General features: G+C 66.8%; 50 protein-coding genes (2 of these 50 running past the window's edge). 38 read left to right on the plus strand and 12 right to left on the minus strand.

Features of this window, described 5'->3' with window-relative positions; translation table 11 throughout:
* Window positions 1–365, plus strand: the 3' portion of a protein-coding gene (gene pheA, locus AC5RWA_RS04675; RefSeq protein WP_494056744.1) for a prephenate dehydratase. It extends 616 nt beyond the left edge of the window; only the last 365 of its 981 coding nucleotides appear in the window; the start codon falls outside the window, past its left edge; its stop codon occupies window positions 363–365.
* 94 nt (window positions 366–459) lie between these two features.
* The gene (locus tag AC5RWA_RS04680) at window positions 460–666 is read left to right on the plus strand and encodes a hypothetical protein (protein WP_079596886.1); all 207 of its coding nucleotides are present in this window, start codon (window positions 460–462) and stop codon (window positions 664–666) included.
* 50 nt (window positions 667–716) lie between these two features.
* Here the strand turns inward: AC5RWA_RS04680 and AC5RWA_RS04685 are convergent, their stop codons facing one another.
* Window positions 717–1,772 (minus strand): diacylglycerol/lipid kinase family protein, encoded by a 1,056-nt coding sequence (locus AC5RWA_RS04685; protein ID WP_079596885.1) that lies wholly within the window; start codon window positions 1,770–1,772, stop codon window positions 717–719.
* A 90-nt stretch (window positions 1,773–1,862) separates the two neighbouring features.
* Here AC5RWA_RS04685 and serS point away from each other — a divergent pair, with 90 nt between their 5' ends.
* From serS to AC5RWA_RS04710, 5 genes are all read left to right on the plus strand, one after another.
* Window positions 1,863–3,143, plus strand: coding sequence for a serine--tRNA ligase (gene serS, locus AC5RWA_RS04690; protein ID WP_494056745.1), 1,281 nt, complete (start codon window positions 1,863–1,865; stop codon window positions 3,141–3,143).
* A gap of 189 nt (window positions 3,144–3,332) precedes the next feature.
* A complete protein-coding gene (locus AC5RWA_RS04695; RefSeq protein ID WP_494056746.1) occupies window positions 3,333–4,346 on the plus strand; it encodes a hypothetical protein in 1,014 nt (337 codons plus the stop codon).
* 176 nt (window positions 4,347–4,522) lie between these two features.
* On the plus strand, window positions 4,523–5,383 hold the full coding sequence (locus AC5RWA_RS04700; RefSeq protein ID WP_494056747.1) for an HAD family hydrolase: 861 nt from the start codon (window positions 4,523–4,525) through the stop codon (window positions 5,381–5,383).
* Window positions 5,384–5,401: 18 nt separating this feature from the next.
* Window positions 5,402–5,788, plus strand: coding sequence for a hypothetical protein (locus tag AC5RWA_RS04705; protein ID WP_494056748.1), 387 nt, complete (start codon window positions 5,402–5,404; stop codon window positions 5,786–5,788).
* A 70-nt stretch (window positions 5,789–5,858) separates the two neighbouring features.
* Entirely contained in the window at window positions 5,859–6,443 is a 585-nt protein-coding gene (locus AC5RWA_RS04710) for a histidine phosphatase family protein (protein WP_079596882.1), read from the plus strand.
* Between the two features lie 121 nt (window positions 6,444–6,564).
* Here the strand turns inward: AC5RWA_RS04710 and AC5RWA_RS04715 are convergent, their stop codons facing one another.
* Window positions 6,565–7,164, minus strand: coding sequence for a hypothetical protein (locus AC5RWA_RS04715; RefSeq protein WP_275730574.1), 600 nt, complete (start codon window positions 7,162–7,164; stop codon window positions 6,565–6,567).
* A 168-nt stretch (window positions 7,165–7,332) separates the two neighbouring features.
* On the opposite strand from AC5RWA_RS04715, the gene AC5RWA_RS04720 reads away from it, so the two are divergent.
* Window positions 7,333–9,714 carry a phosphoketolase family protein gene (locus AC5RWA_RS04720; protein ID WP_494056749.1) on the plus strand — a complete coding sequence of 794 codons (2,382 nt, stop codon included), beginning with the start codon at window positions 7,333–7,335 and terminating at the stop codon, window positions 9,712–9,714.
* Window positions 9,715–9,731: 17 nt separating this feature from the next.
* Here the strand turns inward: AC5RWA_RS04720 and AC5RWA_RS04725 are convergent, their stop codons facing one another.
* Window positions 9,732–10,970 carry an IS110 family RNA-guided transposase gene (locus tag AC5RWA_RS04725; RefSeq protein ID WP_115525910.1) on the minus strand — a complete coding sequence of 413 codons (1,239 nt, stop codon included), beginning with the start codon at window positions 10,968–10,970 and terminating at the stop codon, window positions 9,732–9,734.
* A gap of 305 nt (window positions 10,971–11,275) precedes the next feature.
* Window positions 11,276–12,022 carry a DUF429 domain-containing protein gene (locus AC5RWA_RS04730; protein ID WP_494056750.1) on the minus strand — a complete coding sequence of 249 codons (747 nt, stop codon included), beginning with the start codon at window positions 12,020–12,022 and terminating at the stop codon, window positions 11,276–11,278.
* Between the two features lie 125 nt (window positions 12,023–12,147).
* Here AC5RWA_RS04730 and AC5RWA_RS04735 point away from each other — a divergent pair, with 125 nt between their 5' ends.
* Window positions 12,148–12,987 carry an alpha/beta fold hydrolase gene (locus tag AC5RWA_RS04735; RefSeq protein ID WP_494056751.1) on the plus strand — a complete coding sequence of 280 codons (840 nt, stop codon included), beginning with the start codon at window positions 12,148–12,150 and terminating at the stop codon, window positions 12,985–12,987.
* Here AC5RWA_RS04735 and AC5RWA_RS04740 read toward each other — a convergent pair.
* Together AC5RWA_RS04740 and AC5RWA_RS04745 are read right to left on the minus strand one after the other, a co-directional pair.
* On the minus strand, window positions 12,918–14,330 hold the full coding sequence (locus AC5RWA_RS04740) for a carboxylesterase family protein (RefSeq protein WP_494056752.1): 1,413 nt from the start codon (window positions 14,328–14,330) through the stop codon (window positions 12,918–12,920). The genes AC5RWA_RS04735 and AC5RWA_RS04740 overlap by 70 nt on opposite strands.
* Before the next feature lie 160 nt (window positions 14,331–14,490).
* Window positions 14,491–14,979, minus strand: coding sequence for an inorganic diphosphatase (locus tag AC5RWA_RS04745; protein ID WP_079596875.1), 489 nt, complete (start codon window positions 14,977–14,979; stop codon window positions 14,491–14,493).
* Window positions 14,980–15,134: 155 nt separating this feature from the next.
* Here AC5RWA_RS04745 and dacB point away from each other — a divergent pair, with 155 nt between their 5' ends.
* The 15 genes from dacB to panC all read left to right on the plus strand — a co-directional run bounded on the left by dacB (window position 15,135) and on the right by panC (window position 29,870).
* Window positions 15,135–16,637: a D-alanyl-D-alanine carboxypeptidase/D-alanyl-D-alanine endopeptidase gene (gene dacB / locus AC5RWA_RS04750; RefSeq protein ID WP_494056753.1), complete on the plus strand. Its 1,503-nt coding sequence runs from the start codon at window positions 15,135–15,137 to the stop codon at window positions 16,635–16,637.
* An 80-nt stretch (window positions 16,638–16,717) separates the two neighbouring features.
* On the plus strand, window positions 16,718–17,851 hold the full coding sequence (locus AC5RWA_RS04755; RefSeq protein WP_494057070.1) for a zinc-dependent metalloprotease: 1,134 nt from the start codon (window positions 16,718–16,720) through the stop codon (window positions 17,849–17,851).
* A 96-nt stretch (window positions 17,852–17,947) separates the two neighbouring features.
* On the plus strand, window positions 17,948–19,006 hold the full coding sequence (gene tilS, locus AC5RWA_RS04760) for a tRNA lysidine(34) synthetase TilS (RefSeq protein WP_494056754.1): 1,059 nt from the start codon (window positions 17,948–17,950) through the stop codon (window positions 19,004–19,006).
* Window positions 19,007–19,036: 30 nt separating this feature from the next.
* Window positions 19,037–19,588 (plus strand): hypoxanthine phosphoribosyltransferase, encoded by a 552-nt coding sequence (gene hpt / locus AC5RWA_RS04765; RefSeq protein WP_041651844.1) that lies wholly within the window; start codon window positions 19,037–19,039, stop codon window positions 19,586–19,588.
* 20 nt (window positions 19,589–19,608) lie between these two features.
* Window positions 19,609–20,676 (plus strand): LacI family DNA-binding transcriptional regulator, encoded by a 1,068-nt coding sequence (locus AC5RWA_RS04770; RefSeq protein ID WP_494056755.1) that lies wholly within the window; start codon window positions 19,609–19,611, stop codon window positions 20,674–20,676.
* Window positions 20,677–20,852: 176 nt separating this feature from the next.
* Complete coding sequence (gene ftsH, locus AC5RWA_RS04775) at window positions 20,853–22,916, plus strand: ATP-dependent zinc metalloprotease FtsH (protein WP_079596872.1); 2,064 nt, start codon at window positions 20,853–20,855, stop codon at window positions 22,914–22,916.
* A 9-nt stretch (window positions 22,917–22,925) separates the two neighbouring features.
* On the plus strand, window positions 22,926–23,570 hold the full coding sequence (gene folE / locus AC5RWA_RS04780; protein WP_079596871.1) for a GTP cyclohydrolase I FolE: 645 nt from the start codon (window positions 22,926–22,928) through the stop codon (window positions 23,568–23,570).
* Window positions 23,571–23,580: 10 nt separating this feature from the next.
* Window positions 23,581–24,501, plus strand: coding sequence for a dihydropteroate synthase (gene folP, locus AC5RWA_RS04785; protein ID WP_494056756.1), 921 nt, complete (start codon window positions 23,581–23,583; stop codon window positions 24,499–24,501).
* 13 nt (window positions 24,502–24,514) lie between these two features.
* Window positions 24,515–24,925: a dihydroneopterin aldolase gene (folB, locus tag AC5RWA_RS04790; RefSeq protein WP_494056757.1), complete on the plus strand. Its 411-nt coding sequence runs from the start codon at window positions 24,515–24,517 to the stop codon at window positions 24,923–24,925.
* Entirely contained in the window at window positions 24,922–25,467 is a 546-nt protein-coding gene (folK, locus tag AC5RWA_RS04795) for a 2-amino-4-hydroxy-6-hydroxymethyldihydropteridine diphosphokinase (RefSeq protein WP_476244615.1), read from the plus strand. Before folB ends, folK begins: the two co-directional genes overlap by 4 nt.
* Window positions 25,464–26,012, plus strand: coding sequence for a DUF3180 domain-containing protein (locus tag AC5RWA_RS04800; RefSeq protein ID WP_079596867.1), 549 nt, complete (start codon window positions 25,464–25,466; stop codon window positions 26,010–26,012). Before folK ends, AC5RWA_RS04800 begins: the two co-directional genes overlap by 4 nt.
* Entirely contained in the window at window positions 25,993–26,505 is a 513-nt protein-coding gene (locus tag AC5RWA_RS04805; RefSeq protein ID WP_115524705.1) for a PH domain-containing protein, read from the plus strand. Before AC5RWA_RS04800 ends, AC5RWA_RS04805 begins: the two co-directional genes overlap by 20 nt.
* A complete protein-coding gene (locus tag AC5RWA_RS04810; protein ID WP_395928720.1) occupies window positions 26,502–28,064 on the plus strand; it encodes a PH domain-containing protein in 1,563 nt (520 codons plus the stop codon). Before AC5RWA_RS04805 ends, AC5RWA_RS04810 begins: the two co-directional genes overlap by 4 nt.
* Window positions 28,057–28,950: a Rossmann-like and DUF2520 domain-containing protein gene (locus AC5RWA_RS04815; RefSeq protein ID WP_079596864.1), complete on the plus strand. Its 894-nt coding sequence runs from the start codon at window positions 28,057–28,059 to the stop codon at window positions 28,948–28,950. Before AC5RWA_RS04810 ends, AC5RWA_RS04815 begins: the two co-directional genes overlap by 8 nt.
* A 2-nt stretch (window positions 28,951–28,952) precedes the next feature.
* A complete protein-coding gene (panC, locus tag AC5RWA_RS04820; RefSeq protein WP_115524704.1) occupies window positions 28,953–29,870 on the plus strand; it encodes a pantoate--beta-alanine ligase in 918 nt (305 codons plus the stop codon).
* A gap of 10 nt (window positions 29,871–29,880) precedes the next feature.
* Here the strand turns inward: panC and AC5RWA_RS04825 are convergent, their stop codons facing one another.
* On the minus strand, window positions 29,881–30,147 hold the full coding sequence (locus AC5RWA_RS04825; protein ID WP_079596862.1) for a hypothetical protein: 267 nt from the start codon (window positions 30,145–30,147) through the stop codon (window positions 29,881–29,883).
* Window positions 30,148–30,275: 128 nt separating this feature from the next.
* On the opposite strand from AC5RWA_RS04825, the gene AC5RWA_RS04830 reads away from it, so the two are divergent.
* The gene (locus AC5RWA_RS04830; RefSeq protein WP_494056758.1) at window positions 30,276–30,896 is read left to right on the plus strand and encodes a TetR/AcrR family transcriptional regulator; all 621 of its coding nucleotides are present in this window, start codon (window positions 30,276–30,278) and stop codon (window positions 30,894–30,896) included.
* A 72-nt stretch (window positions 30,897–30,968) separates the two neighbouring features.
* Here the strand turns inward: AC5RWA_RS04830 and AC5RWA_RS04835 are convergent, their stop codons facing one another.
* Window positions 30,969–32,846 (minus strand): HNH endonuclease signature motif containing protein, encoded by a 1,878-nt coding sequence (locus AC5RWA_RS04835; RefSeq protein WP_494056759.1) that lies wholly within the window; start codon window positions 32,844–32,846, stop codon window positions 30,969–30,971.
* A gap of 239 nt (window positions 32,847–33,085) precedes the next feature.
* Between AC5RWA_RS04835 and AC5RWA_RS04840 the strand changes: the two genes are divergently transcribed.
* Together AC5RWA_RS04840 and AC5RWA_RS04845 are read left to right on the plus strand one after the other, a co-directional pair.
* On the plus strand, window positions 33,086–33,652 hold the full coding sequence (locus AC5RWA_RS04840) for a type 1 glutamine amidotransferase domain-containing protein (protein WP_275725840.1): 567 nt from the start codon (window positions 33,086–33,088) through the stop codon (window positions 33,650–33,652).
* A 128-nt stretch (window positions 33,653–33,780) separates the two neighbouring features.
* The gene (locus tag AC5RWA_RS04845; protein ID WP_494056760.1) at window positions 33,781–35,256 is read left to right on the plus strand and encodes a DHA2 family efflux MFS transporter permease subunit; all 1,476 of its coding nucleotides are present in this window, start codon (window positions 33,781–33,783) and stop codon (window positions 35,254–35,256) included.
* Window positions 35,257–35,326: 70 nt separating this feature from the next.
* Here AC5RWA_RS04845 and AC5RWA_RS04850 read toward each other — a convergent pair whose 3' ends face one another.
* Window positions 35,327–36,163, minus strand: coding sequence for an alpha/beta fold hydrolase (locus AC5RWA_RS04850; protein ID WP_079596857.1), 837 nt, complete (start codon window positions 36,161–36,163; stop codon window positions 35,327–35,329).
* A 71-nt stretch (window positions 36,164–36,234) separates the two neighbouring features.
* Complete coding sequence (locus AC5RWA_RS04855; protein ID WP_115525453.1) at window positions 36,235–36,906, minus strand: TetR/AcrR family transcriptional regulator; 672 nt, start codon at window positions 36,904–36,906, stop codon at window positions 36,235–36,237.
* A 226-nt stretch (window positions 36,907–37,132) separates the two neighbouring features.
* Here AC5RWA_RS04855 and AC5RWA_RS04860 point away from each other — a divergent pair, with 226 nt between their 5' ends.
* The 5 genes from AC5RWA_RS04860 to atzF are packed head-to-tail and all read left to right on the plus strand — an operon-like array spanning window position 37,133 to window position 45,778.
* The gene (locus tag AC5RWA_RS04860; protein ID WP_115525452.1) at window positions 37,133–38,635 is read left to right on the plus strand and encodes an amino acid permease; all 1,503 of its coding nucleotides are present in this window, start codon (window positions 37,133–37,135) and stop codon (window positions 38,633–38,635) included.
* A gap of 54 nt (window positions 38,636–38,689) precedes the next feature.
* A complete protein-coding gene (locus tag AC5RWA_RS04865) occupies window positions 38,690–39,565 on the plus strand; it encodes an urea amidolyase associated protein UAAP1 (protein WP_494056761.1) in 876 nt (291 codons plus the stop codon).
* Entirely contained in the window at window positions 39,562–40,239 is a 678-nt protein-coding gene (locus AC5RWA_RS04870) for an urea amidolyase associated protein UAAP2 (RefSeq protein ID WP_494056762.1), read from the plus strand. The genes AC5RWA_RS04865 and AC5RWA_RS04870 overlap by 4 nt, the downstream gene beginning before the upstream one ends.
* Complete coding sequence (uca, locus tag AC5RWA_RS04875) at window positions 40,236–43,997, plus strand: urea carboxylase (RefSeq protein WP_494056763.1); 3,762 nt, start codon at window positions 40,236–40,238, stop codon at window positions 43,995–43,997. The genes AC5RWA_RS04870 and uca overlap by 4 nt, the downstream gene beginning before the upstream one ends.
* Complete coding sequence (gene atzF / locus AC5RWA_RS04880) at window positions 43,994–45,778, plus strand: allophanate hydrolase (RefSeq protein ID WP_494056764.1); 1,785 nt, start codon at window positions 43,994–43,996, stop codon at window positions 45,776–45,778. The genes uca and atzF overlap by 4 nt, the downstream gene beginning before the upstream one ends.
* Here atzF and AC5RWA_RS04885 read toward each other — a convergent pair.
* Window positions 45,726–46,622: an alpha/beta fold hydrolase gene (locus AC5RWA_RS04885; protein WP_494056765.1), complete on the minus strand. Its 897-nt coding sequence runs from the start codon at window positions 46,620–46,622 to the stop codon at window positions 45,726–45,728. The genes atzF and AC5RWA_RS04885 overlap by 53 nt on opposite strands.
* A 69-nt stretch (window positions 46,623–46,691) precedes the next feature.
* Here AC5RWA_RS04885 and lysS point away from each other — a divergent pair, with 69 nt between their 5' ends.
* The 5 genes from lysS (at window position 46,692) to AC5RWA_RS04910 (ending at window position 54,366) form a co-directional block, all read left to right on the plus strand.
* The gene (lysS, locus tag AC5RWA_RS04890) at window positions 46,692–48,230 is read left to right on the plus strand and encodes a lysine--tRNA ligase (protein ID WP_275730162.1); all 1,539 of its coding nucleotides are present in this window, start codon (window positions 46,692–46,694) and stop codon (window positions 48,228–48,230) included.
* A gap of 2 nt (window positions 48,231–48,232) precedes the next feature.
* Window positions 48,233–48,424 (plus strand): hypothetical protein, encoded by a 192-nt coding sequence (locus AC5RWA_RS04895; protein WP_494056766.1) that lies wholly within the window; start codon window positions 48,233–48,235, stop codon window positions 48,422–48,424.
* 137 nt (window positions 48,425–48,561) lie between these two features.
* Entirely contained in the window at window positions 48,562–48,897 is a 336-nt protein-coding gene (locus AC5RWA_RS04900) for a histone-like nucleoid-structuring protein Lsr2 (RefSeq protein WP_079596848.1), read from the plus strand.
* A gap of 358 nt (window positions 48,898–49,255) precedes the next feature.
* Window positions 49,256–51,748 carry an ATP-dependent Clp protease ATP-binding subunit gene (locus AC5RWA_RS04905; RefSeq protein WP_079596847.1) on the plus strand — a complete coding sequence of 831 codons (2,493 nt, stop codon included), beginning with the start codon at window positions 49,256–49,258 and terminating at the stop codon, window positions 51,746–51,748.
* A gap of 500 nt (window positions 51,749–52,248) precedes the next feature.
* Complete coding sequence (locus tag AC5RWA_RS04910) at window positions 52,249–54,366, plus strand: S9 family peptidase (protein WP_494056767.1); 2,118 nt, start codon at window positions 52,249–52,251, stop codon at window positions 54,364–54,366.
* A 385-nt stretch (window positions 54,367–54,751) separates the two neighbouring features.
* Here AC5RWA_RS04910 and AC5RWA_RS04915 read toward each other — a convergent pair whose 3' ends face one another.
* Window positions 54,752–56,227, minus strand: a complete 1,476-nt coding sequence (locus tag AC5RWA_RS04915) for an amino acid permease (protein WP_494056768.1) — start codon at window positions 56,225–56,227, stop codon at window positions 54,752–54,754.
* Between the two features lie 500 nt (window positions 56,228–56,727).
* Between AC5RWA_RS04915 and AC5RWA_RS04920 the strand changes: the two genes are divergently transcribed.
* Window positions 56,728–57,219, plus strand: partial view of an amino-acid N-acetyltransferase gene (locus AC5RWA_RS04920; RefSeq protein WP_494056769.1) — the 5' portion only. The gene runs 18 nt beyond the window's last position; the window shows 492 of its 510 coding nt (coding positions 1–492); it begins with the start codon at window positions 56,728–56,730; the stop codon falls past the right edge of the window.

A 57,219-nucleotide genomic window follows, 5' to 3' on the forward strand; every position in this document is an offset into this window, starting at 1 on the left:
CACTCCCGGAGGACCGGCCGGGCGCCCTCATGGAAATCCTCGACCAGTTCGCCAGCCGCGGCGTGAACCTGAGCCGCATCGAATCACGCCCCACCGGGCAGTACCTCGGCCACTACTTTTTCAGCATCGACGCCGACGGCCATGCGGGCGATGCGCGCGTGGCGGATGCATTGGCCGGCCTTCACCGGATCAGCCCCAATACCCGCTTCCTGGGCTCATATCCCCGGGCGGACATGCAGGAAACAGCGGTGGAAGCCCACACGTCCGATGAGGCCTTTGCGGCGGCAAAGTCCTGGGTGGCATCCATCCTGCAGCGCGGGTCTTCACCTGCAGAAAACGTTTCCGCCGCTTCGCCCACAGCGTAGGCAAATGCCGTCGCGGGTACTTCCGGGGCTGTGGACAAGTGCGTATGCTTACTTGATCCACATGGGGGATGGCCCCTAACGAAGGGAGCGGGTCATGACTACCAGCAGCACAGACAACGATGGCCAGGGGATGATCGTCAACCCCCGGCCCACTGCCGACAACCAGGACTGGGACGGCGACGACGCAGACCGTGCTGACCGCCTGCGCTTCGAAGAGGAACAGGCAATGATCCGTGAGCAGTCCGAAGCCCGCGCTGCCGCCAAGGCCGCAGCCCAGGCTGCGAAGGAAGCCCACGCCTGACAGGCTCCGTGCTCTGCCAGCTGCCCCTTATCGAACAACGCCAGCCCGTCCTAAACCTGACTTCTCACCCGAACCAGCAGCGACCGGGGATCCACCTGGACTGTCAGCCGGGTGGCCTCGCCTGACGTGTCGCCATCGAGCTGTGTGGGCATCGGTTCAGGGCATTTGATGACGATCCTGCCGGACCGGTACACAGTCATGATGGGCAGCTTTCCGCTGTGCTTGAACAGGATCTTGACGTACATCAGCAGCCAGCCCAGGGCGCTGCGCGGGCTCATCACCACCACGTCCAGCATGCCGTCGTCGATCATGGCCTGCGGGATGAAGTCGATGCCGCCGGGCACCAGGCCGCAGTTGGCGAAAAGGACGCTGCGGATGTTCCGGGCCTGTTCGGGGCTGCCGTCCAGCGAGATGGAGATCTTCTTCCGCCGGCCGGGAAGGTGCCGCATTCCGGCCTCGGTGTAGGCGAGCCAGCCCACGGCTTTTTTCAGGCCGGCGTTTGTATCTGCCAGCACCTCGGCGTCCATGCCGATGCCGGCGATGACCAGGAAAACATGCTCCGAGGAATGTCCGGTGCGGGAGTTCTCTATCGCCATCCGGGCGGTATCGATAAAACGCTGCCGGCCGAAGAGCGCCGTCTGGACGTTGGCGTGCAGGTCGTTGACGTCCAGGTCCACGTTCCGCGCCAGGAGGTTGCCGGTCCCCAGCGGAATCAGGCCCATGGCCACGCCCGTGTGGGCGAGGGACTCGGCCACCACCCGCACTGTACCGTCGCCGCCGCCCACCAGGACGACGTCGGGCTTGTGCGCCAGCGCGGCCTGCACCTGGCCGAAGCCGGGGTCCTCGGCAGTGGTTTCAAAAAAGACGGGCTCATCCCAGCCCGCCGTGACGCAGGCGCGCTGGATGTCTGCCCTCGCCTCACCGGAGCGCGTCTTGATGGGGTTCAGGATCACGGCGACGCGCTGCTGGCTGAGTCCCGACTCGTGCGCGTCCCCGCCCACCGCGCTGCGGATATGCAGGGCCTTGAGCTTGCGCACGCCCCACCAGCTGGAGATGGCGAAGGCAAGCGCCACCGCAATCAGCAGGTAGAGAATCAGGTCGCTCATGGTGCTTCAACAGTAGCCCGGCGGCGGATGCCGATCCGGCACGCCCGGGGCCCGCCCGTCGTCGTGCGAGGTATTGGATACCCTTATGGGGTGATCGACGTAAAAGACCTCAGCGAAAACCCGGACAAGTTCCGTGCCAGCCAGCGCGCCCGCGGCGCGGACGAATCAGTGGTGGACGCGATCATTTCCGCGGATTCCGCCCGCCGGGCAGCGCTGATCCGCTTCGAAAACCTCCGGGCCGAGCAGAACGCCTTCGGCAAAAAGGTGGCGCAGGCCAAGGGCGAGGAGAAGCAGGCACTGCTCGCCGAGGTCAAGGAGCTGGCCAACTCGGTCAAGGCGGCGTCCGCCGAAGCCGACGCTGCGCAGACCAAGCAGGAAGAGCTGCTGCGCACCATCCCGAACCTCATCGAGGACGGTGTTCCCGAGGGCGGCGAGGACGACTACGTGGTGGTCAAGACCGTCGGGACGCCGCGCGAATTCCGGGACTTTGAGCCGAAGGACCACCTGGAAATCGGCGAGCTGATCGGCGCCATCGACATGGAGCGCGGCGCCAAGGTGTCCGGCGCCCGCTTCTACTTCCTCCGCGGCGTCGGGGCCCGGCTGGAGATGGCACTGCTGCAGATGGCGATGGACCAGGCCATCGAGGCAGGCTTTATCCCGATGATCACCCCCACCCTGGTGCGTCCGGAGACGATGCAGGGCACCGGCTTCGATGTAAAGCACGACGCCGAAATCTACCGTCTCGCCGAAGACGACCTTTACCTGGTGGGCACCTCCGAGGTGGCACTTGCCGGGTACCACGCCGACGAAATCCTCGACTTCTCCAAGGGTCCCATCCGGTACGCCGGCCAGAGCTCCTGCTACCGGCGTGAAGCCGGCTCGCACGGCAAGGACACCCGCGGCATCATCCGTGTGCACCAGTTCAACAAGGTGGAGATGTTCATCTACACCACCGTTGAAGAAGCCGCGGCCGAGCACCAGCGCCTGCTGGCCTGGGAAGAGGAAATGCTGGCGAAGTGCGAGCTGCCGTACCGCGTGATCGACACCGCCGCCGGCGACCTCGGCACCTCCGCGGCCCGGAAGTACGACTGCGAGGCATGGGTTCCCACCCAAGGCGCCTACCGCGAGCTGACGTCCACCTCGAACTGCACCACGTTCCAGGCCCGCCGGCTGAACATCCGTGAGCGTGCGGTGAACTCGGAGGGCGTGGCCAAAGGCACCCGGGCAGTGGCCACGCTGAACGGCACCCTTGCCACCACCCGCTGGATCGTGGCGCTCCTCGAGCACCACCAGAACGCCGACGGCTCGGTGAACGTGCCCAAGGCCCTGCAGAAGTACCTGGGCGGCCTCGAGGTCCTCCCGGTCCTGTAGTTTCCCGCCGCGCCTCCTTTGGCCGGCTCTCCTAAGCTTGTTCGCGAATCCGGACCTTGAAGGCTCGGATTCGCGAACAAGCTTAGGACCGGACGGGGGAGGGGTCCGGGCAGCCTCCCGCGCCCCGCTTTGTCCACATAGGCGCCGGCCCATGCTGACTCCGCAGTCCCTTCCGGCCAGCCTTGGGGCATGGAGATTCTGCCCGGGCTCATCGATTCCGCCGCCATCGTGAGGACCCACGGGTCCACCGACGCTATTCACCGCGAATTCCTGGCGGGAAGGCTGGTGCGGATTCGCCGCGGTTTCTACGTCCGCACCGTGGACTGGCTACGGGCCCGGCCGTCTGAGCGTTTTGCCTGGTCGACGGCGGCAGTGGCCAGGTCGGTCAAGGACGCTGTTTTGTGCGGGGAAACCGCAGCCGTGGCCATCGGATTGCCCACGTTGAGGACACCTCCATGCGTGGAACTGGCAACCACGCTATCCGGCCGGAGCGGAGTAAGGCGGTCTCCCCTCACGGTTCTGGGTGAGGACGACGCAGCCCGGCAGGTCCGGGCGAAACGCTCGTATCCCTTGCGATACTGCCTGAAGCCCGGCATAAAGACCGAGGTCCATGGTGAGTTCCGGTGCACCAGCCCCGTCCAGACGACCCTCGACCTCATGGTCACCGGGAAACTCAGTGAGGCTTTGGTCGTAGCAGACGGACTGGCTGCACGACTCCACCGGCAAGGCATGCTATCCGCCGACTCCAACTTGTTGGCAGTAAGCGAGCTTGTGGACGGCATTTCAGCCCACCCCCATGCCTCCGCACAGCGAAGGGCGGCTCGGGTGGCTGCCCTGGCCAGTCCCTTGGCGGAATCAGTCGGGGAGTCCTACAGCCGCGCCGCCTTTGAGCTCCTGGGATTTGACCAACCTGTGCTGCAGCAGGTTTTCCATGACCGGGACGGCTTCATCGGCAGGGCGGACTGCTGGTGGCCGCAACAGCGCGTTGTGGGTGAATTCGATGGGAAGGCTAAGTACCTTGACGCGGCCGTCCGTGGTGACACGTCGGCGGAGGAGGCTGTGTACCGTGAAAAGCTTCGTGAGGACCGGATCCGGGGGCTTGGCCTCGGCTTCGTGCGGTGGGGTTGGGCGGATGTGGAAAACCCGGAACGGCTGAGGCGCAAGCTTCTGGCGGTTGGCTTGCGCCCACAGTTCAGAAGCTAGTCCGCGGATCCGGACCGTGAAGGCTCGGTTTCGCGAACAAGCTTAGGACCAGAAGCCGCGTGCGCTCAGCGTGGGCCGGGAAAACGGAACTGTCGGCACGGGATGTTCACTTTCGGTTCAATAACTCTGTGGCGCGCGTCCTAGCGTCCTTCAGAGACGTCTGGTTCACTATGTGAATGACAACGCTGACTGAAACCTCAGTCGCCGGCAACGATGACCGGCGAGAGAACGAAAACGACAACAATGGCCTGAAGCTGATGGTCGCCCTGGACGTGGACGGCACGCTCGTGGACCACGACGGCCACATGTCGCCGGGCGTGCGGGAAGCCGCGCAGGCTGTGGTGGCCGCCGGGCATGAGGTCATGATCGCCACCGGCCGGTCGCTCAACGCCACGCTTCCCGTCATCGAGAACATCGGGATTGAGCGCGGGTACGCGGTGTGCTGCAACGGCGGCGTGACCCTGCGGCTGCACCCCGAGCTGGACAATGGCTACGAGGTCATCCACAAGGCCACCTTTGATCCTGCCCCCGCGCTCCGGGCCCTTCGAGAGAGGCTGCCCGCCGCAAAGTACGCGCTGGAGGATGAGGATGGCAACTTCCTCTCCACCGAGCGCTTCCAGGACCCGAGCTTCGGGGTCGAGGCCGTGGGCGTCGACTTCCACACCATGCTTGAGGCCACGGCCGTCCGCGTGGTGGTGTTCAGCACCGAAAACACCCCCGAGGAGTTCAACGAGGCGATTGAGCATGTGGGCCTCGCCGGCGTCACGTACTCGGTGGGCTGGACCGCGTGGCTGGACATCGCTGCAGCCGGCGTCACCAAGGCCAGTGCGCTGGAAAACCTCCGCCTCCAGCTGGGCATCGACCCCGACCGGACGGTGGCCATCGGCGACGGCCGCAACGACATCGAGATGCTCGGATGGGCGGGGCGGGGAGTGGCCATGGGCCAGGCTCCGGAGGAAGTGATCGCCGCCGCGGACGAGGTTACCCACTCCGTGTTCGACGACGGCGCCGCCCACGTGCTGCGCAGCCTGCTGTAGCGCAGGACCAGGGTCCGCATGGTTTGGGTCCAGCTGGCAGCGCTTGCTGCCTGCGTGGTTTTGGCCGGCCTGGCCGTCTTCCAGGCCGCCCTAATTGCCGGTGCCCCGCTCGGCAGGCTCGCCTGGGGAGGGCAACATGACGTGCTGCCGCCCAGGTTGCGGATCGGCAGTGCCGTTTCCATTGTCCTCTATGCGCTTTTCGGATATGCGGCGCTCGGCAGGGCCGGTACGGTGCCGCCGCTGGGCGGCGAGTCCGCCGCAGCCGTCATCATCTGGGTGCTGACCGGGTACTTCGCGTTCGGCATCATCATGAACGCCATCTCCAGGAGCAAGCCGGAGCGCCTGGTCATGACGCCCGTCGCGCTGGTCCTGGCCGTGCTTTACCTCGTCCTGGCCCTCAGCTGATGGCCAGACGCAGCCATCGCGGCAGACTCCGGTGCCAGAGCTCAGTTGCAGTCAAGGCAGAATAGAAGTCATGACCCTTACGACGTTCGCCCTCGTCCGCCACGGCCAGACCGACTGGAATGCCGAGCGCCGGCTGCAGGGATCAACTGATATCCCACTGAACGACGTCGGCCGCGGCCAGGCGCGTGACGCCGTCGCCGTCCTTGCCCCGTACGAATGGGACGCGATCGTCTCCTCGCCGTTGAGCCGGGCGGCCGAAACCGCAGACCTGATTGCCGAAGGGCTCGGGCTGGAAGTGGTGCGCCGCGTTCCGGAACTCACCGAGCGCAGCTTCGGGCCGGCGGAGGGGATGCAGGCCGGACCCGAACTGGACGCGCTGCGCGTCCCCGGCGGTTTCCAGGGCGCCGAGAGCGAGGACGAGGCAGCCGAGCGGGGACTCGCTGCGCTGGAGGCCCTGGCCGAGGAGTTCCGCGGCCAGCGGCTCCTGGTGGTTACGCACGGCACCCTGCTCCGCGTGAGCCTGAGCCGCGCCATCGGCCGCACGCTGACGAGCGTGGACAACGCCGTCCTTAACCTGGCGCACCACCACGCCATCGAAGGCTGGCAGCTCGAATACTTCAACGGCGAACCAGTTCTGGCTGCCACCCAGGGCTGACGCGAACATACGGCTTATCACGACCCATAGCTGAGTCGACCGGGGTCAGTCCTGACCCAGTACTGCTCGGCGTCATCCCCATGATCCTCCGCAGGACACTGCAAGGCGCCGGGGTAACGCCTTAGCGCACCTCGAGGATCAAGCCCAGCAGCCTGGCTGCCGCGGGACGGGCGGCGTGTTCCTCGTTCCACTGCGCCCGCGCCACCGCTTTGCTGACAGCCTGGGTGGTGATGCCCAGCTCCTGCGCCACGGCTTTCTGCTGCCCGCGCACGCCGGGCGTCAGCAGGTCAAGCACGCGCCACTCCGCCTCGGACCGGTCGCGGACAATATGCCCCAGGAGCCGCAGCACGGCCTCGGCGTCATGGGCAATATCCGCCAGCGGCCCTTCCACGGCCACCGGAACCCGCTCCTTGCTGCTGCGCAGCCGGTCCACTGCACGCCGGGCATAGACCAGGCCGTGGCCGGAGGCATCCTTGATCTGGTTGGGAAGCGGCTCGCTGACAGGGCCAACGCCGATCCCCACATACCAGGAACCGCTGCGCAGCGCGATCAATGCGGCATCCACCGCCTGGTTCGGAGAGTCAACAATGCCCTGGACTTCATCCTCCACCGAGCGGTCGAAGTCCAGGCGCGCGGGGATGTGCCGCAGGTCCTTGAGCAACTGCGGTACCCGGTCCCCATCGCGCCGGACGTCCGTTTGATTGATTGTCAGCGTGAACATTCTGGGTACACACTACCCGGAAGCAGGAATCAGGGAATCTCTGTATTACGGCTGGTCAAATCGGAGATGGTGGCAGCAAAGCATGGGCAGAGGTTGCCTCAGCCCGGTCCATCTGTTGCGATGGAGGGACGGCCGCCGACGGGCGGCGCACCCGACGTGAGGATGGTTATGGCCGGCAGCATGGGGCAGGAAGAACTCGAACTCGTCGACCGCTGGTGGCGGGCAGCCAACTACCTTTCGGTGGGCCAGATCTACCTCCGGGCCAACCCCCTGCTGCGCGAACCGCTCAAGGCTGAGCACACCAAGTCCCGCCTGCTGGGCCACTGGGGGACCACCCCGGGGCTGAACTTCGTCTACGCCCACCTGAACCGCGTCATCCGCCGCGACTCCACCGAGATGCTCTTCGTGGCCGGTCCCGGCCATGGCGGGCCCGCCGTCGTCGCCAATGCCTGGCTGGAAGGCACCTACTCGGAGATCTATGCCCACGTGAGCAACGACGAAGCGGGCCTGGCCGAGCTCTTCCGCCAGTTCTCCTACCCCGGCGGAATCCCCAGCCATGCCGCCCCGGAGAGCCCCGGCTCCATCAGCGAGGGCGGCGAACTCGGGTACTCCCTGGCGCACGCCTACGGATCGGTGTTCGACAATCCCCAGCTGGTCACCGCCGTCGTCATTGGCGACGGCGAGGCGGAGACCGGACCGCTGGCCGCCAGCTGGCACTCCCACAACTTCCTGGACCCCGCGGCCGACGGCGCCGTGCTGCCCATCCTGCACCTCAATGGCTACAAAATTGCCAACCCCACGGTCCTTGCGCGGATGCCCGAACAGCAGCTGGAACAGCTGCTGCGGGGCTACGGCCACGAGCCGTACTTCGTCACGGTGGACGATCCGGCCGCCACGGAAAAGGCGCACCGGGACTTCGCCGAGGCGCTGGACCGGTGCCTCGCGGACATCCGTGCCATCCAGGACGTGCACCGGTCACCCTCGGCCGATCCGGACGCAGGGGAAGACGGCGCGCCGCGCTGGCCCATGATCGTCCTGCGCTCGCCGAAGGGCTGGACCGGGCCGCGCTACGTGGACGGGCTGCAGGTGGAGGGCACGTGGCGCAGCCACCAGGTCCCGCTCTCCGAGGTCCGCACCAACAGTGGGCACCTGGGCCAGCTTGAGGAGTGGCTGCAGTCCTACCGGCCGGAAGAACTGTTCGACGGCGACGGCCGGCTCCGGCCCGACGTCGCCGAGGGTGCCCCCACGGGGGCCTTCCGGATGAGCGCCACGCCGCACGCGAACGGCGGCCTGCTCCGGCGCGCCCTGAAGCTGCCCGCCTACCGGGACCACGCCGTCGAGGTTGCCCAGCCGGGAACCGAACGGGTCAGCCCCATGATCACGCTGGGCTCCTGGATGCGGGACGTCATCTCGCTGAACAAGGAAACCTTCCGGCTTTTCGGCCCCGACGAGACGGCGTCCAACCGGCTGCAGAACGTCTACGAGGTCACCGACAAGGTGTGGCAGTACCGGATTGACGACGTCGACGAGCACCTTGGGCGGTCCGGCAGGGTCATGGAGGTGCTGAGCGAGCACCTGTGCCAGGGCTGGCTGGAAGGCTACCTCCTCACCGGCCGGCACGGCGTCTTCAGCTGCTACGAGGCCTTCATCCACATTGTCGATTCCATGTTCAACCAGCACGCCAAGTGGCTGAAGGTGCACCGCACCCTGCCGTGGCGCCAGCCCGTGGCTTCGCTGAACTACCTGCTGTCCTCGCACGTGTGGCAGCAGGACCACAACGGGTTCTCACACCAGGATCCCGGGTTCATCGACCATGCCGTGAACAAGAAGGCGGAGGTCATCCGGGTGTACCTGCCGCCGGACGCCAACACGCTGCTGTCCGTGATGGAGCACTGCCTGGAGTCCACGGACTACGTCAACATCGTGGTCAGCGGGAAGCAGCCTTCACCCACCTGGCTGGGGCCGGCGGACGCCGCGAACCACTGCCGGCGCGGGCTGGGGATCTGGACCTTCGCCGGGTCCGAGGTGCCCGGCGAGGAGCCCGACGTCGTGCTGGCCTGCGCCGGCGACGTACCCACCGTGGAGACCGTGGCCGCCGCGGAACTCCTGCGGGAAGGTGCGCCGGGGCTGAAAGTCCGGGTGGTCAACGTGGTGGACCTGATGAGGCTGCAGGACGAAAGCGAGCACCCGCACGGACTCCCGGCCCGCGACTTTGACGGGATCTTCACAAGGGACAAGCCGATCATCTTCGCCTACCACGGCTATCCCGCCCTGATCCACCGGCTGGCCTACCGGCGCAGCAACCAGGAAGGCCTGCACGTGCGCGGCTACAAGGAAGAGGGCACCACCACCACGCCCTTCGACATGGCCATGCTGAACGGCATCGACCGCTTCCAGCTGGCCATCGACGCCATCGACCGCGTGCCCGGGCTGGCTGAGAAGCACTCGCTCCTGCGGCAGGACCTCCAGGACCGCCGCATGCGGGCCTTTGACCACACCCGGACGGACGGCGAGGACCCGGAGGGGATCCGGAACTGGCAGCTTTCCTAATACGAAAGTAGGGTGGGTTAGGCTGCGGTGGCTGGTGTGATGGTGACGTCGAAGCCGAGGCTGTTGAGTTTTTTGATGGCGTTGTTTTTGGCTTTGATCGGGTCCAGCCGGGTGAAGTGGTCCGTGCCGGGGTCGGCATAGCATTCGCCGTCGGCGAGCAGGTGCCAGGCTGCGGTGAGGATGGAGTGTTCGATCGCGACGATGGCTTTCATGGGTCCGCGCCGTGCTGAGATGCGTCGGAATTTAGCGGCCAGGTAGGTGTCCTTGCTCCGGGAAGCAGACAACGCTGCGGTGCCCAGGGCTGCCTTGAGATATTTGTTGCCGGGCAGGATATGCGCGGATTTAATCCGACCGGCGGATTCGTTGGATCCGGGACAGACGCCGGTCCAGGACGCGAGCCGGCCCGGGGTTTCGAAGCGTGACATGTCCGCCCCGGTTTCGGCGATGATCACGTCGGCGACTTTGAGGGAGACTCCGGGGATGGTGGCCAGGAATTCCCTGGCGGCACGAAAGGGTTCCATCGCTTCCTCGATCCGCCCAGTGAGCGCGTCGATGATGCGGGACTGGGCGTCGATCTGGTCCAGGTGAAGCCGGGCCATAAAGGCATGGTGGGCCTTGAACCGGCCGGTCAGCGCGTTCACGAGCTCGGGAATTTTGGAGCGGAGGGTCCCTTTGGCGAGGCCTGCGAGGACCTCCGGGTCCCGTTCACCGTTGATGAGGGCTTCGAGCATCGCCCGGGAGGAGACCCCGGTCAGGTCCGAGACTACTGAGGAGAGTTTGATCCCCGAGCCTTCGAGGAACTTCTCCAGCCGCTGGATCTCCCGGGTCCGGTCCCGGGTGGCGATGGAGCGTGCCCTGGTCAGGTCCCGCAATTCACGGATTGGTTCGGGCGGGACGAACGAGGGCCGGAGCAGCCCGTGTGCGCCGAGTTGGGCGAGCCAGGCGGCGTCGGAAACGTCGGTTTTACGGCCCGGGATGTTCCGCGCGGCCTTGGCGTTGACCAGGATCACCGGCAAGGTGTCCTCCATCAGGTAGAAGAAGGGCTTCCAGTAATCGCTCGTTGCTTCCATCACCACCGTAGTCACGTGCTCGCGTTCCAAAACGTCCCGCAGCGCAAGGATCTGCCCAGTGGTCGCACCCCAGGTGGTGACCGTGGAGGTAAAGGTCCCGGCCCGGTGGCCTGGCAGCCGGAGACAGACCTTCGCGTCGCGTTTGGAAATGTCCAAACCGGCAGCCCGTTCATGCACGATATCCATCGCTGTTCCTCCTGACACCCCGATTCGGCTTTGTTGGCGTCTGCCGCGGGGAGGACAGGGAAATTCAGGAATCTAACACTCGTGCTTCAAACGCAACAATCCACGGTTCCCGTGGAAGTCCTCCGCGCCACGCTAGCGGGCAGGCTCAACTACAGCACCATAGGCAAACCGGCGTCCACCGTGGCAGACACCACCATGATCAACCCAAACCCATAGCCCAAGCCAGAGCTCCGGTGAGGCGAGGGCATACTTTCTCCCATCACGGAGCGACAACGACGCGGGATCGCTAGCGGAGCAGCGCCGTCCTATTCGACCAGCGCGTCGAGTCCCGCGGAGGGCAGGTGGATCCAGCCCTCCGTGCGGGCGGCGGCCGCGTGGGCCCGGTCCGGCACCAGGGTCAGCCGGCGGGCCACCGCGCGGGCGGTAAGGGAAGCGACGACGGCGTCAAACAGGTCGTCCGATCCGGCCAGTTTGTTCCCGTACCCGGCCAGGTCCAGCCACGGCGCCTGCGCCGTGAGGCTGTCAAGCAGGAGGCCAAGGCGTTCTGTCTCGGCGCGGCCCTTGTAGCCGCGCCCGTTGAGCCCCCAGACTTTCAGCGACGCGGCCGGGTAGACCTCAGCCAGTTGGCCTGAGCCGTCGCGGGCCTGGGGCCCGTGCAGCGCGGCGATTTTTGCCTGGATCACCGCGCACCGCATGGCCGGATGCGCAAGCCGGTCTGCCGAGACGCTGAGCGGGATCAGGCCTGTCTGTCCCGTCACGAACCGGTCCGTGTCGCGGTACGCCAACAGCCGCCAGCCCGCTATCCCGTCATGCTCCAGCACCGGCGCCGGGTCGAGGGCGAGGTGTCCGGTGAGGAACGGAATGAGTGCGTCCGGCCAGCCCACAGGACAATCGACGCCGGTCATGTCGCTGGCACCGAACAGCTCCACGATCTCCCGGTCGTCCACGTCCAGGGACAGGTGCACCAGCCGTGCAGAACCCGGGGACCACTCGATGACCGCCGCCGCGGTCTTCTTCGTGGCCGCTGCCAGATCCACTCCGAGCGTTTTCACGTGACCAGACTTTACCTCCGGGAACCCCGCTGCCGCAGTGGACGCCGGATGACGCCCTGTCCCGGTTCTGAAAGGCTGGTGCCTGGTGGGCCATCCGGCTGACCGGGCCCGAAAGGATCATCTTCATGCCATGGCTTGATGTACTCGGCAACGACATCCACTACACGGACTCAGGCAAGGGCCAGCCGGTGGTGCTCCTGCACGGCCACGCCTCCGCGGCAGCCTGCTGGGAGCCGATCATCCGCGAACTCGAGCAGGACTTCCGGGTCCTGTCCTACGACACCTACGACCATGGCTGGTCCTCGAACTCCCCGCGGCAGGGCCCGCTGGTTGACCGGGCCGCAGAACTTGAACACTTTCTTGACTCCCTCGGCCTGGAAAACCCTGTCATCGTGGGGCAATCCATGGGCGGCATGACCACGCTCCGCTGGGCCGTCCGAAACCCCGGCGGTGCCGCTGCCCTGGTGGTCTGCGGCATGGGCTGGCCGCTGGTGGTGCCGCCTCCGGGACAACCTGGTGTGCCGGAGAAGTTCGAGGTCTTCAGCTCGCTTGATGCAGACGAACGGATCTGGCTGGGCGTGGGAAATTCCTTCACCGAGCGGTGGATCGCGGAAAACCCGCTGGACTACGCCCGCTACATCCGGGTCCGGTCCACCGCTGCCGCCATAGAAGCGGCACGCCACCCGCGGAGCCTGGAACAGAGCCAGGGCGAGTTCCTCAGCGCCGACCCTCAGGACGTGGACTCGTTCCAGCGGGGACTGGAATCCATCTCCAGCCCGCTGGCGCTGCTGATCGGGGATGAGGAAAGGCCGCGCATCCGCCGCGGGGCAGAGCATGTTGCCGCTACGGTGCCCGGTGCGCGCCTCGTGGTCGTCCAGGACGCCGGCCACAACGCCTATTTCCAGCGCCAGGACATCCTGGTGGAAACCATCCGCAGCACGGTTGCCAGCGCACGGGGCCGCTGACGCGGGTGGGGTGGCCGGTGCTCCGACCTGTAGGTGAGTGCGCCCGGAATCCCGCCCTCCGAACCAAGGTCTTCACCCCGGGCAAAGCCCGCCCAGAGCGCCCGCAGCTGCCGGCCCACAGCGTTTACGTCCTCCCAGCCGGCGCCGGCGATCAGCCCCACCCCGTCCCACGTGCTCCGGTTGCCGAACAGCAGCGGGAGATCAATGGTGTGGGCGGCGCCGAAGATGTTGCTGGGGGCGTGCCAGTGCAGGATGTAGCGGTGCGCATTCCCGCCCGCCCGGGTGTGCCGGCGGGCGAACTTCCGCGCAGCCCAGCCGTAGACGGTCTCTGTGACAACCCAGTTGATGGCCCGCAGCGCCGCATCACCCACCACCGGCACCGTGCCGAGCCTGCTGAGGTGCGGGCTGCGGGGCAGGAACAGCCGGGCTTCCTCGGACGTGTGCCCGATCAGCACCTCGATCCCGGGAGCTGAGCGGTTCCAGGCCTCCTCGATTCCGGCTTCCTCCGGCAGCGGTTCATGCCCGTACTGGGTCCCGAACGGCATGGCAGCCAGCATCCCGAACCTGCGGGCCACCTGGGCCACGTGGTTCTCCCGTTCCACCACGTCCATGGCCGGAGTTTCCCCGGTGACGGCCTCCGCGGCGATCCCCATGGCATGGTTCATTTTGGCCCGGCCGCGTGCAATGCCCAGCGGTGCGCTCTGGATGATGGCACGCTGGAAGAGCTGCGGCGCTTCCGGGGTGGCCATCAGGTGGGCGATGGCGTCACCGCCGGCGGACTGCCCAAATGCGGTGACCCGGCCGGGGTCACCGCCAAACGCTGCGATGTTGCGCCGGACCCACCGGAACGCCTCGAGCTGGTCCAGCAGTCCCAGGTTCCCGGGCCGGCCCGTGCGCGTGGCCAGGAACCCGAACAGTCCCAGCCGGTAGGTCACCGAAACCACCACCACCCGGTTCTCGGCCACCAGGACTGCGGGATCGAAGATGGCGAGGTCGCCGGACCCGGTGGTGTAGGACCCGCCATGGATCCACACCATGACGGGCAGCCGTTCATCCGGGGACACGTCGGCAGGCATGGTGATGGACAGGTTCTGGCAGTCTTCGCTGCCGGGGAGCTCGCCGTACCGGGTGCCCAGGACGTCGTCGAGGAACGGGACTGGCCCCTGCGGGCAGGCCGGTGCGGGCGAGATGGCAACAAAAGGTTGGCTCCAGTCCGGCACCGGGACGGGCAGCTGGAACCGGGCGGCCGTGGCATAGGGAATGCCGGTGGCGCGGAGGACGTCCCCGTCCTGCCACCCGGTGACGGGTCCGCAGGGCGGGCTGAAGACAGGTGCGGAGTTCACCGAACCCACCTTAAACCACAACCCTTAAACAGCAACGCGGGGTCACTTCCGGCCCAAATCCGGCGGCGGATTGGGCGCGGAGTGACCCCGCGTCGATGGCTGGGCCCACGCCGTCAGGGTTCCCTGACCGAGCGAAGCGAGGTGAGGGAGACGGTGGGGACTAGTGGCCGGTGGGCACGTAACGCTTGATGGAGGCTTCCAGTTCGGCTTCGGCGGCGGCGCGGTCGCCCCAGCCCTCGGCCTTGACCCACTTGCCCGGCTCCAGGTCCTTGTAGCGGGTGAAGAAGTGCTCGATTTCCTTGATCAGGAAGTCGTTGACGTCACTGACTTCCTGGATGTGGTCGAAGCGGGCGTCAACCGGGACGCAGAGGATCTTGGCGTCTCCGCCGCCGTCGTCCGTCATGTTGAAAACGCCGATGGGGCGGGACTCGACGATGACGCCCGGGTGCAGGTCGAAGTCCTGCAGGAGCACCAGTGCATCCAAGGGGTCGCCGTCTTCGCCGAGGGTGTTTTCGAAGTACCCGTAGTGCGTGGGGTACTGCATGGAGGTGAAGAGGACGCGGTCCAGGCGGACGCGGCCGGTCTCGTGGTCAACTTCGTACTTGACGCGTGATCCCTTGGGGATCTCGATGGTCACGTCATGCTTCATGGAATGCTCCTCGGCAATTGCAGGGGGTGCGCGGCACATCTGACGGGCTCACAAAAAGGAGTGTCCGTGCCGCCGACTACTATTGAGGATATAGCGAGAGGCCCTGGAATCAGGAACTTGTGGGGATATTTCAGGACTTGAGGACCGGCACCAGCATGACCAAAACAACCGTCACGGACGCCTGGATGGACCGCGTCCGGCGGGCTGCGGACAGCTGGGTGGCAGCCGTGAAAAGCTCCTGGCCGGCGGTCCTGCTCACCGCGCTCCTGGTTGCCCTCGCCGTCCCGGCGGCCCTGCTGGTGGCCCCCGGTTTCCTCGGACCCGAGCCCCCTGCCCCCGCACCGCCGGCTCCCGAATGGCAGCAGGTTCCGGCCACACTGTCGGCCCCGGAGGGGCTTGCCCAGCTGGACGCCTCCGCGGACATGCCGTCGCCGGAGGCGGTCACCGCTCGGCTGGACCCGGTGTTGAAGACCGACGGCGGCGGTACTTTCACGGGGCTGGTCCAGGATGCGGTGACCGGCCAGGTCCTCTTTGACCGGGGCGGCTCCGAAAGCCGCGTGCCGGCGTCGAACCTTAAGCTGCTGACCGCGGTCGCCGCGCTGCGCTCGCTGGGCCCGGACCGCCGGTTCAGCACCACCGTGACCGCCGGCCCCGCCGCCGGGCAGGTGGTCCTGAAGGGCGGCGGCGACGTCCTGCTCGGCGCCGGGGAATCGGCCGGTGAACAGGTGATGGGGCACGGCGGCCTGACCACACTGGCGGCCCGGACGGTCGCGGCGCTGCAGGCTGCCGGAACATTGGGGGAGATCAAGGTCCTGGTGGACGATTCCCTCTTTACCGGCCCCGCCCTTAATCCGGCATGGCAGGCCGGGGATGTGGCTGCCGGTGAGGTGGTCCCGCTGTACCCGCTGGCGCTGCATTCGGCACGCTTCGATCCTGCCGTCACTACCGGGCCGCGCCCGCAGGATTCCGCCGTCACGGCAGCGGAGGAATTCGCCGCCCGGCTGCGTGAGGCAGGTGCCGCCACGGGACTCACCGTGGCCGCCGCCGTCGAACGTGCACCCGCGCCCGCAGGTGACGCTGCCGCCCCGCCGGTCCTGGCGGAAGTGCAGTCGGCTACCGTCGCGGAGCAGGTTGACCTGATGCTGCAGGTCTCCGACAACTACCTGGCCGAGGTTTTAGGCCGGATGACGGCTGTGGCGGCTGGCCAGCCGGGCAGCAACGACGGCGCCACGGCGGCCGTCCGTGCGCAGCTTGCCGAGGCCGGAATCCCCTCGGACTCCATGCAACTTGTGGATGTCTGCGGGCTGGCCATGGGCAACCAGGTCTCGGCCCGCCAGTTCGCTGAGGTGGTCCGCGCCATCACGTCCGGCACGGACAGCAGGCTCCGCGAGGCACTGGACGGTTTTCCCGTTGCCGGCCTGACAGGCACCCTGGACGCGAGATATGGGGAGGAATCGACGGCGGGCGGCGCCGGGCTGGTGCGCGCCAAGACCGGAACCTTGAACACGGTGCTGGCGCTGAGCGGTTACGTGGTGGATGCGGACGGTCGACTCCTGGTGTTCTCCTTCATCGGAAACGGTCTCTCCCCGGGTGCCGCGGGCAACAGGGTGGCCCTGGACCGGGCCGCAACAGCCCTCGCCGCCTGCGGCTGCCGCTAGCTGCGTGGTTGCCGCCGCCGTGGTTCGCCGGTGAGCGAACTTAAGGACGATCCCCGGCCTGCTGTGTTCTGATGGGACTTATGGAGTCCACTGCAGGTGAGTCGTCAGCACAAACGTTGTCCAACCCGGCCCAGGCCCTGATCAACTGGGACCTTGCCGCGTCCACCGCGGCACGGCTGGCTCCTGCCGGGCCTGATCTGGGCCATGCCGCAATCGGCGAGGCAGTGGACAGCCTGCGCCGGCTCGCGGACGCCTCAGTGGAGCACGTCCACGAGATCAGCGGGCTGGAAGCTGCCAGGGACCTCCGCGACTCCAACGTGCTGGTGGTGGACCGTGCCTCGTGGGCCAAGGCCAACACCCAGAGCTTCGCCGTGATGCTGAAGCCCGCCATGGAAAAGATGCTGGAAAACCGCCGCGGATCCCTCAGCCCGGCAGCTGCCGGCGTCAGCGGCGCCATCACCGGCAGCCAGCTGGGCGCCGTCCTGGCGTTCCTGTCCAGCAAGGTCCTGGGACAGTACGATCCCTTCGCCGCGCTGGCCGAGGGCTCCAACGCGCCCGCGGGGGGCAGGCTCCTGCTCGTGGCCCCGAACATCATCTCCGTGGAACGCGAACTGAACGTCGCGCCCGAGGACTTCCGGCTGTGGGTGTGCCTGCACGAACAGACCCACCGGGTGCAGTTCGCCGCCGCGCCCTGGCTCCGCCACCACATGCTGCAGCAGATCGACGACCTGAGCGGACACCTGCTGGGCAACGTCGATTCGCTGATGGAGCGGGCAACCGCCGCAGCCCGCTCTCTCAAGGACCGCTCCGCCACCGGAAACACCCCTGGCCGCGGCGCCATCCTGGACCTGCTGCAGGACCCGGAGGAAAAGGCTGCCATCTCGCACCTCACCGCCGTCATGAGCCTGCTGGAGGGCCACGCCAACGTGGTGATGGACGGTGTGGACGCCAGCATCGTCCCGTCCGTCAAGACCATCCGGCAGCGGTTCAACGACCGCGGCAAGGACCGCGGCGTGATCGAGAAGTTCATCCGCAGCCTCCTCGGACTGGATGCCAAGATGCGCCAGTACTCCGACGGCGCCCGGTTCGTCCGCGCCGTGGTGGACGTTGCGGGAATGGACGGCTTCAACAGGGTCTGGGAGTCCGCTGACCACCTGCCCACCGAACCGGAGATCCACGACGCCAAGCTGTGGCTGGACCGGATGGGCCTTTAGTTGCCTGCCGTTCCCCGCGTTTCCCTTCCTTCCCCGGCCGGCAGCGGCCGGCGGCGGCCCGGGAGGCTGGCGCCCGTCGTCGGCACCGCGCGGAAAATGGTCCAGAATGCACTCGCCGAGGCCGGCTATCCGCATCACGTCCTGGTGGCCTGCAGCGGTGGGCCGGACTCCCTGGCGCTCGCCGCCGTCGCGGCCTACTTCGCACGGCGCGGCCATGTTGATGGCCACCCCGTAACGGTAGGCGCGGTGGTGGTGGACCACCAGCTGCAGGAAGGCTCAGGCCAGGTGGCCGCGCACACCGCGGAGGTGCTGCAGAACCTCGGGCTGGCCCCTGTGGAAATCCGGGCCGTAACCGTGGCGGGCACCGGCATGGGCCCGGAAGCCGCGGCCCGGGACGCCCGGCATGAAGCGCTGGAGGCGGCCGCGACCGGCCAGGGCGCGGAGGCCATCCTGCTCGGACACACCCTGGACGACCAGGCTGAACAGGTGCTGCTGGGTTTGGCACGAGGCTCGGGTACCCGTTCGCTGGCCGGAATGCGGCCAGCCCGGGGCATCCTGCTGCGGCCGTTCCTGGGGCTTCGCCGGGCGGACACGGAAGAGATCTGCGAGGTGGAGGAGCTGGACCCCTGGCACGATCCCACCAACACGGACCCGTCCTTTGCCCGGTCACGCACCCGCACCGAAGTCCTCCCGCACCTGGAGGAAAAACTGGGGCCCGGCGTCGCCGAATCCCTTGCCCGGACGGCGTCCATTCTCCAGCTGGACGCCGACTACCTCGAGGATGTGGCGGAAGCCACCTTCGCATCCCTGGCCGAACGGAACGGGCCGGAAGTCAGCCTTCCGGAGGAGGCGTTGCGCGCCCTGGCCCCCGCCATCAGGTTCCGCGTGATCGCCAAGGCAGCGGCCGACGTCGGCGGGCAGCAGCCCAGCTACAAGCGCCTTTTGGCGGCGGAGGCGCTGCTGAGGCGGCAGGGCTCCGCGGGCCCCGTTGAACTTCCGGGCGGGGTGAGCGCGTACCGGCTGTCCCTCGCGCAGCTCGGCGCGTCCCCTGCAGCCGGCCTGCCCGCCGGGGCGGATAAGCCCGGTTCCGTTCCCCGTGAAGGGCCGCGCTGTGGGAAGCTAGTGTTCCGGCCTCAAAAACCGCCCACAAAATAGTCGCACCCCGCATCTACACAGGAGCCATTGGTGGATTCAAACGACGTCCAGGCAGACCTCAAGCACGTTCTCTACACCAAGGAACAGATCCAGCAGCGGATCACCGAACTCGCTGCCCAGATCGACAAGGACTATGAAGGCCGCGAGATCCTCATTGTCGGTGTGCTCAAGGGTGCCGTGATGGTCATGGCGGACCTGGCCCGTGCGCTGCACAGCCACATTTCCATGGACTGGATGGCTGTTTCCTCCTACGGCTCCGGCACCCAGTCCTCCGGGGTGGTCCGCATCCTGAAGGACCTGGACACGGACCTGATGGGCAAGGACGTGCTGATCGTCGAGGACATCATCGACTCCGGCCTCACGCTCTCCTGGCTGAAGACCAACCTGGAATCCCGCGGCACCGCGTCGGTGGAAATCTGCACCGCCTTCCGCAAGCCCACGGCCGCCAAGGTGGAGATCGACGTCAAGTACGTCGGTTACGACATTCCCAACGAGTTCGTTGTCGGCTACGGCCTGGACTACGCCGAGAAGTACCGCAACCTGGACTTTGTGGGCACCCTCGCGCCGCACGTCTACGAGTAAGCCACCTTCCGCGCCCTCTGATGCGCGCCGTTGAAAGGGAAGGCCGGCTGAACAGGAACATCGGCATCAAGGATGTGGCATTGGCGGCAGGGGTGTCCGCCACCACCGTGTCGCACGTCCTGAACGACGTTTCCTACGCGCGGATCAGCCCGGAAACCCGCGGCAAGGTGAAGGCCGCGGCCCTGGAGCTGGGCTACGGTCCCAACCGCGTGGCGCAGGCCCTGCGCAGCCGCCGCACGGGGGTGCTCGGGCTGGTCAGCGAGGACGTCGCCACCACCCCGCACGCCGGCCGGATCATCCTCGGCGCGGATGAGGCCGCCCGCGCCCGCGGCTACACCCTGATGGTCATCAACACCGCGGGATCGGCGAGCCGGGCGTCCCGGGAAAGCGACGTCGAGGCCGTACTGGAACGTCAGGTGGACGCGGTCCTCTACGCCACCATGTACCACCGGTACCTTGAGGCGCCCGCCAACCTCGCCAGGGTGCCTGCGGTCCTTGTGGATGCCGTGACCGCGGACGGCGGCTTTCCGGCTGTTGTGCCGGACGAGCACGGCGGCGCCACGGCTGCAGTCGATGCCCTTCTCGCCGCCGGCCACACGCGCATCGGGTTCATTAACAACACGGAGGACGTGCCCTCCACCTCGCAGCGGCTCCGCGGTTTCCGGGAGGCCCTGACCCGGGCAGGCCTCGACGGCGAAGCCGCCCCTGTTGTGGCGGTTTCGTCCAATGCCGCCGGGGGATATACGGCAGCCGGCCGGATCCTCAGCGGTGGCAACCCGCCGTCGGGCCTTTTTTGCTACAACGACCGCATGGCCATGGGGGCGTACCGAGCGGCAGCCGAGCTGGGGCTGTCCGTCCCGGGCGACCTGTCGGTCGTCGGATTCGACGACCAGGCCCTGATTGCCGGCAGCCTCCACCCCGGGTTGACCACCGTGGCGCTGCCCCACTACGAAATGGGCGCCTGGGCCGTGAACCACCTGATCGACACCCTCGAAGGCAGAACCGGCGGCGATGACCCCGACGCCGGAACCACCACCCTGGAGTGTCCGCTGGTCATCCGGGAGTCCGTTGCGCCGCCGCGGCAGTAGGACCACCGCACAGGCCCCACCCCTCCGTGTAGCTACGCCCACAGGGAACTTTTGCTTTCCATCATGCGTGATCTACTCCGGACGGTGTATAGCTAGAAGCTGACGCAGCACCATCACGCGCGCAAACTACTCGCCGTGCAGCACTACCAGAAGGGACGGGGCCAGCCCCCGAACAGATGAAAGCTAAGAACTTTTTCAAGGGCCCGGGCATCTGGATCGTCGTTGTGGTCGGTCTGCTCCTTGTGGCTTTTGCAACGCTGGCTCCCGGCGGTGCGGCACGGATTGACACCGATAAGGGCCTCGAACTGCTCTCGGGCAACCAGGTGGAGCAGGCGAAGATCTTCGATGGTGAAAACCGTGTTGACCTGACGCTGAAGGAAAACCTGAACCTGGAAGGGCAGGACAAGGGCAAGAGCGTCCAGTTCTACTTTGTGGACGCCCGCGCCGAGGACATCGTCAGGGCTGTCACCGCCTCTGACCTCAGCGGCGGCTACACGGACCAGCCCATCGAGAGCAACTGGTTCTCCGGCCTCCTCTCCCTCCTGATTCCCGTCATCCTGCTCGGCGCGCTGTTCTGGTTCCTGATGACCCGGATGCAGGGCGGCGGCTCCAAGATCATGCAGTTCGGCAAGTCCAAGGCCAAGATGGTCAGCAAAGACATGCCGCAGGTGACCTTCGCCGACGTCGCCGGTTCTGACGAAGCAGTGGAGGAACTCCAGGAAATCAAGGAATTCCTGCAGGAACCGGCCAAGTTCCAGGCCGTTGGCGCCAAGATCCCCAAGGGCGTGCTGCTCTACGGCCCGCCAGGCACCGGTAAGACCCTCCTGGCCCGCGCTGTCGCGGGTGAGGCCGGCGTTCCCTTCTTCTCCATCTCCGGTTCCGACTTCGTGGAAATGTTCGTCGGTGTGGGTGCCTCCCGTGTCCGTGACCTCTTTGAGCAGGCCAAGGCGAACTCCCCGGCCATCATCTTCGTGGACGAGATCGACGCCGTCGGCCGCCACCGCGGCGCCGGCATCGGCGGCGGCAACGACGAACGCGAACAGACCCTCAACCAGCTGCTGGTTGAAATGGACGGCTTCGACGTCAAGACCAACGTCATCCTCATCGCCGCCACCAACCGCCCCGACGTGCTGGACCCCGCACTGCTGCGCCCGGGCCGCTTCGACCGCCAGATCGGCGTGGAAGCGCCGGACCTGATCGGCCGCGACCAGATCCTGCAGGTGCACTCCAAGGGCAAGCCGATGGCGCCCGGCGTGGACCTGAAGGCCGTGGCCAAGAAGACGCCCGGATACACCGGCGCCGACCTTGCCAACGTCCTCAACGAGGCCGCGCTGCTCACGGCCCGCTCCAACGCCAACCTCATTGACGACCGCGCCCTGGACGAGGCCATCGACCGCGTGATGGCCGGCCCGCAGAAGCGCAGCCGCGTCATGAAGGAACACGAGCGCAAGATCACCGCCTACCACGAAGGCGGACACGCGCTCGTGGCGGCAGCCCTGCGCAACTCCGCGCCCGTCACCAAGATCACCATCCTTCCCCGCGGCCGTGCCCTGGGCTACACCATGGTGGTTCCGGACAACGACAAGTACTCCGTGACCCGCAACGAACTCCTGGACCAAATGGCCTACGCCATGGGCGGCCGCGTGGCCGAAGAAATCGTGTTCCACGATCCGTCCACCGGCGCTTCCAACGACATCGAAAAGGCCACCGGAACCGCCCGCAAGATGGTCACCGAGTACGGCATGAGCGAGCGGGTGGGCGCTGTCCGGCTCGGCCAGGGCGGCGGCGAGCCGTTCCTTGGCCGCGATGCGGGCCACGAACGCAACTACTCCGACCAGATCGCCTACGTGGTGGACGAGGAAGTGCGCCGCCTCATCGACCAGGCCCATGACGAGGCTTACGCCATCCTCACCGAGAACCGCGAGGTCCTGGACCGGCTGGCGCTCGAACTCCTGGAACGCGAAACCCTGAACCAGGCCGAGATCGCCGACATCTTCCGCGACATCCGCAAGCGCGACTTCCGCGAGGTATGGCTGTCCAAGGAGACCCGCCCCGTCCAGATGGCCGGCCCCGTGGAAAGCCGCCAGGAGAGGGCCGAGCGCGAGGCCCAGGAAGAAGCCAAGCAGGCCCGTTTGGACGAGCCGCTGGACGCCAACCCTCCGCATCCGCAGGGCGTTACGGAAGACGCACCGTTTCAGGGCGGCGTCCCCGAATCGGGGCCGGACACCCTTCGCGGCTAAGCTTTCTCTGTGACTCACTTCGACGACGACGACGTTCCCGCCTCCGCCGGATACCCGGCGGAGGACGGATCCTCCCACTCCAAGCACCAGAAAGTGGACCGGCCCCGGATCGAGGCGGCCGTCCGGGAGATCCTTCTCGCCATCGGTGAAGACCCGGACCGCGGCGGCCTGGTGGACACCCCCAAACGGGTGGCCAAAGCCTACGCCGAGGTTTTTGCCGGGCTGCACCATGACCCCGCGGATGTCCTGTCCACCACGTTCGACCTTGACCATGAGGAACTGGTCCTGGTCAAGGACATCCCCTTCTACTCCACGTGCGAGCACCACCTGGTGCCGTTCCACGGCATGGCCCACGTCGGCTACATCCCCTCGCATGAGGGCAAGGTCACCGGACTGAGCAAGCTGGCCCGGCTTGTGGACATCTATGCCCGCCGCCCGCAGGTGCAGGAGCGGCTCACCACTGAGATCGTTGAGGCGCTGGTCCGCTACCTCAAGCCGCGGGGCGCCATCGTCGTTGTTGAATGCGAACACATGTGCATGTCAATGCGCGGTATCCGCAAGCCCGGAGCGAAGACCGTCACCAGTGCGGTCCGCGGGCAGCTTCATGACCCGGCCACCCGCGCCGAAGCCATGAGCCTCATCCTCGGAAGGTAACAAACAGACCATGGACTCACTCGCTGCAGCCCCGGGAACCGGGCCCGCAACTTCGCCGCTGCCCATCCTGCGCAAACCGCGGCCGGCCGCCCGTTTCGAAGACCTGCCCACCGACCGCACCCTGGTCATGGGAATCCTGAACGTCACCCCTGATTCCTTCAGCGACGGCGGCAAGCACGCCACGTCCGACACCGCCATCGCCGCCGGCCTGCGCATGTTCTACGCCGGTGCGGACATCATCGACGTCGGGGGAGAGTCCACCCGGCCCGGCGCCGAAGACGTCAGCCCCGAAGAAGAACAGCGCCGCGTCATCCCCGTTATTGAGGCGCTGGTCAAGGCCGGTGCGCTGGTCAGCATCGACACCACCCATGCCGCCACCGCCGCGGCCGCTGTGGAAGCCGGGGCCGCCATCATCAACGACATCTCCGGCCTCAGCATCGAACCGGAAATGGCAGAGCTTGTGGCTGCGTCCAAGGTTCCGTACATCCTGACCCACCGCCGCGGCGACGCCCGCACCATGAATTCCCTTGCCGAGTACACGGACGTGGCAGGGGACGTAGTGGCTGAACTCGCCGGCGTGCGGGACAAGCTCTATGCCGCCGGCGTCAGCCACGACCAGATCATCATCGATCCGGGCCTGGGCTTCGCGAAGAACGATGCCCAGAACTGGGAACTCCTGCAGAACCTGGACCAGCTGCACAGCCTGGGACATAAGGTCCTGGTGGGTGCGTCCCGCAAGCGGTTCCTTGGAACCCTGCTCACCGTGGCCGGCAAGTCCGCGTCCCCGGAGGAGCGCGACGGCGCCACCGCCGCGATCACCGCCATCAGCGCCTACCGCGGCGCCTGGGCGGTCCGCGTGCACGACGTCGGGTCCAGCCTGGACGCCGTCAAGGTTGCCGCCCGCATGGCCGCAGTACCCAAAACTCAGTAGGGCCGGGGGACCCATGGACAAAATTACGCTGACCGGTGTGACCGCCGTCGGCCATCACGGAGTGTTTGATTTTGAACGCCGCGAGGGCCAGCCTTTTGTTGTGGACGCAGTGCTTTACCTGGATTTCGCCGCGGCGGCGGAGTCCGATGACGTCCGCGACACCGCGCACTACGGCGAGGTGGCCCAGCGTATTACCGAATGGGTCTCTGGCGAGCCGCTGAACCTGATCGAAGCCCTGGCCGTCCGGATCGCGGACAGCCTGCTGGCCGAATTCCGGCTCCACGCCGTGGAGATCACCGTGCACAAACCGCAGGCGCCCATCGAGGTTCCCTTCGGCGACGTGGCCGTCACCGTCCACCGCGGGAATCCGGTCAGCGGGAATTCCGTCCGCCAGGAGTCAACCTTCAATGGGGGGACACCGTGAATGCCGGTTATGCCAAGGTAGTGCTGGCTCTTGGCAGCAACCTGGGGGAACGGAACGACACCCTCTCCGAGGCGGTCGCAGATCTTGTCGACCCGCCGGAGGTGCGCCTCCTGGCGGTGTCCCCGGTGGTCCAGACCAAGGCGGTGGGCGGCCCGGCAGGCCAGCCCGACTTCCTGAACATGGTCATCACCGTGGAAACCAGCCTGGCTCCGCTGGAACTGCTGGCACATTGCCAGGCGGTGGAGAACAAGCACCACCGTGTCCGCGAGGTGCACTGGGGGCCGCGGACGCTCGACGTCGACGTCATCACCTACGGCGACCTCCGCAGCGACGACCCCGTGCTGACCCTGCCTCATCCGCGCGCCGCCGAACGCGCCTTTGTGCTGTACCCGTGGTCGCTGATCGAACCCGCGGCAACCCTGAACGGTGAACGCATCAGCGCGCTGGCCGCCCGGGCGGCGGACTACGGCGATCTTGCTCCGTTCGATGGCTTCGGCGACTTCGACGGCATGCCCACTGCCGGGGCGGTGGAAGAACGATGAAGCCCATCAACCCGCTGCGCCTCATGCTGATCGGCATCATTTTGGCAGTCGCGGGCTGGGCGGCCACCGTGGTGACCAGCCGGTACAGCATGGCCACTCCCGTGCTGCCCGCTACGGCGCTGGCCACGATGGGCGTGATCGTCGCCATCACCCTGATCCTGGGCATCCGGGTCCTGAGGTGGCGCAACAGCATCACGAACGCGAACGCCAAAAAGAAGACGGTGCTCGATCCGCTGCTGGCGGCCCGCACCCTGGTCCTGGCCCAGGCGTGCGCCTACGCCGGAACCGTGCTGCTGGGCTGGCACGTGGGCATCTTCCTGGACCAGCTGCGGATCTGGAGCCTGCGCAGCGACCAGGGCATCACCTGGCTGGCCCTGGCCATGGCCGGCGGGGGACTGGTGATGATCGTGGTTGGCCTCCTGGTGGAGCGCTTCTGCAAGATTCCCCCGGAGGACGGCGACACCAAGGGTGTTGACGGCAAGCCCGGGCGCCAGGTCCGTGGCGAAGCCGCGGGGGAAGGCGAATATGCATACCGAGGCGATTGATCCGCCGGGCATCGCCTGGCAGCGCGTCTCGCCCAAGTACATCACCGTCCGGCTGGTGGAGTGGGCCGTGGGCAACCTCGTCGCGGTACTGCTGCTCTCCCTGCCATTGCTCTTTGTCCTCCTTGGCGTATGGCGCTGGCCGCCGCTGTGGCTGGCCGTCGCCCTTCCGGCGGGGATGCTGGTGCTGGCTCTCTGGCGCCTCGTGCTGATCCCGCGCCAGGTCCGGGCCATCGGCTATGCCGAGCGCGACGACGACCTCCTGGTCAGGACCGGGATCTTCTTCCAGCGCACCATGGCCGTTCCCTACGGCAGGATGCAGTACGTGGACATCGGTGTGGGCCCGGTGGAACGGGGGCTGGGTTTGTGCACGCTCAAGCTGCACACTGCCGCGCCGGGCACCAATGCCAAGATCCCGGGCCTGCCCGCCGCCGAAGGCGCGCGGCTCCGCGAACAGCTGGCGGCGCGCGGCGAAGCCAGGCTGGCAGGACTGTGACCGCTGACGGGCAGGTCCCCGGTACGGGGGCGCCGGGCAGTTCGCCGCTGCCCGCCGGATCGGCTGCCGCAGACGGTGCCGGGCCCGACGACGGGTGGCTGCGTGTGCACCCGGCGTCGCCTTTTGTCCGCGGCTGGGTAGCGCTGGCCGCCATCGGCTTTTTCTTTGGCCGCGATATTTTCGAGCGGATGCTGCAGGGGCGGCCGGTGTTCACGGACGAGCTGGCAGGCCGGGCGCCGTGGCTGCTGGCGGGCGGTGCGGCCATGCTGCTGATCGCCGTCCTGGGCTTCGTCCTGACCTGGTACTTCACCAAGTACCAGGTGTCCGGCGGCTACGTCCGGGTCAACACCGGCTTCCTCTTCCGCCAGCAACGGCAGGCGCGGCTGGACCGGGTCCAGGCCATCGACATCGTCCAGCCCCTGCTCGCGCGCATCTTCGGCCTGGCCGAACTCAAGTTCGAGGTTGCTGACGCCGGGGAGTCGGCCGTGCGGCTGGCCTACCTGAAGATGGACGACGCCCGGCAGCTCCGCGCCACCATCCTGGCCCGGGCCGCCGGGGTGAGCACCGGCGTCGAGGGCCCTGGCGAGGCCGCGCCCGAGGCGCCGGAATACCCGGTCCTGTCGGTGCCGCCGTCGCGCCTTGTCGGTTCGCTGCTGCTGAGCGAACAAAGCTTTTTCGTGGCGGTGGGCGGTGTGGCCTCCGTGGTTCTTTCCGCCGTCACGGACAACCAGAGCTTCTACTTTTACCTGATTCCGGCCGCGCTGGGCCTCGCGGCCAGCTACTGGACCCTCTTCAACAAGGGCTACAACTTCACGGCAGCCATTTCGCCGGACGGCATCAGGCTGCGGTACGGGCTGCTGGACACGCAGGCGCAGACGCTGCCGCCCGGCCGGATCCAGGCACTCAAGATTGCCCAGCCGCCCCTGTGGCGTCCGTTCGGCTGGTACAGGATGCAGGTCAACGTCGCCGGTTACGGCCTGGTGGAAAACGCCGGAGAGGGCACCTCCCGCACCACCCTGCTGCCCGTCGGCAAGCTCGAGGACGCCATGAACATGCTCGCCCTGGTGCTGCCGGATCCAGGCACTGCCCAGCCTGCCAACGTTTTTGGTGCCGGGCTCACCGGCCTGGATTCCGACGGCGGATTCGTCACCACGCCGCGCCGGGCCCGGATACTTGCCCCGCTGGGATGGCGCCGGAACGGGTTTGCCGCGACGGACACCGCCCTGCTCATCCGCTCCGGCCGCTGGTGGCGGGAGCTCGTGGTGGTTCCGCACCAGCGAACCCAATCCATGGCACTGCACCAAGGGCCGCTGGCACGGCGGTTCAGGGTTGCCGACCTGGTGCTTCACACCACCGCCGGCCCTGTCGCGCCGCGGCTGACCCAGGCCGGCGTGGACGAGGCGCGGGCCCTCTTCAACGAACAGTCGGCACGCGCCCGGCTGGCCAGGAAACGGCAAACAACGGAACAGTGGCTGCGGCAGGTGGCGGTCCCGGTGGTTGAGCCTGTCGAAACCCGGGCGCCGCAAGCCCCAACCCAGGAAGGCCCGCAGCATGGCTAAACCCGGACGCCTCGGCGTCGGAATCATTGGCGCCGGGAAAGTGGGCGCGGTCCTCGGCGCCGCCCTGCGCGCGGCGGAACACGCCGTCGTCGGTGTCTCAGCGGTGTCCGACGCGAGCCGTGAACGGGCCGAAACGCTGCTCCCCGGCGTCCCCATCCTTGAGGTGCAGGACATTGTGGAGCGGGCGGAACTGGTGCTGCTCGCGGTGCCGGACGACGCCCTGCCGGACCTGGTGGAGGGTCTGGCCAAGCTCGGCGCCTGGCAGCCAGGCCAGCTGGTGGCCCACACCTCGGGCAGGTTCGGGGTGGGTGTCCTGCATCCGGTGCGGGCTGCAGGCGCTGTCCCGTTGGCGCTGCACCCGGCCATGACGTTCACCGGGATGAGCCTTGACCTGACGCGCCTGCTGGATTGCACCTTCGGTGTCACGGCCGACGCCGCCATGCTTCCCATCGCGCAGGCGCTGGTGGTGGAGATGGGCGCGGAGCCCGTGGCCATCGCCGAAGCGGATAGGACGCTGTACCACGCGGCCCTGGCGCACGGGTCCAACCACCTGGTCACCCTGGTGGCGCAAGCCTCGCAACTGTTGGCTGAGGTGGGCGTTGACCTGCCCGGGCGCATGCTGGGTCCGCTGCTGCGCGCAACCTTGGAGAACGCTCTGGCCTCCGGGGAATCCGCCCTCACTGGCCCTGTGGCGCGCGGCGATGTGGGAACAGTGCAGGCGCATGCGGAGGCGTTGCGGGAGTTCGACGGCGGCGGGCAAGGTGACGTGTTGGCGGCCTACCTCGCGATGGCACGCGCCACAGCCCTGCGCGCCGAAGGGCGCGGCCTGCTGAAAGCTGACCAGCTGGAGGGGCTGCGCAAGGCCCTCGAACCGAGGGAGGACTGACCATGCCCATCAAACTCGTCACGACGGTTGCCGATCTGCACGCCGAAAGCGCACGCCTGCTGACTTCCAGGCAGGGTGCTTCCCAGGGCCTGGTGCCCACCATGGGTGCACTCCACGAAGGCCATGCCGCATTGGCGCGCACCGCCGTCGAACAGAACGACGTGGTGGTGGCCAGCATCTTCGTCAACCCCCTGCAGTTCGGCGACGCCGTGGACCTCGACCGGTACCCGCGCACGCTGGAGGCAGACCTGGCGCTGCTGGAAGCCGAGGGCGTGGACCTTGCGTTCGCGCCGTCGGTGGAGGAGGTGTACCCAGGGGGTGAGCCGCTGGTGCGCGTAACGTCCGGCCGGCTGGGGGAGAAGTGGGAGGGCGCTTCCCGTCCCGGGCACTTTGACGGTGCCCTGACGGTGGTGGCCAAACTGCTGCATTACGGCATGCCCGCCGCGGGGCTGGCCGGGGGTGATTCGGATGGTTCAGGCCTTCCCGCCTACCGTGCGTACTTTGGCCAGAAGGATGCCCAGCAGCTGGCGCTGGTGCGGCGCATGGTGGCGGACCTGAATTTTCCGGTGGAGATCGTGGGGATTGCCACGGTCCGTTCAGCGGAGGGCCTGGCCCTGTCCAGCCGCAACCGCTTCCTGTCGGACGAAGAGCGGGAGGCCGCGCTGGTGCTGTCCCGGGCCCTCCGGCTGCTTGGGGAGCGGGCTGCCGCACGGGAGCCGCTGGATCTTGAGTCAGCCGTCCGTTTGGTGGAGTCCCAGCCCCTGGTGGCGCTGGACTACTTCGACGTGGTGGATCCGGCCACGCTCGAGCCGCTGGCCGAAAACTGCCGCGAAACGCCGTTCCGGGGCGAGGGGCTGGCGCTTATCGCCGCCAAGGTGGGGCCGGTGCGGCTGATCGACAACGCGCCGCTGAGTTCATGACCGGCCTTTGTTATAGTCCCGGGACGTCCCGGTTGGTCATCAGCTGTTCCAGGAGCGCCCGTTCGGGCCGGCCCGGGTTTTTGGCGACGCAGCGGCGGAGCCTCGCACGGGAGAGCTCTTCGGCGGGTTCGTTGCTGCGGAGGATTTCGTCGATGATTTCCTGGGCTTGCCAGCGGAGGGACTGGATGGCGAACTCGCGGATTTCGGCAGGCGTATCACCGGCCATCCAGGGGTCGGGGTCCGAAGGTACGCTTTGGAACAACCGCTCTGCTGACATCGGGGCCTCCTTGCACCAATCCGAAGCGGCCGGTTTATGGCCTCCACGGTGTCCTAAGCACTGCGCATAGGAAAAACATTACAGCGGGAAAGACCGGTCTGTCTTCCCCGCGATAGACTGAAAGTGCGATGAATCCTGAGTCAGAGTTTTCAGCGTCCTCCGTGTCTCCTCCGGCGGTGGCGGCAATGACTCCTGCCGGTTCTGCGGAACGCATCATGGCGGTCGCATACGAGCTTTTTTCGCGGCGCGGTGTTCGCGACGTCGGCGTCAACGAACTGATCGAACGGTCCGGAGTGGCCAAGGCAACCTTTTACCGGCACTTCCCCTCGAAGGACTCATTGGTTCTGGCATTCCTTGAGCAGCGTGACAAGCAGTGGACCGTCAATGCGATTGTTTCGGAGGCCCGGCGCCGCGGAAACACCCCTGCTGAACAGTTGCTGGCCATCTTCGACGTCTTTGGTGATTGGTTCCTCCGGGAGGACTTCGAAGCCTGTTCCTTCATCAACATCCTGCTGGAGATGGGGCCCGCCCACCCGCTGGGGCAGGCGAGCATTGATTACCTGGCCAAAATCAGGGGACATGTGCAGGTCCTGGCGGAAGAAGCAGGACTGGTGCGCCCCGAGGAGTTCGCCCGTTCATGGCACATCCTCATGAAGGGGTCCATCATCTCCGCTACTGAAGGCGACATGCAGGCCAACAGGCGTGCGCAGCAGATGGCTGGCTGGCTGATCGAGCACCACCGGCCGTAGTTCCTGACTCACTGTCCACGTCCTCCCGCGCTGGACATGTCCTCAGCCGTCGTTGAGTGTCCTCGGGCGTGGTCAGGTCTGGAGCAGGGCCCACCCGCTCAGTGCCCAGTCCTTGTCCGGGTCCTGCGGGAGGACGAACGGCATGGCATAAAAGTCGTTCCACACGGGCTCATCCCATATGGGGGAGTCGGGCGGGATGTCGTCAAGGTCGATGAGGTTTTCGCCTGCGGGTTCTTCGCAGGGTGGCTCGAAGTAGGGCGGGGCCGAATCCAGCCATTCCTGTGGTGGCCACCCGTCGGCGGTTGAGGGGTCCGGCTCGCCTGCTTCTTGGGGATGCCGCAGGGCACTCCGCGACTGATCCTGCAGCTTGTCGGGCCTGATGGGTGGTTCCCAGTCAGGTTGTTCGCTTTGATATTTGCGGCCGGTGGGTGAGGTCCAGCCGGGCGGCTCGTTTTTGGTGGCCGGTGTGGGGGTCCAGGCGCTGTTGTGCTTGAGCCGGTGGTGCTTGGGGCAGAGCTGTGCCAGGTTGCTGATTCCGGTGGTTCCGCCGTGCTGCCATGCTGTGAGGTGGTCTGCTTCGTTGTCCAGGGTGTGGTTGTTGCAGCCGGGGAAGGTGCATCTGCCATCTCTGAGGCGGAGTGCCTGTTTCATGGCTTTCGTGAGCCGGTAGCTGGTGCGGCCGATCTCCAGAGGCGTTCCGTCCCGCGGGTCCACCAGGACCCGGAAGAAGGAGGTTGCCCCGTCCGCGACCAGTTCCCGTGCCATCGAGGCCGGGATGGGCCCGTGGCCATCGAGCATGGCCGGTTCATCGGTGAGGCCGAGTAGGGCGAACACCGGGACGGTGATCAGCACGTCCGTCCGAGGGGCCGGTACTTTTCCGGCGAGGGGGCCAGCGGGTGCTGTGGTGTCTGGATTGCCGCTCGCGAAGATGTGCCCGTTGGTTGGGTAGTGGCCGGTGTCTGGGATGCCCAGGTCCGCGGTTGTTTCCTCCGAACCGACGAGCGTGGCGAGCCCGATGAAGGCCTCGGGGAGCTGTTCATCAATGCCAGCCTGGTCCTGGCTGCGGGTGTGGGGTTGGCCGCTGCCTGCTGTGTCCGCGCCAGCCAAGGTGGTGCGTGTGAGGAGGCGGTGGGCCAGGACGTCGGCGCGTCGTTGGGGCAGGGTGCGGGTTTCGTGGGGTCCCTGGAGGCCGCGTGCCATGGCGGTGGTGCTGTTCCAGATCGCTGACGCGGAGTCGGCGGGCAGGTACGCGGAGATCCATGCCATCCCGTTGCGGTCCGGGCAGTGCTCCACCCGCCGGTCGGCGACGCTCTTGGCGTGCCGCTTCTCGAGGGATTCGGGGTGGTGCCGCTCCCGCCAGGTGCGCACCTTGTGCCGGAACCGCGACGGCACCAGTTCCCCGGGCGCGGCCCCGCGCGCCCGATGAGGCGTATCCGAATCGAAGAAATGCGCCACCAGCGCGGCGGCAGCGGCCGGGTCCAGGTCCGCGGTCTCGTCGGCGATGATCCGCGCGTGCAGCCAGGACACGTTCCCGGCAGCCAGCGCATTCATGGCCGGCGGCAGCGCGCACAACTGCCGGGACTGGCGGACGAACGCCCCGGCGGCCCCCGAACCGATGGTCAGGACAGCGGCGATCTCCTCCACGACGGACATCTCAGCAAAAACCCGGTCCTGCAGGGAAGCAGTGGGCGGGGTCATGGCCTCCTGCAGTTCGAGGGCCTCGGCGGCATCCCGGGCCTTGATCGCTGCGACCTGCGCCTCCAGCCGGGAAATGAGGCCCATCCGTTTCAGCCGGATCTCGTACTGCCGTTCCAGCACATCAACCCCGGCGCTCCCGTCAACGACGGTGGCCGCCTTCATACCTTCTTCTTCAAGGAACAGCGCGTTGACGGCAGCCATAGTGGCAAAAACACCCTCCAATGGTGCTGCTATCACTGTGCTGTTTCCCATATCTAAATCATCGTGGGAGGGTACGACATTCTTTGGTACGTTGCCCAGTCAGGGCGAGATGGCGCGTCAAGCCAGCCTGCCGCCGTCGTAACCCTTAAAGCCCGCCCGCACTCCAATAGTCAGCTTGCTTATTACTTTCACCTTTCCTAGGCTGGAAACCGTCAGGCAAACAACTCTCGAAGCGGTAGTCCGCGCCCTGAAGCAGACGCGCTGCACGCCGCTTCACACGAGGAGGAAAAATGTCAGAACACAGCATCACAGGCAAGAAGGTCGCATTCCTGCTGACGGACGGCGTGGAGCAGGTTGAGCTGACCAGCCCCTGGCAGGCGGTAAAGGAAGCCGGCGGCGTGCCCACGCTCGTGGCCCCCAAGGCCGGCAAGCTGCAGGGCTACAACGGCACGGAAAAGGGCGACACCTTCGACGTCGACCTCACCGTCGCAGAAGCCAACGCCTCCGACTACGACGCGCTGGTCCTGCCCGGCGGCGTCGTCAACGCGGACCACCTCCGCGTGGACAAAGACGCGCAGGGCTTCACGCGAAGCTTCTTCGAACAGCACAAACCGGTCGCCTCGATCTGCCACGGACCGTGGCTGCTCATCGACGCCGGCGTGGTGCGGGGCCGCAATGTCACGTCCTACCACACGCTCGAAACGGACCTCAGGAACGCCGGCGCCAACTGGACGGACCAGGAAGTAGTGGTTGACCAGGGTCTGGTCACCAGCCGGAACCCGGACGATCTTCCCGCGTTCAACAGCAAGCTGGTGGAGGAAATCTCCGAAGGCGAGCACGCAGGCCAGACCGCCTGACACCTGTTGTTCCCTCAGGGTTTGAAAAAAGATCCCGCGCGGAGGAATTACTCCAGCCGGTAGAGTGTTGCCATCTGCAGCGGCCATGTTCGCGCACCACACTCATTACTCTCCCTGAGGGAACACTCATGTCTACCGAAGTCTCTCCGCCCGCCAACGGCCAGTCCGTCAACACCGAAGGAATCAAGCCCGCCGCGCCGGAGAAGATGTCCCGCGAGTCCGTCACCATCATCACCACCCTGTTGGTGGCGACGTTTGTGGTGATCCTCAACGAGACCATCATGAACGTCGCCCTCCAGCGGCTCATGGTGGACCTCCAGGTGGACGCACCCACGGTCCAGTGGCTTTCCACCGGCTTCATGCTGACCATGGCAGTGGTCATTCCCACCACCGGCTTCATCCTCCAGAGCCTGTCCACCCGTGCCGTCTTCATGCTGGCCATGGGGCTCTTCGCCGGCGGCACCGCACTGGCCGCCGTGGCTCCCGGATTCGAGATCCTGCTGCTGGCCCGCATCATCCAGGCGGGCGGCACCGCCATCATGCTGCCGCTGTTGATGACCACCATCCTCACGCTGGTCCCGATCGCCAAGCGCGGGGCCGTGATGGGCAACGTCAGCATCGCCATCTCGGTGGCCCCGGCCATGGGACCCACCGTTTCAGGCCTGATCCTGGAGCACTTCACCTGGCGGTTCATGTTCGTGTTCGTCCTGCCCGTCGCCCTCGCGGCGCTGGCCATCGGCGCGAAGTACCTCACCAACGTGGGCGAAGCGGAGAAGACCAAACTCGACTTCGCGTCCGTACTCCTCACCGTCCCCGCGTTCGGTGGCCTGGTCTACGGCCTGAGCCAGATCGGCGGCGGCCACGGCGGCCAAGCGGGTCCGGGCACCACCGCGATTGCTGCCCTGGTCATCGGCGTGGCCAGCCTCGCCGTGTTCGTCCTCCGCCAGCTCAGGCTGCAGAAGGCCAGCGCCCCGCTGCTGGACCTCCGCGCGTTCAACTTCCGCATGTTCACCGTCTCGGTCCTGCTGATGGTGGTGGCCATGATGGCCCTGTTCGGCGGCGTGATCCTGCTGCCTCTCTACCTCCAGGAAGTCCGCGGCCTTGGCTCCCTCGAAACCGGGCTGGCACTGCTCCCCGGCGGACTGGCCATGGGCCTCCTGGGCCCGGTCATCGGCCGGCTCTTCGACAAGGTTGGCCCGCTGCCCCTCACCGTCACCGGATCCATCCTGATGGTCGTGACCCTTTGGCAGTTTTCAATGCTCGACGCCGGCACGGAAGTCTGGTGGATCGTCACCTTGCACGTGGGGCTGAGTTTCGGCCTGGCGCTGCTATTCACGCCGGCGTTTACCACCGGCCTGAACCCGCTGCCGCCGCACCTGTACTCGCACGGTTCAGCGATCATGAGCACCACGCAGCAGGTTGCCGGTGCCGCCGGCACGGCGCTGCTGGTGTCCATCTTCGCCGTGGTGTCCGCGACGTCGGGACTCGTCGCCGGGATGAGCGCCGCCTTCATGACGGCAACAGTCATCGCCTTCGCCGCCGTCGTCCTTTCCGCGATGATGCGCAAAACCGAAGGTGCCGGCGCGGGCCACGGCAGGCACTAGATCCCAACTGGGTAGCACTAACTGTCGTTTTGAGCCCTCAAAACGACAGTTAGTGCTACTTACATGGGGGTCAGCCGGCGTAGAAGTCGCTGAGTTCCTTGATCAGGACGTCCGGGGCCTTGATGGCGCCGTCGTGCCCGAAGCCGGGGAGGATGGTGTAGCTGGAGCCGGAGAGGACGTCGTGGATCTGCCCGCAGGCCACACCGAAGTAGGCCGGGCTCTTTTCGCCCACCACGATCAGCGTTTCGAGCGGAAGCGCCAGGAACGGCTCGGCCGGCATGTCCGCGGCGATGATCGCCTTGATCTCCCGGACGCCGGTCCGCATCAGCTCCCTCTGCTGCTTGCCCTCTGACGTGCCGGCGGTCAGCTTGTTGGCGAGGGTCAGCATGGACAGCGGCATCCGGGACGAGAACGGTCCACCTTCCTCGAGCCCGCGCTGGATCACGGCGAGGGCCCGGTCGTCATCGCCAGCGGCAGCCGCGGCCTCATATTCGGCGATCCACTCCGCCTTTACGCTGTGGTTCACGGATACCGCGGGATCGTACACGGCCAGCCGCTCAACCGGCAGCGTCCGAGCCGCGTGCAGTGCCACCGCGCCGCCGAAGCTATGGCCGAACACGTCCGTGCTGGACGTGTGTTTCATGACCGTGTCCAAATCGCGGATATCCACATCCAGCGTGTAGTCCTCCGGCTGGGGGGACGACGATCCGCGGCCGCGGCGGTTGAACGTGTGGACGGGCCGGCCCAGGGCGGCGCTCAGCTTTTGCGCGAACTTGGTGTAATCCGCTGCCGTCACCATGGATGGCGGGACAATCACCACGCCGGAGCCGGCGGAAGCCATATCCGTGCCGGTGGAGAAGAGCTCCAGAGTGCCGCCGTCGGGGGTCCTGATGTTCTCACGCGTCATGTTCCGAGCCTAGCTGAGCAACCTGAGCGCGGGCACCATGGACACTGCCGGCTGAAGGATCCGGAGGGGATCTAGGCGAGGCGCGAGATGAGCGCGGCGCTTTCCGCCCTGATGGCGGGCAGTTCTCCGGCCAGCCCGCAGAGGATCAGTCCCGCATCCGCGGCCTCCAGTGGAGATTCCGGGGTGGCCATGCCATCCGCGCGGAGGCTGATCAAGGATTCGACCAGGCGGAACGTGAAATCGCCGCCGCTGGCTTCCGGATGCCCGTCGCCGCCCGAGGGGGACAGGCTGGCGCCGAATTGCCCGTACAGGCCGCGCAGCTCCTGCCGGTCCGCGAGGAACCGGGCAAAGCGTGCGGTGCGGACTTCGGGCAGGTGGTAGAGGATTCCGAGGTTCCAGCGGGCGCTGCAGAGCTGGGTGCCGTCGTAAAGCGCGACGGCGTGAAGCCGGCTTCCGGCGGCAGCTTCACCTGTGGTGTCGGCTGCGACGGCCCGCGCGAACTTCAATCCGCCGCTCACGGTTCCCTCCAGCAGGTCCTCGAGGATGTCGTCCTTCGTCTTGAAGTGGTGATAGAGCGAGGACTGCCGGATTCCCACGGCGTCCGCGATGGATCGGGTGGAGGTGCTGGCGAAACCGTGGGTGGTGAAAAGTTCGGCGGCCGCATCGAGGATTTCGTCGCGGGCGGTGGCCCCCGGGCGGGAGGGCTGTTGGTGGCGAGGGCGTCCCGGTCCGGCTGAAGTCACCGCATCATTCTTGCATTCCCGTCCGGCCCGAAAACCGCGGAACGGCAATGTGAGGGGACGGAAATGAACCCGTAACAAGATGTCTATGTGCCTTTTACAGAGGTGAAACTGTTTGGGGACATGGCGCTGGAAAACTATCAATTGACCGGTAATCAGCAGCCTTCGGCCGAGCGCTGCGCTGCCGGGAGGTTTTATCCCCCCTGCCATTCCAGCCCCGGAGATTCCGATGACATCAACCGTTCTCCCCACCGTCCACCAGGACGATGCGGACCTGACGTCCCTTGGCTATGAGCCCACCCTTCACCGAAAGCTCGGCCGCTACGCTTCCTTTGCCGCCGGCTTCTCCTTCGTTTCGATCCTGACCACCATCTTCCAGCTTTTCGCGTTCGGCTACTCGTTCGCTGGGCCTGCGTTCTTTTGGACCTGGCCGGTTGTCCTGGTGGGCCAGCTCCTGGTGGCCCTGAACTTCGCCGAACTGGCCGCCCGCTACCCCTTGTCCGGCGCCGTGTACCAGTGGGCTCGGCGCGTGGGCGGTGAAAGTGTCGGCTGGTTCGCGGGCTGGTTCATGGCCATCGCCCAAGTGGTCACTGCCGCGGCCGCCGCCATCGCCCTGCAGGTGGTGCTGCCCCAGCTCTGGGACGGCTTCCAGATTGTGGGCGGCGATCCCGCCCTCAACACGGTCAGCGGTGCCGCCAACGCGGTGGTCCTCGGGGCCGTGCTCCTGGTGGCCACCACCATCATCAACTCGCTGGGCGTCAAGCTCATGGCGCACGTGAACTCCGTCGGTGTCACGTGCGAGATCGTCGGCGTCGTGGCCGTGATCCTCGCCCTGATCAGCGCTGCCCAGCGCGGTCCGGATGTCGTCGCGGACACCACGGTGCTGCAAAACTCAGAGCTCGGCGCAGTGGGAGCCTTCCTGGTTTCCGGTCTGATGGCCGCCTACGTCATGGTGGGCTTCAACTCCGCCGGCGAACTGTCCGAAGAGACCAAGGACCCGCGGCGCACCGCACCCCGCACCATCCTCTCCGCGCTGCTGATCTCCGGCATCGGCGGCGCACTGATGATCATCACGGCCCTGATGGCTGCACCCAGCCTCGACGACGGCCGGCTCGCCACCGAAGGTCTTCCCTACGTCCTCACCGCCGTGCTGGGCACGTTCTGGGGCAAGGTCCTGCTGGTGGACGTGGCCATCGCCATCTTCGTCTGCACCCTGGCGATCCAGACCGCCGGTTCCCGCCTCGTGTTCTCGATGGCAAGGGACGGGAAACTCCCCGCCTCCGCGCTGCTCTCCTCCGTCCACCCCACCCGGGGCACGCCCATGTGGCCATCCATCGTCATCGGCGCACTGGCCGTGGGTGTGCTGGCCATCAACGTTGGCAACGCCGCCCTGTTCACCACCTTGTGCAGCGTGTGCATCGTGATGGTCTACCTTGCCTACCTCCTGGTCACCGTGCCGCAGCTGGTGAACCGCCTCCGCGGCGACTGGAACCGGGTGGGGCAGACCATGCCCGCGGGCCTCTTCTCGCTCGGCCGCTGGGGGCTGCCCGTCAACATCCTCGCCGTCCTCTACGGCGCCGTGATGGTGGTCAACCTTGCCTGGCCCCGGCCCGAGGTCTACGACCCCTCCGGCGAGAACGGGATCCTCCTCTACTCGGCGCCGCTGATGGTGACGGCGGTCCTGCTCCTGGGCCTCTGGGTCCGCCGCCGGAACCTGGCAGCCAGCGCATAACAACCGCCAAGCAACCAAGCCTTAGAACCCAAGCCTTAGAACAACAGGACTGACATGACACAGACCATCGAAACACCAGCAACCGGCACAGCCACCACCGCCGGCGCCCGTGCCCACGCCCGGGAACAGCACGGCCGGACCGCGGACACCATGCGCTTCGTACCGGCCGCTTCCGCCCCCGCGCGCTTCACTGAGGAACTGCCCGACGGCGTTTTCCCCACCTGGGTCGAGTCCCTGGCCTTCGGCCGGTACACCACCATGACGCTTGCCCGCGGCACCCGCGTCCGGCTCACGGACACCGCCGGTGATGCCTGCGTGCACACCCTCCTGTACCGGGCCGGGGCCCTTCACGAACGCCTCAACACCGCGGACACCGTCAAGGTCCCGTGGCAGGCCTACCCCGGGACGGGCCACCCGCTGCTGTCCGACGCCGGCCGCCTGATGGCCACCATCGTCGCCGATACGTCCAACCGACACGACGCCCTGACCGGCGCCACCACCCTTAGCGGAAACACCGAGCGATACGGCGCCGGAACGGCCCACAGCGCGTCCCCGGCAGCCCGCGAACTCCTCACCCTCGGCGCCTTGAAGACCGGGCTGGGGCTCCGCGACGTGGCACCGTCGCTGACACTCTTCAAGGGCATCAACGTGGACCCCGCCGGCACCATCACGTTCACCGGAAGTGCCGGCCCGGGCGCCGCCGTCGAACTCCTGCTCCAGATGGACGCGGTGCTGGTGCTAGCCAACACCGCCCACCCCCTGGATCCCCGCGAAGGCTTCACCGGAACCGCCGTCGACGTCGTCGCCTGGCACGCGCCGCAGGACCTCGCCGCGCTCGAGGCGGGCACCCTCGCCGGCCCCCTGGCGCCCGAACACCTGCAGGCACTCCGCAATACCGAACACGACCTCACCGCAAGGAACGCCCGATGAACACCGCCACTGACACCAAACCCATCCCGGCCGCGGGCGAAACCGCCCTAGTGCCCGGCGCCGTGGTCCTCGACGAATTCGTGGAAGCCAGAGGCCCTTGGTCAGCGGTCGTGGCAGCCGGCGACGTGCTGACCATCGTGGACCTGGAAGGCAACCAGGCCGTGGACTGCCTGCTGTACGCCGCAGCAGACACATCCGTCCGCTACTCGGCGCCCGTCACCATCGCCCGGCAGCAGTCGATCGTCCTGACCACGGGTTCGGTGCTTCGCGCGGACACCGGGGCTCCGCTGATGACCGTGGTGGCAGACGAAGTGGGCGTGCACGACACCATAGGCGGGGCCTGCTCGCAGGAATCCAATACCCTCCGCTACGGCCAGCACACCCGCGAACAGCACGCCTGCGTTGAAAACTTCCTCATCGAAGGCTCCCGCTGGGGCCTGGGAAAGCGGGACCTGGTGTCCAACATCAACTGGTTCATGAACGTTCCCGTGGACCCGGACGGTGCCCTGGGCATCGTTGACGGACTGTCGGCCCCCGGCAAGCGTGTGGCGCTGCGGGCCGAGGTGGACACCCTGGTCCTCGTCTCCAACTGCCCGCAGGTCAACAACCCCTGCAACGGCTTCAACCCCACCCCAGTCCGCATGATCGTCACCCGGCTGGAGGCAGCGCTGTGAACACTTTCGACACCCTGCTGATCGCCAACCGCGGTGAAATCGCCTGCCGCATCATCGAATCAGCCAAAAAACTCGGACTGCGGACGGTCGCCGTATTCTCCGAGGCAGACCGGGGCGCCCGCCACGTCCGCCTCGCGGACGAAGCGGTGCTCCTCGGCCCGGCGCCTGCCAAGGAGTCCTACCTCCGGGTGGATGCGCTCCTGGCAGCGGCGAAGTCCACCGGGGCAGGAGCGATCCACCCCGGATACGGGTTCCTGTCCGAGGACGCCGCTTTCGCCGAAGCCGTGGAAGCGGCAGGACTGGTCTTTGTTGGCCCCACATCGGAACAGCTGCGCATCTTCGGCACCAAGCACACGGCGCGCGACGCCGCCCGCGCCGCCGGCGTCCCCATGATTGCCGGATCCGGACTGCTGGCGGACGTGGCTGAGGCTGTAGAGGCAAGTGCCGCCATCGGCTTCCCCCTGATGCTCAAGGCCACCGGCGGCGGTGGCGGCATCGGCATGACGGTCTGCCGCACCGAGGCCGAACTGGTGGAGAGCTTCCCCCGGGTTGCCCGCCTGGCGGGGGCCAGCTTCGGCACCGCGGGCGTCTTCGCGGAACGCTACGTCGAAAACGCCCGGCACATCGAAGTCCAGGTTTTCGGCGATGGTGAGGGCCGGGTGGTCAGCCTCGGCGACCGCGACTGCTCCCTGCAGCGCCGCCACCAGAAGGTTCTTGAGGAAGCGCCGGCTCCGGACCTTCCCGAGGAGCTGCGCGAAGAACTGCACCGCAGCTCCCGCGCACTGTGCGCCTCGCTCAACTACCGCTCCGCAGGAACGGTCGAGTTCGTCTACGACTCGTCCCGCCGCGAAGCGTCCTTCCTGGAGGTCAATGCCCGGCTCCAGGTGGAGCACCCCGTCACCGAGGCCGTCACCGGCGTGGACCTCGTGGAGTGGATGCTCCGGCTGGCACAGGGCGGCGCGGAAGCCCAGGGCGTACTCGCCGGCGTCCCGGACTGCCTGCCGGTTTCCGGCAACGCGGTGGAGGCACGCGTGTACGCCGAGGATCCGGCCCGCGGCTTCCAGCCCAGCGCCGGAACCGTCACCAACGCCGCGTACCCCGCTGCGGAGGATGTCCGCGTGGACGCCTGGGTGGAAACCGGCACCGAGGTGTCCACCAACTACGATCCCCTCCTTGGCAAAATCATCACCTCGGCAGCAACGCGTGCTGAGGCCTTCGACCGGCTGGCCGCAGCACTCGCCGGAACCCGGATCGACGGCATCGAAACCAACCTTGGAATGCTCCGCGCCGTGGCGGGACTGGACGTGGTCCGCAGCGTCGAGCACTCCACCAGCACCCTGGACTCCGTGGGCGATCCGGAACCGCGGATCACCGTGGACCGCCCCGGCCTGCAGACCAGCGTGCAGGACTGGCCCGGCAGGACCGGCCTGTGGCAGATCGGCGTCCCGCCGAGCGGCCCCATGGATGACTTGTCCTTCCGGCTCGGCAACACCGCGCTGGGCAACCCCGAAGGCGCTCCCGGCCTGGAATTCACCATGACCGGGCCCAGCCTGACCTTCACCCACGCCACCACCCTCTGCGTCACCGGAGCCGAGGTAACAGTGACGGTTGACGGGACGGAGGTTCCAGCATGGGCGCCGGTGACGGTGCCCGCAGGCGGCACGCTCGACGTCGGCACCGCCGCAGGGCACGGGCTCCGCGGGTACATCCTGTTCCAGGGCGGCCTGGACATTCCGGAGTACCTTGGCAGTGCCTCCACCTTCACGCTCGGGCAGTTCGGCGGACACGCCGGACGCGTCCTCCGCGCCGGTGACGTCCTCCGCACGGTGAAGCCCGCCGCCGGCACCGCAGTAACAGCGCCGGAAACAGCGGTGCCCCTCGACAGCCGGCCCGCCCTGACTTCAACCTGGGAACTGGCCGTGGCGGAAGGCCCGCACGGCGCCCCGGAATTCTTCCAGCGCGAAGACATCGAGGAACTGTACGCCGCCGAGTACGAGGTGCACTTCAACTCCGCCCGCACCGGCGTTCGGCTGACCGGTCCCAAACCCCGCTGGGCAAGGACCGACGGCGGCGAGGCCGGCCTGCACCCGTCCAACATCCACGACACCGCCTACTCCGTGGGCGCCCTCGACTTCACCGGCGACACCCCCATCCTGCTCGGCCCGGACGGCCCCAGCCTGGGCGGTTTCGTCTGCCCCGTCACCGTGGTGACGGCCGACCGCTGGAAGCTCGGCCAGCTCCGGCCGGGGGACAAGGTCCGGTTCGTTCCCATCGAAGTCAGCCAGGCACCGTCCGCCAGGGACCTCGGGCCCGGCCGGCAGCTGGTGCTGCCGGGTGACGCCGGCTGGTCGGCAGAGCTGCCAGGCAACCTGTCAGCGCACCTCTCAACAAAGCCTGCAGCAGCGCCGGCAGGCAGGCGCGCCGGGCGAGGGGACGGCGACGACGGCGTGCTGGGCCGGGTGCCCGAAGGCGCCGGACGGCCGGCAGTCACCTACCGACGCTCCGGCGATGACAACCTGCTCGTGGAATACGGCGAGATGGTCCTGGACCTGGGGCTGCGTGCCAGGGTGCACGCCCTGCACCAGCACCTCGAACAGCTCCGCGTGCCCGGGATTGTGGACCTCACCCCCGGCATCCGCTCCCTCCAGATCAAGGTGGACCCGTCGGTCCTGGCCACCAAGCGGCTGCTGGGCCTCGTCCAGGAGATTGAGGCGGCACTGCCCGCGAGCTCCGAACTGGTAGTTCCCAGCCGCACCGTCCGGCTGCCGCTGTCCTGGGACGATCCGGCAACGCGGGAAGCGATCGAACGCTACATGGCAGGCGTCCGTGATGACGCCCCTTGGTGCCCCTGGAACATCGAGTTCATCCGCCGGATCAACGGACTGGACTCCGTCAACGACGTCTTCGACACCGTCTTCAACGCCGAATACCTGGTCCTGGGCCTCGGGGATGTTTACCTCGGCGCCCCGGTGGCTACGCCGCTGGACCCGCGGCACCGGCTGGTGACCACCAAGTACAACCCTGCCCGCACCTGGACGCCGGAGAACGCGGTGGGCATCGGCGGGGCGTACATGTGCATTTACGGCATGGAAGGCCCGGGCGGCTACCAGTTCGTGGGCCGCACCACCCAGGTGTGGTCGCGCTACGCGGACTCCGCTCCGTTCGAGCCGGGCTCACCCTGGCTGCTGCGCTTCTTCGACCGGATCTCCTGGTACCCGGTCAGCCCGGAGGAACTCCTTGACCTGCGTGCCGACATGGCCGCCGGCAGGGGCCGCGGCGTCGAGATCGAGGAGGGCACCTTCTCCCTGGCCGAGCATGAGCTGTTCCTTGAGGAAAACCGTGAGTCCATCGCGGCATTCCGCGAGACGCAGGGCGCGGCTTTTGCGGTGGAACGGCAGGCATGGGCCGACGCCGGCGAGTTCGACCGCGCGGAGGCGCTGGCCGCCGTCGTGGCCCCCGCGGCAGACGACGTAGTGGTTCCCGACGGCGGGTCCCTCGTGTCCGCGCCGTTTGCTGCGAGCGTCTGGAAGGTTGATGTTGCAGTGGGCGACCGGGTAACCAAGGGCCAGCCGCTGGTTTCCCTCGAGGCCATGAAGATGGAAACGGTGCTGGAAGCGCCCTGCGACGGCGTGGTGCTCCGCGTCCTGCCGGCCGCCGGTTCACAGGTGGTGGCGGGCGAGGCCGTGGTGGTCCTCGGCAGCGATGACCTGGAGCCCGCCGACCTGGATGCCCCGGAACTGGAAGAGGCAGCAGTATGAGCAACCCCACCACCGGTACGGCCACAGCGCGGGTCAAGGCGGCGCTCGCCGCCATTGAAGCAGTGGCCCGCCCCGAAATCTGGATCACCCTCCGCGGTGAGGCGGAGCTGCTGGGAGAAGCAGCTGGCATCGACGCGGCCGTAGCGGGCGGCGCCGACCTGCCGCTCGCCGGGCTCCTGCTGGCCGTCAAGAACAACGTGGACGTGGCGGGCATCCCCACGACGGCGGCGTGCCCCGGTTTCGCCTACGTGCCGGAGAAGGACGCGGACGCGGTGGCCCGGCTTCGGGCTGCCGGCGCACTGGTCCTCGGTGCCACCAACCTGGACCAGTTCGCCACCGGGCTCGTCGGCACGCGCAGCCCGTATGGTGCTGTCCGGGACTCCCGCCGCCCGGAGTTCATCTCCGGCGGCTCCAGCTCCGGCTCCGCGGTGGCAGTGGCGCTGGGCCTGGTGGACATAGCCATCGGTACGGACACTGCAGGATCAGGCCGGGTGCCGGCGGGGCTGCAGGGGATCGTGGGAATCAAGCCGACGCTGCACGTTGTGTCCACCACCGGCGTGGTGCCTGCCTGCCGGTCGTGGGACGCCGTCACCATCTTTGCCCGCCAGCTGTCCACGGCGGAGCTTGCGATGGGGGTGATGGCCGGCGGCGCGCGGACCTGGCCCAGCGATGTCCGGCTGGCAGCACCGGCGACGCCCCGCGTGGCCTACCCCGCCAGCCTGCCCGCCCTTCCGGACTCCTGGGCAGCAGAGTTCGGACGCCAGGTGGACCGGCTCCGCGACTCGGGCGTGGACGTCCGGCCCATCGAATTCGACGCCTTCCTGGACGCGGCGCGGCTGCTGTACGACGGAGCCCTGGTGGCCGAGCGCCATGCCGCGGTGGGCACGTTCATTGAAACGGCCGACGCCGGCACGGACGGGCAGGCGGGCATCGACCCCACGGTGGGTGGAATCATCCGGGCGGCCGGCACGTTGCCCGCCCACCGCTACGTTGCGGACACCGCCAAACTGGAAGAACTGAAACGCAGGGCGATGGCAGGGCTGGAAGCCTTCGACGCCCTGCTGGTGCCCACGGCGCCGTTCCACCCCACGCTGGCCGAGGTGGCCGCCAACCCTGTGGGGGTGAACTCCCTTCTGGGCACCTACACGAACTTCTGCAACCTGTTCGACCTCTGCGCGGTGGCCGTCCCGGCAGGCGTGGTGGAAGGTTCCCAGTTCGGGCTGACAGTGGTGGGCCGGACCTTTGACGACGCAGTCGCCGCTGACATCGCCCGCAGGATCGAAACAACCCCCGCCGCGCCGGAACTCTTTGCTGCCGGCGCAGTACCGGCAGGGACGGCGGCAGCCGGCCAGCCGTCGTCGTCCGTTCCCTGGCCGGTGGCCGGCGGTGCTGTGGCGGTCCCGCTGGTTGTGGTCGGTGCCCACCGGAAGGGCCAGCCGCTGGCTCCGCAGCTGGAGGAACTCGGGGCGGTCTGGGATGGCCCCGTCCGGACGGCCGCCCGCTACCGCATGGTGTCCCTGGACACCATGCCGCCCAAGCCGGGCGTCTACCGGTCCGACGACGGCGCGGAGCTCGTGGGTGAACGGTGGCTTCTGTCGCCTGCGGGGCTGGGCTCGTTCCTGGCGTCCCTTCCCGAACCGATGCTGCTCGGATCCGTGCAGCTCTCCGACGGTTCAACCGCCGTAGGGTTCGCCTGCGACGCCGTGGCCGCCGCTGGCGGCGAGGACATCACGCGCTTTGGTGACTGGCTGGCGGACCGGAAGGAGCTCGTGAGCCCTTGAAATACTCCGAGATATCGGCGACGAGTTCATTGACGGCCGCGGGGATGGAGCCGTGGAAGCCTTTGGGGGAGAGCTCGTAGGTGCTGCCGGGGACGGCGGCGTGCAGCCGCTCCGCCGTGACCTTGTAGTAGCTGGGGCTCTTGCCGCCGGCCATGAAATGGGTCGAGGCGGGCAGCACGCTGAAGTCCCTGGCATGGTCGGCCTCGTTGTAGGCGGCGCGCAGCTCGCCCACGCCGCTGGGCATGACGTCCCGGAACATCCTGTTAATTTTGGTGTTCGAGACCAGGGCCATCAGCCCGGCCAGGACCGGCTCCGGAATCCTGGCCAGGGCAGTGCCGGGGCTGGTGGCCTTCTTCATGTGCGCCAGTGCGTGGCCCACCTTGCCGTTGTTGACGGCGTCCTCGAACCCGTCCAGCCAGGCGGTGTCGATGCTGCCGTCGATGTTCACTGCGGCGTCGTACACCGCGAGCTTGTCCGGCACGTAGGAGGTTCCGGTGAACTCCTGGACGGCGTTCAGGGCAACCGCCCCGCCCAGGCTGTGGCCCAGGATGTTCCGGGCACCCGTGGCATCCAGGACAGCCCGCACGTCGGCGATCTCGGTGGCCATCGAGTAGTCGGCGGGCTGCTCCGACGAGCTGCCGCGGCCCCGGCGGTCATACACGTCCACCGCCCAGCCGTCGCCCAGGCCCTTCGCCAGCGCCACCGAAAACGGCCGGTAGATCAGTGCGGTCAGGAACGCTCCGCCGATCAGCACCACGCGGCGTTCGCCCGGGGCATCAACGGTGCCGTAACTGTATAAGGCCAGCCGGCCGCCGTCGTGCGTTGCAATGACCTGTTCTTTCACCACCCCATCGTAGGCGGGAGCCGGGGGAGCAGTTGCGAAGCCGGGCCAGCCCAACTCCCGGTAAACTTGATGACTGTGACTTCCCAAAACACCCCCGCCCCCAAGAACGCCCCAGAGCCCCTCGATGCCAGCGAGCAGATGCGGATCCGCATGGAGAAGCGCGCCAAGCTGATTGAGCGCGGCTCGGAGGCGTACCCGGTGGGAGTGGAACGGACCCACTCCCTCGCCGAAATCCGTGAAAAGTACGCCCACCTCGAGGCGGACGACACCACGGGCGACATTGTGGGCGTCACCGGCCGCGTGGTCTTCGTCCGCAACACCGGCAAGCTGTGCTTCGCCACGCTCCAGGAGGGCGGCACGGACGGCAAGGGAACCCGGCTGCAGGCCATGCTCAGCCTCGCCAACATCGGCGAGGAAGCGCTCGCTGACTGGAAAGCCCTGGTGGACCTCGGCGACCATGTGTTCATCAAGGGCGAGGTGATTTCCTCCCGCCGCGGCGAACTGTCCATCATGGCCGAATCCTGGACCATGGCATCCAAGGCCCTCCGTCCGCTGCCGGTGCTGCATGCGGAGCTGAACGAGGAAACCCGCGTCCGCCAGCGCTACGTGGACCTGATGGTCCGCGACGAAGCCCGCGAAATGGTCTACACGCGTGCCGCCATCACCCGGTCCATCCGCGAAACGCTCTTCCGCCACAACTATGTCGAGGTGGAAACGCCCATCCTGAACCTGGTCCACGGCGGTGCCCTGGCACGGCCGTTCGAGACCCATATGAACGCCTTCGACCAGAAGATGACCCTGCGCATCGCCACGGAGCTTTACCTCAAGCGTGCCGTGGTGGGCGGCATCGACCGCGTCTACGACATGGGCCGAGTGTTCCGCAACGAGGGCGTGGACTCCACCCACAGCCCCGAATTCACCACCCTGGAGTGCTACGAGGCGTGGGCGGACCAGTTCGTCATGGCTGAACGCATCAAGGAGATCATCCTCGACGCCGCAGACGCCGTGGGTGCGGGCCGCACTATCCAGACGGACGCCGGGGAGATCAACCTCGACGGCGAGTGGGCCTGGCTGGCGGTCTACCCCGGGCTGTCCGACGCCGTTGGGCAGGAAGTCACGCCGGACACTCCGCTTGAGGTGCTTCGCGGAATCGCTGAGAAGCACGACGTCAAGGTCGATCCCAAGTGGGACGCTGAAAAGCTGGTGGTGGAACTCTTCGGCGAAATCGTGGAGCCCACCCTGCTGAACCCCACTTTCGTCTACGATTACCCGCCCTCCGCGCAGCCGCTGGCCCGCCCGCACCGCGAGGACGGCCGGCTCATCGAGGCCTGGGACCTGATCATCGGCGGCATGGAGCGCGGCACCGCCTTCTCGGAGCTGATCGACCCCGTCATCCAGCGCGAACGGCTCACCGAGCAGTCACGCCATGCCGCGGCCGGCGACGACGAGGCCATGCAGCTGGACGAGGACTTCCTGCGCGCGCTTGAGTACGGCGCCCCGCCCATGGGCGGCATCGGCCTCGGAATCGACCGCCTGGTGATGCTCTTCACCGGTGCGGGTATCCGGGAAACCATCCTCTTCCCCCTGTTGAAGCCCGAAGGGCACTGACCATGGAATACGTGGCAGTCCTCCTGCCCTCGCTGGTGGTGGGCCTCATCTTCTGGTTCGCCATGAGGGCAATCTTCAATGCGGACAAGTCCGAGCGCCAGGCGGAGGCCCGGGCCCAGGCTGAAGCGGATGCCCGCGCCGCGCAGCGTCCGGACGTGCCGCCGGCGGACCGTCCGGACCCCGAATCAAAATAGATAAAAACCCCTAATCTCCTGCCTTTATCCCCAAGGAACCATTAGGCGCTTTGACGCGTTGCCATAAAAAGAGTCATACTTTTAAAGGAAACATCCTGCTTTTCTGAAAACCGACCCTTCCAAGAGGAAGACCTTTAATGGCACAGAAAGTAAACATCATCCTCGTTGATGATCTGGATGGGGGATCCGCAGACGAGAATGTAAAGTTTGGCCTCGACGGGGCCAACTACGAGATTGACCTCTCGGCGGCCAATGCCGCTGAACTCCGGTCTTCGCTTGAGCGGTTTATTGCCGCAGCGCGAAAGGCTTCCGGTGGCCGCGCCGCCACCCGCACCAAGGCTGCTCCTTCCGGGGGCCGCAGCCACGATTCAGCACAGATTCGCCAATGGGCGCGGGATAACGGCTACACCGTTAACAGCCGCGGCCGAATTCAGGCCGAAATCCAGGAAGCCTACCAAAAGGCAAATTCCTAGCCGCAGGCCCGGTGCCCGTATTAAGCCCTGCTTCCCCTAACCGGGAAGCAGGGCTTTTTCGGTTCCGGAAACGTTAAAAACCAAGGCGGCCCGCCGTCGTCGTAATTAATCCAAACTTTTGGGGTGGCGGGGGTTAGCCGCGCCTCTTTCGTTCATGCAGGCGTCAACCCGCCGGTTTCATCGTCAAAGGGGCCCTGGTACCCGCAGCAGCCAGTCCGCGAGGCCGGCCCGTACGCGGCAGGGAAGGGTCCTGCCGATATTCCCGCAACCCCTCCGGTTTCCCCTGTGGCGAACACGCTCCACAAGTCCGGGCCCGCCACGTAGCATCAAAGTACGTCGTAGCTAGGAGTGTGGCGAAATGTTTGAGCGATTTACGGACCGTGCCCGTCGCGTAGTTGTGCTTGCCCAAGAAGAGGCACGCATGCTGAACCACAATTACATCGGTACCGAACACATCCTCTTGGGTCTGATCCATGAGGGTGAGGGCGTTGCCGCCAAAGCTCTTGAGTCCTTGAGCATTTCGCTCGACGGCGTTCGCGAGCAGGTGCAGGAGATCATCGGACAGGGCCAGCAGGCGCCGTCCGGCCACATCCCCTTCACCCCCCGTGCCAAGAAGGTACTGGAGCTCTCGCTGCGCGAGGCACTCCAGCTGGGCCACAACTACATCGGCACGGAGCACATCCTGCTCGGCCTCATCCGTGAGGGTGAAGGTGTTGCCGCGCAGGTGCTGGTCAAGCTTGGCGCCGACCTGAACAGGGTCCGCCAGCAGGTTATCCAGCTGCTTTCGGGCTACCAGGGCAAGGAGACCACCGGTGCAGGCGTTGGTTCGGGCCAGCCCGAAGGCGCCCCTGCCGGTTCCGTTGTCCTGGACCAGTTCGGCCGCAACCTGACCCAGGCTGCCCGCGAGAACAAGCTGGACCCGGTCATCGGACGCGAGCAGGAGATGGAACGCGTCATGCAGGTCCTCTCCCGCCGCACCAAGAACAACCCGGTCCTCATTGGCGAGCCCGGCGTCGGCAAGACCGCCGTCGTCGAAGGCCTGGCCCAGGCCATTGTTCGCGGCGACGTACCGGAAACCATCAAGGACAAGCAGCTCTACACGCTGGACCTTGGCTCCCTGGTGGCCGGCTCCCGTTACCGTGGTGACTTCGAAGAGCGCCTGAAGAAGGTCCTCAAGGAGATCCGCACCCGCGGCGACATCATCCTCTTCATTGACGAGATCCACACGCTTGTCGGTGCCGGTGCCGCCGAAGGCGCCATCGATGCTGCATCCATCCTGAAGCCCATGCTGGCCCGCGGTGAGCTGCAGACCATCGGTGCCACCACGCTGGACGAGTACCGCAAGCACATCGAAAAGGACGCTGCCCTGGAGCGCCGCTTCCAGCCGATCCAGGTCAAGGAACCCTCCGTGGCACACGCCATCGAGATCCTGAAGGGCCTGCGTGACCGCTACGAGGCACACCACCGCGTCACGATCACCGACGGCGCCCTGGCCTCCGCTGCCAGCCTCGCCGAGCGCTACATCTCGGACCGGTTCCTGCCGGACAAGGCGATCGACCTGATCGACGAGGCAGGCGCACGGCTGCGCATCCGCCGCATGACGGCTCCGCCGGAGCTGAAGGCCATGGACGAGCGCATCGCCAAGCTGAAGATGGAGAAGGAGTCCGCGATTGACGCGCAGGACTTCGAAGGTGCTGCTGCGCTCCGCGACAAGGAGCAGAAGATGATTTCCGAGCGCTCGGAGAAGGAGCGCCACTGGAAGTCCGGCGGCATGGACGACATCTCCGAGGTGGATGAGGATCTCATCGCCGAGGTGCTGGCCAACTCCACCGGCATCCCCGTTTTCAAGCTGACCGAGGAAGAGTCCTCGCGCCTGCTGAAGATGGAAGACGAACTGCACAAGCGCGTGGTCGGCCAGAACGAGGCCATCAAGGCCCTGTCGCAGGCCATCCGCCGCACCCGTGCAGGGCTTAAGGACCCCAAGCGTCCCGGCGGCTCGTTCATCTTCGCCGGCCCCACCGGCGTCGGCAAGACCGAGCTGGCCAAGGCACTCGCGGAGTTCCTGTTCGGTGAAGAGGATGCCCTCATCACGCTGGACATGTCCGAATACTCGGAGAAGCACACCGTCTCGCGGCTCTTCGGTGCCCCTCCGGGCTACGTGGGCTACGAGGAAGGCGGCCAGCTGACCGAGAAGGTCCGCCGCCGTCCGTTCTCCGTGGTGCTGTTCGACGAAGTTGAGAAGGCCCACGCTGACCTCTTCAACTCGCTGCTGCAGATCCTGGAAGACGGCCGCCTGACCGACTCCCAGGGCCGCGTGGTGGACTTCAAGAACACCGTGATCATCATGACCACGAACCTGGGTACCCGGGACATCTCCAAGAGCGTTGCCACCGGCTTCCAGTCGGGCACCGACACGCAGACCGGCTATAACCGCATGCGTGCCCGTGTGACGGAGGAGCTCAAGCAGCACTTCCGCCCCGAGTTCCTGAACCGTGTTGATGACGTTGTGGTGTTCCCGCAGCTGACCCAGGACGAGATCATCGAGATCGTGGACCTGTTCGTCACCCGCCTGGAGAAGCGCCTCAAGGACAAGGACATGGGCATCGAGCTCACGCCCGCGGCCAAGGTGCTCCTCGCAACCCGGGGCTACGATCCCGCCATGGGTGCCCGGCCGCTGCGCCGCACCATCCAGCGCGAGATCGAGGATCAGCTCTCCGAGAAGATCCTGTTCGGCGAGATCCACGCCGGCGACATCGTCGTAGTGGACGTGGAAGGCGACGGCGACGACGCCAAGTTCACGTTCGCCGGCAATGCCAAGCCGCGCATCCCGGAAATCGCCCCGAGCGTCTAAAGCATCACCGTAAGGCCCCGCCAGCTCCCAGAGCAGGCGGGGCCTTCCGCTTTTAACCCGCACCACCCAAGGTTGAGTCCGCGGGTCCCGTGGCTGGGCCTGGTGCCGTTCCGCGGTTGCGTCCGGTGCCGACCATCAGAGATTTCCCGGCGCCTGCTCGTTCCTCGCTTTGACGGCGCCTACATAAATCCCTGATGCCCGGCACCTCGTGCGTGCCCACCCTCTGCAGGCATTGGATGGCGGCACAAGCGGCTTTGACCCGCATAACCGTTGCTGCCCAGCACCGTTCAAGCGGGGCGAGGCGGCTCTTACAGAAAGCCTCTGATTGCGGATCGTTCCCGAGCACAAGCGCAGGTGCCGGGGTCATTTGTGTAGCTTGCGTCAGAGCGACGGAGGAGCAGCAAGCGGCAAATGACGCCGGGGCCGGAGCGGACCCAGCCACGGAGGCGCATGCACATGACACTTTGTGATGCGGGGCACAGTCGGGTTGAATCAGGGGCATGGCTATCGAGAACCCGGTGATCCCGGACGAGCAACCTTTGACCCCTTTCCATGACCTCGACCATTACCTGTCCATCCCGCGGGTGAGTGGGCTGAGCCTTAGCCCGGACGGCACCCGGCTGGTTACTACCGTGGCCACCCTGAACGGTAAAGGCACCGAGTACGCCACGGCGCTGTGGGAGCTGGACCCCGCGGGGCAGAAGCATGCCCGGCGCATCACGCGGAGCGCCAAGGGCGAAGCGGGTGCCGCCTTCGCTGCCAATGGTGACGTGTATTTCACCTCTGCCCGCCCCGACCCCGAGAACCCCGAAGAGGATCCCGTCAGTGCCCTGTGGCTGCTCCCCGCCGACGGCGGCGAGGCCCGGGTGGTTCTCAGCCGGCCCGGCGGTGTGGGGAGCGTGCTGACGGCAAGGAATGCCGACGCGGCATTCGTCACGGCGGAGATCCTGGCCGGTTCCGCCGATGAGGAAGATGACGCCCGCCGCCGTAAAGCACGCAAGGACAACAAAGTCTCAGCCATCCTGCACAGCGAATACCCCGTGCGGTACTGGGACGCCGACCTTGGCCCCGGCCAGCCCCGGATCTTCGCCGTCGAACCGGGCGAGGATAATGCGTCCGGCAAGCCCGCGACAGTGGATGCCACCGCGCCCCTGGTCCTGCGCAACCTGACGCCCGGCGCCGGTCCCCGGCTGCGGGAGGCGGAGACCGTCACCAGCCCCGACGGCCGGACCATCTTCACGAGCTACACCAAACCCCTCGCTCGGGCGGACAGCCGGTCCATCCTGGTGGCGGTGGACGTCGCTTCCGGCAACCACGAGGTGCTGCTGGACAGAGAAGGCATGAGTTATTTCCCGGGTCCCGTCAGCCCGGACGGCAGGACCCTGCTGGTGGTGAGCGAGAGCGACTCCACCCCGGGACGTGCCCCTGAGGTCAAGCTGCACCTGCTCGACATTTCCGGGAGTGCGGACGGGGCGGGCCTGCAACCCTTGGCCCACGACTGGGACCGTTGGCCCAAACCGGCAGCCTGGTTGCCGGACGGTTCAGCCGTCCTGGTCACCGCGGACGACGACGGCGCGTCGCCGCTTTTCCGGATCAGCGTTCCGGCGGCTGCCGCGGAAGTGAGCGTCACCCGGGTGACGCAGGACGCGGCGGCATACACCGACGTCGTGGTTTCGCCGGAGGGCCGCAGCGCCTACGCCCTCCGCAGCTCATACGAGTTCCCGCCGGAGGCGGTACGCATCAACCTGCAGACCGGGGAAACCACGAGGCTGCCGGCACCTGCGGAGCGGCCCGCCTGTGCGGGCAGGCTTGCGCGCATTGCCGCGACGGCTGCGGACGGTTCCCGCGTCCCCGCCTACCTTGCATTGCCGGAGGGTGCTTCAGCTGAAAGTCCGGCGCCGATGCTGCTCTGGATCCACGGCGGGCCGCTGGGCTCGTGGAACGCCTGGACCTGGCGCTGGAACCCGTGGCTGCTGACGGCCCGGGGCTATGCGGTGCTGCTGCCTGACCCGGCGCTGTCCACGGGCTACGGCCAGGCGTACATCCAGCGCGGCTGGGGCTCCTGGGGCAAGGCGCCTTTTACGGACCTCATGGCGGTGACGGATGCCGCTGTCGGCCGCCCTGACATTGACCCGGAGCGGATTGCGGCCATGGGCGGCTCATTCGGCGGTTACATGGCCAACTGGGTGGCCGGGCAAACGGACCGGTTCAGGGCCATCGTCAGCCATGCCAGCCTCTGGGCCCTCGACCAGTTCGGTCCCACCACGGACGCCTCCCAATACTGGCTGAAGGAAATGACCGGGGAGATGGCCCTGGACAACTCTCCGCACCTGCACGTGGAAAAGATGAGCACCCCCATGCTGGTCATCCACGGGGACAAGGACTACCGGGTGCCCATCGGGGAAGGCCTCCGGCTCTGGTACGAGCTGCTATCCAAATCCCAGCTGGCAGCAGACCAGGACGGCCAGACGCCCCACAGGTTCCTTTACTTCCCCGACGAGAACCACTGGGTCCTCCAGCCACAGCACGCCAAGGTCTGGTACGGCGTCGTAGAGCACTTCCTGGCCCGGCACGTCCTGGACCAGGATCTGCCTCTGCCTGCTGATCTGGGGCTCTAGTTCTTTTCGGCTGAGTCCGGCGGGAAAGCTGCGACATTTACCGCTTGCTGCTCCTTCATCCCCACTGGCCCCCTAGCCTCGCAAGCTCGGCCAGGGAACCCTGCCAGCGTGGGCCCTCACGCAAGCTACGTAAATGTCCCAGCCTTCCCGCCTAGTGCCGGGCATCGCCCCGCCAAGGCGAGAGCCACGTAAGGTCCGCGCCTCCTTCGCCTCTTGCCGCTGTCGCCGGCCAAGGCACGAGCCATGTAAGGTCCGAGCCTCCTTCGCCTCTTGCCGCTGTCGCCGGCCAAGGTACGAGCCACGTGATGTCCCAGCCTCGTGCCGCGCTCAGGACGACGCTACATAATGTCCAGACCTTCTTTTCCTTGCCTCGCGGTTTGTTAAGTTAGGGTGCGTCCACCGTTTCCTGTTCCTCGTCCTGCTCCTTTTTGTGGCCTTTTTGCGCGCGGCCGTACTTGTAGTGGAAGTAGGCGTAGCAGGCTGCCACGAAGGGGATGCCGAAGTAGAGGGCGGTGGCCTGGGTGGGGTCGAAGCCGATGCCTATCAGGGAGATCAGGCACAGGATGAATGCCACGATGGGCAGCAGCGGAAACAGTGGTGCTTTGTAGGCGAGGTCTGCGGTGCGGCCCCCAGATCGGACAAAAGCACGGCGGTGGAAGAAGTGTGATGCCGTGATGGACATCCACACCCCCACGGTGGCGAACCCGGCGATCGACACCAGTACCAGGTACACGGTGGTGGGGGCCACCACGCTGCTCACCAGGGATGCCAGGCCGCCCAGCATGCTGACGCACAGGGCAAGCATAGGAATTCCACGTTTTGTCAGTTTCCCCAGCGCCTTGGGTGCATGTCCTTCATCCGCAAGGGAGAAAAGCATCCGCGCGCAGGAAAACAGGCCGCAGTTTCCCGCGGACAAAAGAGCGGTAATGATCACGAAATTCATGACGTCGGCGGCGTAGGGAATGCCGAGCTGCGAGAAGACGGTGACAAAGGGGCTTGCCTCCAACGAGGCGTCCTCGTAGGGAACAGTGCAGGCAATCACGGTAATGGCGCCAACGAAGAAAATCAGCAGGCGAATAACGGTGGTCCGCATCGCTTTGGGGATGTTGACGGCGGGATTGGCGGTTTCTCCGGCGGCAACGCCAATTAGCTCCGAACCGGAAAACGCGTAAAACACGGCAAGGGTGGTGATGAGGACGCCGGTAATTCCATTGGGAAACAGCCCCTGCGGTGTATTGAGGTTCTCGCCGAGGAAGGGGTAAGGATTTTCCGCCAGCGGGTGGAAGCCAAACAACGCCGCCCCGCCCAGGACGATCAGCCCGATGACTGCGCTTACCTTGATCAGCGCAAACCAGAATTCGGATTCACCGAAGACCCGCGACGAAATCGCATTCAGCGTGAACAGGACCGCGGCAAAAATAAAGCACCAGATCCAGACATCCACCTCCGGAAACCAGCGCTGCATCAAAAGTCCCGCAGCGGTGAATTCAGAGCCAAGGGCAACTGCCCAGCAGAGCCAGTAAAGCCACGCGGTGGCAAACCCGGTAGCGGGACCAATGGACCTCGCCGCGTAGATGTGGAAAGCTCCGGACACAGGATAGGCAACGGCGAGTTCGCCCAGGCAGGCCATGACCATGTAGACCACGGCCGCCCCGATTAGGTACGCGATGATAGCCCCGAGCGGGCCGGCCTGGGCGATCGTGTAGCCGGAGCTAAGGAAGAGGCCGGAACCAATGACACCTCCCATCGCGATCATCACCAGGTGGCGGGCCTCCATGGAGCGCCGTAGGCCTCGTTTCTCGCTGTGCTCCTGGTCGTGCTTTGGTGGGGTGTCGGACAGGGTGGGGGAGCCTAAAGCCATTTTTCCTCCGGGGTGGGCATCATTGCCCATCGGCGTGACGGGGGTAACACCGGAAACACTCCTTGTTCGGCGTCCACCTGCGCAAACGCAACCGCGGCACATCTCAGAACTCTGTGCAGTCACACCCATATCCGACTACTGAGCATAAGCAGAACTTCAACTCAACCGCCTCATGAAGCGTCTGCTGCTCATCTCCGCTCCGGCGCCGGCGCCATTTGCCGCTTGCTGCACCTCCATCCCCGCTGGCCCCCTAACCTCGCAAGCTCGGCCAAGGAACCCTGCCAGCGTGGGCCCTCAGCAAGCTACACAAATGACCCCGGTGCCCTCGCTTGTGCCGCACAAGGTGCAGCCTGGCAGGCATTTGTGTAGGCGCCGTCAAAGCGAGGAACGAGCAGGCGCCGGCAAAGGTCTGGTTGGCGGCACCGACCTGCCCCTCCCGCGGAAACGGGAGTAGGCGTTCGGTTGGCGGGTGGTCGGCTTGATCGAACTAGGATTGGCCTGTGACTGACTCCTTCCATATCCGGCCTGCCCGCACGAGTGATGTGTCCGCCATCAAGAAGCTGGTGGCGCCTTTGGCGGACCAGCGGATCCTGATGGCGAAGGAGACAGTGGCCTACTACGAAAGCCTGCAGGAGTTCCGGATTGCGGAGTCCAGTGACGGCGACGTCATCGGCTGCGGGGCGCTGCACGTCATGTGGGAGGACCTGGCGGAGGTGCGCACCCTGGCGGCCTCTGAGGACTGGCGCGGCAGGGGAGTGGGGCACGTGCTGGTGGAGAGCCTGCTGGACGAAGCCCGCGCCCTGGGTGTGGCACGCGTCTTCTGCCTGACCTTTGAGGTGGACTTCTTCAAGCGCCACGGCTTCGAGGTCATGGCGGACCAGTCTGCGATGGACCCGGAAGTGTACTCCGAGCTCCTCCGCTCGCACGACGAAGGCGTGGCCGAATTCCTGGACCTTGCCCGGGTCAAGCCGAACACATTGGGCAACACCCGC

It is taken from the genome of Arthrobacter sp. 210 2 (assembly GCF_059093025.1).

What these genes read in the sequence shown, in the direction of transcription:
- AC5RWA_RS04680 (WP_079596886.1), top strand. Translation starts at nt 460, where the DNA reads ATGACTACCAGCAGCACAGACAACGATGGCCAGGGGATGATCGTCAAC.
- AC5RWA_RS04685 (WP_079596885.1), bottom strand. Translation starts at nt 1,772, where the DNA reads ATGAGCGACCTGATTCTCTACCTGCTGATTGCGGTGGCGCTTGCCTTC.
- AC5RWA_RS04695 (WP_494056746.1), top strand. Translation starts at nt 3,333, where the DNA reads ATGGAGATTCTGCCCGGGCTCATCGATTCCGCCGCCATCGTGAGGACC.
- AC5RWA_RS04700 (WP_494056747.1), top strand. Translation starts at nt 4,523, where the DNA reads ATGACAACGCTGACTGAAACCTCAGTCGCCGGCAACGATGACCGGCGA.
- AC5RWA_RS04705 (WP_494056748.1), top strand. Translation starts at nt 5,402, where the DNA reads ATGGTTTGGGTCCAGCTGGCAGCGCTTGCTGCCTGCGTGGTTTTGGCC.
- AC5RWA_RS04710 (WP_079596882.1), top strand. Translation starts at nt 5,859, where the DNA reads ATGACCCTTACGACGTTCGCCCTCGTCCGCCACGGCCAGACCGACTGG.
- AC5RWA_RS04715 (WP_275730574.1), bottom strand. Translation starts at nt 7,164, where the DNA reads ATGTTCACGCTGACAATCAATCAAACGGACGTCCGGCGCGATGGGGAC.
- AC5RWA_RS04720 (WP_494056749.1), top strand. Translation starts at nt 7,333, where the DNA reads ATGGCCGGCAGCATGGGGCAGGAAGAACTCGAACTCGTCGACCGCTGG.
- AC5RWA_RS04725 (WP_115525910.1), bottom strand. Translation starts at nt 10,970, where the DNA reads ATGGATATCGTGCATGAACGGGCTGCCGGTTTGGACATTTCCAAACGC.
- AC5RWA_RS04735 (WP_494056751.1), top strand. Translation starts at nt 12,148, where the DNA reads ATGCCATGGCTTGATGTACTCGGCAACGACATCCACTACACGGACTCA.
- AC5RWA_RS04745 (WP_079596875.1), bottom strand. Translation starts at nt 14,979, where the DNA reads ATGAAGCATGACGTGACCATCGAGATCCCCAAGGGATCACGCGTCAAG.
- dacB (WP_494056753.1), top strand. Translation starts at nt 15,135, where the DNA reads ATGACCAAAACAACCGTCACGGACGCCTGGATGGACCGCGTCCGGCGG.
- AC5RWA_RS04755 (WP_494057070.1), top strand. Translation starts at nt 16,718, where the DNA reads ATGGAGTCCACTGCAGGTGAGTCGTCAGCACAAACGTTGTCCAACCCG.
- tilS (WP_494056754.1), top strand. Translation starts at nt 17,948, where the DNA reads ATGGTCCAGAATGCACTCGCCGAGGCCGGCTATCCGCATCACGTCCTG.
- AC5RWA_RS04770 (WP_494056755.1), top strand. Translation starts at nt 19,609, where the DNA reads ATGCGCGCCGTTGAAAGGGAAGGCCGGCTGAACAGGAACATCGGCATC.
- ftsH (WP_079596872.1), top strand. Translation starts at nt 20,853, where the DNA reads ATGAAAGCTAAGAACTTTTTCAAGGGCCCGGGCATCTGGATCGTCGTT.
- folP (WP_494056756.1), top strand. Translation starts at nt 23,581, where the DNA reads ATGGACTCACTCGCTGCAGCCCCGGGAACCGGGCCCGCAACTTCGCCG.
- folB (WP_494056757.1), top strand. Translation starts at nt 24,515, where the DNA reads ATGGACAAAATTACGCTGACCGGTGTGACCGCCGTCGGCCATCACGGA.
- AC5RWA_RS04800 (WP_079596867.1), top strand. Translation starts at nt 25,464, where the DNA reads ATGAAGCCCATCAACCCGCTGCGCCTCATGCTGATCGGCATCATTTTG.
- AC5RWA_RS04805 (WP_115524705.1), top strand. Translation starts at nt 25,993, where the DNA reads ATGCATACCGAGGCGATTGATCCGCCGGGCATCGCCTGGCAGCGCGTC.
- AC5RWA_RS04815 (WP_079596864.1), top strand. Translation starts at nt 28,057, where the DNA reads ATGGCTAAACCCGGACGCCTCGGCGTCGGAATCATTGGCGCCGGGAAA.
- panC (WP_115524704.1), top strand. Translation starts at nt 28,953, where the DNA reads ATGCCCATCAAACTCGTCACGACGGTTGCCGATCTGCACGCCGAAAGC.
- AC5RWA_RS04825 (WP_079596862.1), bottom strand. Translation starts at nt 30,147, where the DNA reads ATGTCAGCAGAGCGGTTGTTCCAAAGCGTACCTTCGGACCCCGACCCC.
- AC5RWA_RS04830 (WP_494056758.1), top strand. Translation starts at nt 30,276, where the DNA reads ATGAATCCTGAGTCAGAGTTTTCAGCGTCCTCCGTGTCTCCTCCGGCG.
- AC5RWA_RS04835 (WP_494056759.1), bottom strand. Translation starts at nt 32,846, where the DNA reads ATGGGAAACAGCACAGTGATAGCAGCACCATTGGAGGGTGTTTTTGCC.
- AC5RWA_RS04840 (WP_275725840.1), top strand. Translation starts at nt 33,086, where the DNA reads ATGTCAGAACACAGCATCACAGGCAAGAAGGTCGCATTCCTGCTGACG.
- AC5RWA_RS04845 (WP_494056760.1), top strand. Translation starts at nt 33,781, where the DNA reads ATGTCTACCGAAGTCTCTCCGCCCGCCAACGGCCAGTCCGTCAACACC.
- AC5RWA_RS04850 (WP_079596857.1), bottom strand. Translation starts at nt 36,163, where the DNA reads ATGACGCGTGAGAACATCAGGACCCCCGACGGCGGCACTCTGGAGCTC.
- AC5RWA_RS04860 (WP_115525452.1), top strand. Translation starts at nt 37,133, where the DNA reads ATGACATCAACCGTTCTCCCCACCGTCCACCAGGACGATGCGGACCTG.
- AC5RWA_RS04865 (WP_494056761.1), top strand. Translation starts at nt 38,690, where the DNA reads ATGACACAGACCATCGAAACACCAGCAACCGGCACAGCCACCACCGCC.
- AC5RWA_RS04870 (WP_494056762.1), top strand. Translation starts at nt 39,562, where the DNA reads ATGAACACCGCCACTGACACCAAACCCATCCCGGCCGCGGGCGAAACC.
- atzF (WP_494056764.1), top strand. Translation starts at nt 43,994, where the DNA reads ATGAGCAACCCCACCACCGGTACGGCCACAGCGCGGGTCAAGGCGGCG.
- lysS (WP_275730162.1), top strand. Translation starts at nt 46,692, where the DNA reads ATGACTGTGACTTCCCAAAACACCCCCGCCCCCAAGAACGCCCCAGAG.
- AC5RWA_RS04895 (WP_494056766.1), top strand. Translation starts at nt 48,233, where the DNA reads ATGGAATACGTGGCAGTCCTCCTGCCCTCGCTGGTGGTGGGCCTCATC.
- AC5RWA_RS04900 (WP_079596848.1), top strand. Translation starts at nt 48,562, where the DNA reads ATGGCACAGAAAGTAAACATCATCCTCGTTGATGATCTGGATGGGGGA.
- AC5RWA_RS04905 (WP_079596847.1), top strand. Translation starts at nt 49,256, where the DNA reads ATGTTTGAGCGATTTACGGACCGTGCCCGTCGCGTAGTTGTGCTTGCC.
- AC5RWA_RS04910 (WP_494056767.1), top strand. Translation starts at nt 52,249, where the DNA reads ATGGCTATCGAGAACCCGGTGATCCCGGACGAGCAACCTTTGACCCCT.
- AC5RWA_RS04915 (WP_494056768.1), bottom strand. Translation starts at nt 56,227, where the DNA reads ATGGCTTTAGGCTCCCCCACCCTGTCCGACACCCCACCAAAGCACGAC.